At 38.0% G+C, this 57,671-nt stretch carries 56 protein-coding genes and 1 tRNA gene (1 of these 57 running past the window's edge); 40 read left to right on the forward strand and 17 right to left on the reverse strand.

From position 1 onward, the window contains the following. Positions 1-1,513 (reverse strand): BspA family leucine-rich repeat surface protein (locus tag KIM67_RS11340; protein WP_213831456.1); only part of this gene is annotated, 1,513 nt, incomplete at its 3' end. A 172-nt stretch (positions 1,514-1,685) separates the two neighbouring features. Here KIM67_RS11340 and KIM67_RS11345 point away from each other — a divergent pair. Continuing rightward, complete coding sequence (locus tag KIM67_RS11345; RefSeq protein WP_213831458.1) at positions 1,686-2,006, forward strand: hypothetical protein; 321 nt, start codon at positions 1,686-1,688, stop codon at positions 2,004-2,006. Between the two features lie 22 nt (positions 2,007-2,028). Here the strand turns inward: KIM67_RS11345 and KIM67_RS11350 are convergent, their stop codons facing one another. Both KIM67_RS11350 and KIM67_RS11355 read right to left on the reverse strand, forming a co-directional pair. Continuing rightward, positions 2,029-3,330 (reverse strand): anthranilate synthase component I family protein, encoded by a 1,302-nt coding sequence (locus KIM67_RS11350; protein ID WP_213831460.1) that lies wholly within the window; start codon positions 3,328-3,330, stop codon positions 2,029-2,031. Between the two features lie 7 nt (positions 3,331-3,337). Beyond that, entirely contained in the window at positions 3,338-3,871 is a 534-nt protein-coding gene (locus KIM67_RS11355; protein WP_213831462.1) for an NADPH-dependent FMN reductase, read from the reverse strand. Between the two features lie 128 nt (positions 3,872-3,999). Here KIM67_RS11355 and KIM67_RS11360 point away from each other — a divergent pair, with 128 nt between their 5' ends. Further along, positions 4,000-5,193 (forward strand): heparan-alpha-glucosaminide N-acetyltransferase domain-containing protein, encoded by a 1,194-nt coding sequence (locus KIM67_RS11360; protein WP_213831464.1) that lies wholly within the window; start codon positions 4,000-4,002, stop codon positions 5,191-5,193. A gap of 18 nt (positions 5,194-5,211) precedes the next feature. Here KIM67_RS11360 and lpdA read toward each other — a convergent pair whose 3' ends face one another. From lpdA to KIM67_RS11375, 3 genes are all read right to left on the reverse strand, one after another. Further along, positions 5,212-6,618, reverse strand: coding sequence for a dihydrolipoyl dehydrogenase (gene lpdA / locus KIM67_RS11365; protein WP_213831465.1), 1,407 nt, complete (start codon positions 6,616-6,618; stop codon positions 5,212-5,214). 75 nt (positions 6,619-6,693) lie between these two features. Continuing rightward, on the reverse strand, positions 6,694-7,083 hold the full coding sequence (locus tag KIM67_RS11370) for a hypothetical protein (protein ID WP_213831467.1): 390 nt from the start codon (positions 7,081-7,083) through the stop codon (positions 6,694-6,696). 100 nt (positions 7,084-7,183) lie between these two features. Next, a complete protein-coding gene (locus tag KIM67_RS11375) occupies positions 7,184-7,642 on the reverse strand; it encodes an Lrp/AsnC family transcriptional regulator (RefSeq protein WP_213831469.1) in 459 nt (152 codons plus the stop codon). Between the two features lie 152 nt (positions 7,643-7,794). Here KIM67_RS11375 and KIM67_RS11380 point away from each other — a divergent pair, with 152 nt between their 5' ends. From KIM67_RS11380 to ribB, 11 genes are all read left to right on the forward strand, one after another. Then, positions 7,795-9,015, forward strand: a complete 1,221-nt coding sequence (locus tag KIM67_RS11380) for an aminotransferase class I/II-fold pyridoxal phosphate-dependent enzyme (RefSeq protein ID WP_213831471.1) — start codon at positions 7,795-7,797, stop codon at positions 9,013-9,015. Positions 9,016-9,090: 75 nt separating this feature from the next. Beyond that, positions 9,091-10,578: a Na+/H+ antiporter NhaC gene (nhaC, locus tag KIM67_RS11385; protein WP_213831473.1), complete on the forward strand. Its 1,488-nt coding sequence runs from the start codon at positions 9,091-9,093 to the stop codon at positions 10,576-10,578. 234 nt (positions 10,579-10,812) lie between these two features. Next, positions 10,813-11,457 carry a peroxiredoxin gene (locus KIM67_RS11390; RefSeq protein WP_213831475.1) on the forward strand — a complete coding sequence of 215 codons (645 nt, stop codon included), beginning with the start codon at positions 10,813-10,815 and terminating at the stop codon, positions 11,455-11,457. A gap of 12 nt (positions 11,458-11,469) precedes the next feature. Then, a complete protein-coding gene (locus KIM67_RS11395) occupies positions 11,470-11,784 on the forward strand; it encodes a co-chaperone YbbN (protein WP_213831477.1) in 315 nt (104 codons plus the stop codon). Next, positions 11,765-12,022, forward strand: a complete 258-nt coding sequence (locus KIM67_RS11400; RefSeq protein ID WP_213831479.1) for a hypothetical protein — start codon at positions 11,765-11,767, stop codon at positions 12,020-12,022. Before KIM67_RS11395 ends, KIM67_RS11400 begins: the two co-directional genes overlap by 20 nt. Before the next feature lie 118 nt (positions 12,023-12,140). Continuing rightward, a complete protein-coding gene (tpx, locus tag KIM67_RS11405; protein ID WP_213831481.1) occupies positions 12,141-12,647 on the forward strand; it encodes a thiol peroxidase in 507 nt (168 codons plus the stop codon). After that, the gene (locus KIM67_RS11410) at positions 12,640-13,005 is read left to right on the forward strand and encodes a diacylglycerol kinase family protein (RefSeq protein WP_213831483.1); all 366 of its coding nucleotides are present in this window, start codon (positions 12,640-12,642) and stop codon (positions 13,003-13,005) included. Before tpx ends, KIM67_RS11410 begins: the two co-directional genes overlap by 8 nt. Positions 13,006-13,069: 64 nt before the next feature. After that, positions 13,070-15,442, forward strand: coding sequence for a DNA translocase FtsK (locus tag KIM67_RS11415; RefSeq protein WP_213831484.1), 2,373 nt, complete (start codon positions 13,070-13,072; stop codon positions 15,440-15,442). A 4-nt stretch (positions 15,443-15,446) separates the two neighbouring features. After that, positions 15,447-16,097 carry an outer membrane lipoprotein carrier protein LolA gene (locus tag KIM67_RS11420; RefSeq protein WP_213831677.1) on the forward strand — a complete coding sequence of 217 codons (651 nt, stop codon included), beginning with the start codon at positions 15,447-15,449 and terminating at the stop codon, positions 16,095-16,097. A 9-nt stretch (positions 16,098-16,106) separates the two neighbouring features. Next, positions 16,107-17,624 (forward strand): LptF/LptG family permease, encoded by a 1,518-nt coding sequence (locus tag KIM67_RS11425; RefSeq protein WP_213831485.1) that lies wholly within the window; start codon positions 16,107-16,109, stop codon positions 17,622-17,624. Continuing rightward, complete coding sequence (gene ribB, locus KIM67_RS11430) at positions 17,624-18,763, forward strand: 3,4-dihydroxy-2-butanone-4-phosphate synthase (RefSeq protein ID WP_213831679.1); 1,140 nt, start codon at positions 17,624-17,626, stop codon at positions 18,761-18,763. The genes KIM67_RS11425 and ribB overlap by 1 nt, the downstream gene beginning before the upstream one ends. Here ribB and KIM67_RS11435 read toward each other — a convergent pair. Continuing rightward, a complete protein-coding gene (locus tag KIM67_RS11435) occupies positions 18,760-19,953 on the reverse strand; it encodes a DegT/DnrJ/EryC1/StrS aminotransferase family protein (RefSeq protein WP_213831681.1) in 1,194 nt (397 codons plus the stop codon). The two genes, ribB and KIM67_RS11435, sit on opposite strands and share 4 nt — an antisense overlap. A 29-nt stretch (positions 19,954-19,982) precedes the next feature. Further along, positions 19,983-20,738: a sulfite exporter TauE/SafE family protein gene (locus KIM67_RS11440; RefSeq protein WP_213831682.1), complete on the reverse strand. Its 756-nt coding sequence runs from the start codon at positions 20,736-20,738 to the stop codon at positions 19,983-19,985. A 216-nt stretch (positions 20,739-20,954) separates the two neighbouring features. Here KIM67_RS11440 and KIM67_RS11445 point away from each other — a divergent pair, with 216 nt between their 5' ends. Then, a complete protein-coding gene (locus KIM67_RS11445) occupies positions 20,955-22,337 on the forward strand; it encodes a right-handed parallel beta-helix repeat-containing protein (protein ID WP_213831486.1) in 1,383 nt (460 codons plus the stop codon). 196 nt (positions 22,338-22,533) lie between these two features. Further along, positions 22,534-22,618, forward strand: a tRNA-Ser gene (locus tag KIM67_RS11450). A 205-nt stretch (positions 22,619-22,823) separates the two neighbouring features. On the opposite strand, the gene KIM67_RS11455 is transcribed toward KIM67_RS11450, so the two are convergent. Continuing rightward, positions 22,824-24,431 (reverse strand): thiol-activated cytolysin family protein, encoded by a 1,608-nt coding sequence (locus KIM67_RS11455; protein WP_213831487.1) that lies wholly within the window; start codon positions 24,429-24,431, stop codon positions 22,824-22,826. 313 nt (positions 24,432-24,744) lie between these two features. Between KIM67_RS11455 and KIM67_RS11460 the strand changes: the two genes are divergently transcribed. Further along, entirely contained in the window at positions 24,745-26,640 is a 1,896-nt protein-coding gene (locus KIM67_RS11460) for a tetratricopeptide repeat protein (RefSeq protein ID WP_213831488.1), read from the forward strand. A gap of 192 nt (positions 26,641-26,832) precedes the next feature. Here KIM67_RS11460 and KIM67_RS11465 read toward each other — a convergent pair whose 3' ends face one another. Further along, positions 26,833-27,054, reverse strand: coding sequence for a hypothetical protein (locus KIM67_RS11465; protein ID WP_213831490.1), 222 nt, complete (start codon positions 27,052-27,054; stop codon positions 26,833-26,835). A 135-nt stretch (positions 27,055-27,189) separates the two neighbouring features. Here KIM67_RS11465 and KIM67_RS11470 point away from each other — a divergent pair, with 135 nt between their 5' ends. The 13 genes from KIM67_RS11470 to KIM67_RS11530 all read left to right on the forward strand — a co-directional run bounded on the left by KIM67_RS11470 (position 27,190) and on the right by KIM67_RS11530 (position 38,002). Next, positions 27,190-27,360, forward strand: coding sequence for a Lacal_2735 family protein (locus tag KIM67_RS11470; protein ID WP_213831492.1), 171 nt, complete (start codon positions 27,190-27,192; stop codon positions 27,358-27,360). A gap of 9 nt (positions 27,361-27,369) precedes the next feature. Beyond that, positions 27,370-27,792, forward strand: a complete 423-nt coding sequence (locus tag KIM67_RS11475) for a DUF2452 domain-containing protein (protein WP_213831494.1) — start codon at positions 27,370-27,372, stop codon at positions 27,790-27,792. Next, entirely contained in the window at positions 27,779-28,066 is a 288-nt protein-coding gene (locus KIM67_RS11480; protein WP_213831495.1) for a TIGR03643 family protein, read from the forward strand. The genes KIM67_RS11475 and KIM67_RS11480 overlap by 14 nt, the downstream gene beginning before the upstream one ends. Next, on the forward strand, positions 28,066-29,163 hold the full coding sequence (locus KIM67_RS11485; RefSeq protein WP_213831497.1) for an FAD-binding domain-containing protein: 1,098 nt from the start codon (positions 28,066-28,068) through the stop codon (positions 29,161-29,163). Before KIM67_RS11480 ends, KIM67_RS11485 begins: the two co-directional genes overlap by 1 nt. 8 nt (positions 29,164-29,171) lie before the next feature. Next, positions 29,172-29,798, forward strand: a complete 627-nt coding sequence (locus tag KIM67_RS11490; RefSeq protein WP_213831499.1) for a flavin reductase family protein — start codon at positions 29,172-29,174, stop codon at positions 29,796-29,798. Further along, positions 29,798-29,929 carry a DUF2256 domain-containing protein gene (locus tag KIM67_RS11495; RefSeq protein WP_213831500.1) on the forward strand — a complete coding sequence of 44 codons (132 nt, stop codon included), beginning with the start codon at positions 29,798-29,800 and terminating at the stop codon, positions 29,927-29,929. The genes KIM67_RS11490 and KIM67_RS11495 overlap by 1 nt, the downstream gene beginning before the upstream one ends. A 3-nt stretch (positions 29,930-29,932) precedes the next feature. After that, positions 29,933-31,435, forward strand: coding sequence for a cryptochrome/photolyase family protein (locus KIM67_RS11500; protein WP_213831501.1), 1,503 nt, complete (start codon positions 29,933-29,935; stop codon positions 31,433-31,435). A 108-nt stretch (positions 31,436-31,543) separates the two neighbouring features. Further along, positions 31,544-32,662: an AraC family transcriptional regulator gene (locus KIM67_RS11505; protein ID WP_213831502.1), complete on the forward strand. Its 1,119-nt coding sequence runs from the start codon at positions 31,544-31,546 to the stop codon at positions 32,660-32,662. A gap of 80 nt (positions 32,663-32,742) precedes the next feature. Next, the gene (locus tag KIM67_RS11510) at positions 32,743-33,681 is read left to right on the forward strand and encodes an SMP-30/gluconolactonase/LRE family protein (RefSeq protein WP_213831503.1); all 939 of its coding nucleotides are present in this window, start codon (positions 32,743-32,745) and stop codon (positions 33,679-33,681) included. 276 nt (positions 33,682-33,957) lie between these two features. Then, positions 33,958-34,689, forward strand: coding sequence for a subclass B1 metallo-beta-lactamase (gene bla / locus KIM67_RS11515; RefSeq protein ID WP_213831505.1), 732 nt, complete (start codon positions 33,958-33,960; stop codon positions 34,687-34,689). A gap of 20 nt (positions 34,690-34,709) precedes the next feature. After that, on the forward strand, positions 34,710-35,435 hold the full coding sequence (gene rluF / locus KIM67_RS11520) for a 23S rRNA pseudouridine(2604) synthase RluF (RefSeq protein ID WP_213831510.1): 726 nt from the start codon (positions 34,710-34,712) through the stop codon (positions 35,433-35,435). Positions 35,436-35,823: 388 nt separating this feature from the next. Continuing rightward, positions 35,824-36,684, forward strand: coding sequence for a PD40 domain-containing protein (locus KIM67_RS11525; RefSeq protein WP_213831516.1), 861 nt, complete (start codon positions 35,824-35,826; stop codon positions 36,682-36,684). Between the two features lie 637 nt (positions 36,685-37,321). Beyond that, on the forward strand, positions 37,322-38,002 hold the full coding sequence (locus KIM67_RS11530; protein ID WP_250149243.1) for a response regulator: 681 nt from the start codon (positions 37,322-37,324) through the stop codon (positions 38,000-38,002). Between the two features lie 63 nt (positions 38,003-38,065). Here the strand turns inward: KIM67_RS11530 and dnaK are convergent, their stop codons facing one another. Further along, positions 38,066-39,985: a molecular chaperone DnaK gene (gene dnaK / locus KIM67_RS11535; RefSeq protein ID WP_213831518.1), complete on the reverse strand. Its 1,920-nt coding sequence runs from the start codon at positions 39,983-39,985 to the stop codon at positions 38,066-38,068. Between the two features lie 375 nt (positions 39,986-40,360). Between dnaK and KIM67_RS11540 the strand changes: the two genes are divergently transcribed. From KIM67_RS11540 to KIM67_RS11550, 3 genes are all read left to right on the forward strand, one after another. After that, complete coding sequence (locus KIM67_RS11540) at positions 40,361-41,785, forward strand: L-serine ammonia-lyase (protein ID WP_213831521.1); 1,425 nt, start codon at positions 40,361-40,363, stop codon at positions 41,783-41,785. 86 nt (positions 41,786-41,871) lie between these two features. Continuing rightward, on the forward strand, positions 41,872-42,468 hold the full coding sequence (locus tag KIM67_RS11545; protein WP_213831522.1) for a DUF6434 domain-containing protein: 597 nt from the start codon (positions 41,872-41,874) through the stop codon (positions 42,466-42,468). A gap of 185 nt (positions 42,469-42,653) precedes the next feature. Further along, positions 42,654-43,370: a DUF6503 family protein gene (locus KIM67_RS11550; RefSeq protein WP_213831523.1), complete on the forward strand. Its 717-nt coding sequence runs from the start codon at positions 42,654-42,656 to the stop codon at positions 43,368-43,370. 30 nt (positions 43,371-43,400) lie between these two features. Here the strand turns inward: KIM67_RS11550 and KIM67_RS11555 are convergent, their stop codons facing one another. Further along, positions 43,401-44,273: a hypothetical protein gene (locus KIM67_RS11555; protein ID WP_213831524.1), complete on the reverse strand. Its 873-nt coding sequence runs from the start codon at positions 44,271-44,273 to the stop codon at positions 43,401-43,403. A gap of 71 nt (positions 44,274-44,344) precedes the next feature. After that, complete coding sequence (locus KIM67_RS11560) at positions 44,345-44,824, reverse strand: nuclear transport factor 2 family protein (RefSeq protein WP_213831525.1); 480 nt, start codon at positions 44,822-44,824, stop codon at positions 44,345-44,347. Positions 44,825-44,895: 71 nt separating this feature from the next. Here KIM67_RS11560 and panB point away from each other — a divergent pair, with 71 nt between their 5' ends. From panB to KIM67_RS11575, 4 genes are read left to right on the forward strand one after another with little or no spacing between them, the layout of a single operon-like run. Continuing rightward, positions 44,896-45,714 (forward strand): 3-methyl-2-oxobutanoate hydroxymethyltransferase, encoded by an 819-nt coding sequence (panB, locus tag KIM67_RS11565; RefSeq protein ID WP_213831526.1) that lies wholly within the window; start codon positions 44,896-44,898, stop codon positions 45,712-45,714. Between the two features lie 49 nt (positions 45,715-45,763). Continuing rightward, positions 45,764-45,988 carry a four helix bundle protein gene (locus KIM67_RS18795; RefSeq protein ID WP_313788438.1) on the forward strand — a complete coding sequence of 75 codons (225 nt, stop codon included), beginning with the start codon at positions 45,764-45,766 and terminating at the stop codon, positions 45,986-45,988. Next, a complete protein-coding gene (locus KIM67_RS18800) occupies positions 45,981-46,115 on the forward strand; it encodes a four helix bundle protein (protein ID WP_313788439.1) in 135 nt (44 codons plus the stop codon). Before KIM67_RS18795 ends, KIM67_RS18800 begins: the two co-directional genes overlap by 8 nt. Continuing rightward, entirely contained in the window at positions 46,112-46,837 is a 726-nt protein-coding gene (locus KIM67_RS11575; protein ID WP_298869057.1) for an RNA pseudouridine synthase, read from the forward strand. Before KIM67_RS18800 ends, KIM67_RS11575 begins: the two co-directional genes overlap by 4 nt. Here the strand turns inward: KIM67_RS11575 and KIM67_RS11580 are convergent. Further along, positions 46,834-48,378 (reverse strand): hypothetical protein, encoded by a 1,545-nt coding sequence (locus tag KIM67_RS11580; protein WP_213831528.1) that lies wholly within the window; start codon positions 48,376-48,378, stop codon positions 46,834-46,836. The genes KIM67_RS11575 and KIM67_RS11580 overlap by 4 nt on opposite strands. Positions 48,379-48,524: 146 nt before the next feature. Between KIM67_RS11580 and KIM67_RS11585 the strand changes: the two genes are divergently transcribed. Both KIM67_RS11585 and leuB read left to right on the forward strand, forming a co-directional pair. Continuing rightward, positions 48,525-49,697 carry a 2-isopropylmalate synthase gene (locus tag KIM67_RS11585; protein WP_213831529.1) on the forward strand — a complete coding sequence of 391 codons (1,173 nt, stop codon included), beginning with the start codon at positions 48,525-48,527 and terminating at the stop codon, positions 49,695-49,697. A gap of 30 nt (positions 49,698-49,727) precedes the next feature. Continuing rightward, positions 49,728-50,846 (forward strand): 3-isopropylmalate dehydrogenase, encoded by a 1,119-nt coding sequence (gene leuB / locus KIM67_RS11590; protein ID WP_213831535.1) that lies wholly within the window; start codon positions 49,728-49,730, stop codon positions 50,844-50,846. Here the strand turns inward: leuB and KIM67_RS11595 are convergent. Next, complete coding sequence (locus KIM67_RS11595) at positions 50,839-52,071, reverse strand: peroxiredoxin (RefSeq protein ID WP_213831537.1); 1,233 nt, start codon at positions 52,069-52,071, stop codon at positions 50,839-50,841. The genes leuB and KIM67_RS11595 overlap by 8 nt on opposite strands. A 126-nt stretch (positions 52,072-52,197) precedes the next feature. Here KIM67_RS11595 and pheT point away from each other — a divergent pair, with 126 nt between their 5' ends. Further along, positions 52,198-54,615, forward strand: coding sequence for a phenylalanine--tRNA ligase subunit beta (gene pheT / locus KIM67_RS11600; RefSeq protein WP_213831539.1), 2,418 nt, complete (start codon positions 52,198-52,200; stop codon positions 54,613-54,615). A gap of 4 nt (positions 54,616-54,619) precedes the next feature. On the opposite strand, the gene KIM67_RS11605 is transcribed toward pheT, so the two are convergent. Further along, positions 54,620-55,159, reverse strand: a complete 540-nt coding sequence (locus KIM67_RS11605) for a fasciclin domain-containing protein (RefSeq protein ID WP_213831541.1) — start codon at positions 55,157-55,159, stop codon at positions 54,620-54,622. Between the two features lie 225 nt (positions 55,160-55,384). Between KIM67_RS11605 and KIM67_RS11610 the strand changes: the two genes are divergently transcribed. Next, the gene (locus tag KIM67_RS11610) at positions 55,385-56,104 is read left to right on the forward strand and encodes a hypothetical protein (protein ID WP_213831543.1); all 720 of its coding nucleotides are present in this window, start codon (positions 55,385-55,387) and stop codon (positions 56,102-56,104) included. Between the two features lie 4 nt (positions 56,105-56,108). On the opposite strand, the gene KIM67_RS11615 is transcribed toward KIM67_RS11610, so the two are convergent. Further along, positions 56,109-57,671, reverse strand: the 3' portion of a protein-coding gene (locus KIM67_RS11615) for an ABC-F family ATP-binding cassette domain-containing protein (RefSeq protein ID WP_213831544.1). The gene runs 69 nt beyond the window's last position; 1,563 of the gene's 1,632 nt are visible here — the last part of the coding sequence; its start codon lies beyond the right edge, outside the window; its stop codon occupies positions 56,109-56,111.

Genomic DNA, 57,671 nt, shown 5'->3' on the forward strand with positions numbered 1-57,671 from the left:
AAACCACATTTGGTTGTACCACTTGATCGGCCCACCCTATAAGTGTATCTGAAAAGTTAGGGGCGGACATCCCGGAATTGTTGAACATGGTTTGCATATCTGTAACATTGCCTATATCCCATGCCCCTAGATCTTGGTCGAACGCCGTGGCACCAAAGAACATTGCTTGCATACTTTGAACATTACCAACGTTCCAGTTGGCAATAGGTTGATTAAAGCTTTCTGCGTAACTAAGCATTGAGGTCATATCGGTAACGTTGGATACTACCCAACCGTTAATGTCCTGATTGAAAGTTGTAGCTTCAAAGAACATTCCGTACATGGTTTGAACACTGCTTACATCCCAATCGCTGATATCCTGATTAAATTCATGATTAAAAGCAAAAGTAGCTTCCATATCGGTGACCTTACCTACCTTCCATCCATTAATGTCCTGTTTGAAATCTGCATTGACAAAAGCGTATTTTAGCGATGTACATTGGTCAAGATTGGGTTTGTCCTTTGCATTTATAGCTACAATAGCAGCATCATTCTCTAAATAAAACATGTCCTCCATGCTCTTCCATGCCATGGTGCCCCAGTGCTCCACGGTTCGCAAAGCGGTCGTCTGTCCTGGGAAGGTCAATCGGCCCACTTGCCCCTTTAGGGCCACTGTATAGGTACCCGGAGCTATGTAATCATGGGACAGGCCGCCCTGGGCAATGACATTTTCCTCTGGCTGTCCATCGCCCCAATCAATTTGAAAATCGACATCTTCACCTTCTCCGAATACTTCTATGCTGAATTCCTCATTGGCACCAGCGGTCTCCAAGGTAAAGATAAAGGATGCCGGGTCCTCGAACAGGTCTTCGATAACGTTCTTCACGGTTATCTGTATGCTGATCTGGTCCGTGCCCCCATTGCCATCGGAGACGGTCACCGTTATGCTGTGTTCTGGGGCGGTCTCAAAGTCAAGGTTTTGGCCATCCGCCAAGGTGATCAGGCCGTTTTCGTCCACGTTGAACAGCCCATCGCCGTTTCCGTCCGTAATCTCAAAGGTGAGTGTATCGTCCGCATTGGCATCGGTAGCGGTCACGGTAAAGATGGTGAAGTCATTGTCTGCATCCTCGTCCACTTCGGTCGTTGTGGTCTGGTTGGTGATAACGGGGGCGGTGTTCTGCGCTTCGGCTTCGGTCACGGTAAAGGTGCTCCCTGTGGCGGTCTCACCACCTACGGCAACGCTCACCGCCCCGGTAGACGCACCTTGGGGAACGGAAACGGTAAGCTTGGTGGTAGTGGCGGCACTTACCGTAGCTGTTGTGGCACCGATCTTTACGGTGTTCGATGCCGGCGTTGTACTAAAGTTGGTCCCGTTAATGGTCACCGCTGTGCCAACAGGCCCGGAACTGGGTGTAAAACTACTTATGGTCGGCTTAGTCGGTGTTGGTGTCGTTGTACCATCATCACTGGAACAAGAGACGGCGAACATTGCAACGGACAGTGTCATCAGAATCAAAAAACGTATTTTTTTCATGAGTTGAATATTTTATATTACAGCGTGCAAGAAAAGTGTAATATGAATAGGTCGCCCATGTCAATTGACGGATACAGGGTTTGGGTTGACGGTTGAGGGGTTTTGGATCTTGGGTGGAAAGATTTGGGGTGAAGGGTTTTGGGTAAAAGGTTTATGGTTTAAGATTTCAAAGTTGCAGAGTTTCAAAGTTGCAGAGTTTCAAAATTTTGGACGGGCTGGATCGGATATCGGACATCGGACATCGGACATCAGAAATCAGAAATCAGATATCAGACCGCTGACCGTTGATAGTTGGGGGTTTTGGATCTTGGGTGGAAAGATTTGGGGTGAAGGGTTTTGGGTAAAAGGTTTATGGTTTAAGATTTCAAAGTCGCAGAGTTTCAAAGTTTTGGACGGGCTGGATCGGACATCGGACATCGGACATCGGACATCGGACATCGGACATCGGACAATTAAAAATTCTCAAAACATGAACATGAGCACGCAATTTTAACAGTTTCCAAAATCATACAATCTCAACTCCCCTCCAAGACGCTTCGCATGGCTTTGGCCTTTAGCAAACATTCTTGGTACTCTTTTTCAGGATTTGATTTGGCCGTGATTGCGCTTCCTACGGAAAAGGAAACATATTTTTCTATTTCATTATAAAGAATGCTTCGGATAACTACATTAAAATCAAAATTTCCATTTGGGTCAAAATAGCCTACCGCTCCACTGTAAAGACCCCTTTTGGTTTCTTCCAATGCCTCAATGATTTTCATAGCAGAAACTTTAGGTGCGCCTGTCATACTTCCCATGGGGAAAGTCTCTTGAATCAGTTCGAAAGATTTTTTGTTTTTTGGAACTTTTGACACGACCGTAGAAATCATCTGATGTACTTGTTCAAAAGCATATACCTTGCAGAGTTCCTTCACTTCTACGCTACCTTTTACAGCACTTTTGGATAGGTCGTTCCGAACCAGATCGGTAATCATAATATTCTCCGCCCGTTCTTTTTCATCATTTTCAAGTTGATATTGAAGCGATTCATCTTCAATTTGAGTTTTTCCCCTTGGAGCTGTTCCTTTAATCGGCTGGGAAATTACTGCTTGTCCCATTCTTTTTAAATAGCGTTCTGGCGAAGCGCATAACAAATAATGTTCGTTACTTTTCAAAAAAGAGGCAAATGGCGGTTTAGAAATTGCATTCAGCTTTCTAAATGTTTCAAAAGCGTTAATAGTAGTGTTTTCCGCATAAAACTCTTGACAAAAATTAGCCTCATAAATATCTCCACGGTGAATATGTTCCAAAAAACGATTGGCTTTTTCAAAATAGGCATCTTTGTGGATACGCATTTTAATATGGATGGCTTGGGATAGTACATTATGGCTAATATTTTCACGCAGTAATACTTTTATGGTTGAATAATCGCCTTCAATCTGATTTGCATGGGAATTTAGATAAAGAAAATGTAGCGCTTCATCTTTGATGGCAATAATTTTAGAAGGCTGAAAAAAATGAATCTCAGGGAACTTGAGACCATCGAAATTATTGGACGATAGCCGTTCTATCCTATTTTTTAAATCGTAAGACAGGTAACCAAACAACCAATCGTGTTCTTTGTCGATAAATTCACTCAATTCATCGATACAATAAACAGTCCGACTAGACTTATCGGTCTGTTCAGCGATAGCCAAAATAGCATCATAAGTACTGTATGCATCACTATGGCCATTACTGTCCAACCAAGCAATTTTCGTATATTTTTCAGACCATTTTAATAAAGCATCCTTGATTTTTAAAGATGATGGAATTGAAAATGAACGATGCTTTCGCAATGGGTTTTTACTTTAAGTTCAGAAGAAAAGCGTCCAGTGCCTGTTGATGTTCGGTACGCAGCGTATCATCTACTATTCCATCTGCTTCAAAATTTTCTTTAAAAGAAGGAAGAGAGAATGTAGAAACGATTTCGGCACCAAATCTAGGCAACATGTTTTTAACTACTTTCAACGAATTTGCACCGCCACTCTTGCCCCCCGAAGTAGACATCAAAAAAATAGTTTTATCCTGTAGAAATTTACGTTCTAGCCTCGATAACCAATCTAGAAGATTTTTAAAGTATGCGGACGGATTCCCATTGTGTTCGTTGACCGAAATCAATAGGGCATCAACACGTTGGATATCGTTTTTTAATTCTACCAATGAATTAGAAAAGCCCTTCTGTCGCTCATCATCCTCGCTATACATAGGAAATGGATATCTGGTCATATCATAAAGCTGGATTTTATGCGTTTCAATCAAAGCGGTAGTATATTTTACTAATTTATGATTGATGGAAGTTGAAGAATTACTACCTGCGAATGCTAAAATTGAAGCCATAAGGAAAATATATCGATTGTTTCGCTAAAATACCTCAAATGACCAATACATGCGAGTATTTTGACTAGTTTTGCAACGCTAAACATCCAAACTAACTGTTTAGCAAGTATATAGAGTAATTGTTTTACATGAAAACCAAGACCAACAGATTATTCTTTATTGACGCCATGCGTGCATGGGCAATTTTGATGATGCTCCAAGGGCATTTTATCGATGGTCTGTTAGACCCGGTCTTCAGGGACAAGGAAAATATTTTTTTTAGCGTTTGGCTTTACTTTAGGGGGATTACTGCTCCTGTTTTCTTTACGGTTTCCGGTTTTATTTTTACCTATTTATTGATAAAGGCTCCACAAAAGGGTTTTGAAAATCCAAGAATAAGAAAAGGTATACGTCGTGGATTACAATTATTGTTGATCGGATACTTGTTACGAATGAACCTTTTTGGGATTTTGATAGGGGAAATTTACGATTCCTTTTATTTGGTCGATGTACTGCATTGTATCGGTCTTTCTATATTGGCGCTCATTGGGATTTACCTCTTTTCCATCAAAAGAAAAAAATACCTTTTCCCTAGCATACTCTTGGGAGCAACTCTAGTCCTATTCTTGTTTGAACCGCTATACAATCAGTGGTCATTTTCTTTTTTACCAAATGCTATTGCCAATTATTTTACAAAGGCAAACGGTTCTGTTTTTACTATTATCCCTTGGCTTGGATACGCAACGTTAGGCGGGTTTGTGTCTACGCTATTTTATAAGTTTAGAAACTATACATATTTGTACGAGGTCGCTATTGTTTCTGCCCTAGTTTTAGGCCCATTATTCATTTTTACTTCTTCTGATGTTTTTCTGTATGTACATAGGTTGACCCGTATTCAATTGTTCGCGGATATCTTTTTTAACAACTATCTATTTATTCGTCTGGGCGATGTCTTTATCGTCTTTGCTGTTTTTATGTTGCTGCGCAGATTTATGATGAATAAAACGGTTTTGAGCATAGGGTCCAGCACGCTTTCAATTTATGTAATTCACTTTGTGATTTTATATGGAAGCTTCACGGGATTGGGCCTATATCGGTTTTTTAATCATATTCTAATACCATCAGTGGTAATTCCGGGGGCTTTGGCATTTATGTTCACATGTACGTATTTAGCCTTGAGATACAATAAGCATGAAGCAGAAATTAAGGCTAATATTGCTACAGGTAGAGATTATGTAAAAAAACAAAGCATTGGTCTTTACAAAGTAAGTAAACCAATGCTTAGAGAAATTTCCGTTAGAGTGAGACTCTTCTTGAGCAGGGTTTTTGGTATTGCCAAATAACCCCACAAACCCATATCTCTATATATGTATTGCCCTATCTTCGGTAGCGGCCAATGCGGCTTCTTTTACTGCCTCAGCGTAGGTTGGGTGTGCGTGGCTCATACGCGCTATATCTTCTGCAGATGCCCTAAATTCCATAGCGGTTACCCCTTCAGTAATTAGGTCAGCACAGCGGGCTCCTATCATATGCACTCCCAATACCTCATCTGTGGTTTTATCTGCCAATATTTTCACAAATCCGTCAATATCCATACTGGCCCTTGCACGTCCCAAAGCACGCATAGGGAATTGTCCTGCTTTGTATGCTATTCCAGCTTCTTTTAATTCTTCTTCTGTCTTTCCTACTGCCGCAACCTCTGGCCAAGTATATACCACACCTGGAATCAAATTATAATTGATATGCGGCTTTTGTCCTGCAATCAATTCAGCGACCATGGTGCCTTCTTCTTCGGCTTTGTGCGCCAACATGGCACCACGTACCACATCCCCAATGGCATAGATATTGGAAATGTTTGTTTGTAAATGCTCGTTCACCGCTACTCTGCCCCTATCGTCCAGTTTTACTCCAGCAGCTTCAGCATTCAATCCATCTGTAAAAGGTCTTCGCCCCACAGAAACCAAACAATAATCCCCTGTGAACGTAACTTCTTCTCCTTTTTTGTTATCTGCCTTAATGATAACCTCATCACCTTTTCGCTCTACAGATTTAACTTTGTGAGATAGATTGAACTTTACTTTTTGTTTTTTCATGGCCTTCATCAACTCTTTGGAAAGCGCTCCGTCCATCCCAGGGATAATACGATCCATGTACTCCACAACACTGACTTCGGCACCGAGCCTTTTATATACCTGACCAAGCTCCAGTCCGATTACCCCCCCTCCAATAACAATCATATGCTTTGGAATTTCTTTTAGTTTCAAGGCTTCAGTGGAAGTGATTATACGTTCTTTATCTATCTCTATAAAAGGTAAAGTAGACGGTTTGGAACCTGTGGCTATAATGATATGTTTTGCTTCAATGGTTTCCTTTTCGCTATCGGTCTTATCAATCTCAATATGGGATGCATCCTTAAAACTACCCAGACCTTCATATACATCGATTTTATTTTTATCCATCAAAAATTGAATGCCTTTGGTGGTTTGGTCAACAACACCTTGTTTTCTGGCAATCATCTGCTCCAGATTCACTTTAACTTCGCCAGGAATATCGATTCCGTGTTCTTCAAAATGTTTTACCGCATCTTCATAATGATGGGAGGAATCCAAAAGTGCTTTAGAAGGAATACAGCCTACATTGAGACATGTTCCACCAAGGGTATTATATTTTTCTATTATGGCGGTTTTCATTCCCAATTGTGCACAGCGAATCGCTGCTACATAGCCTCCAGGCCCAGAGCCAATTACGGCTACATCATATTGATTCATAGGTTCTATTTGTAAACTGATTTATGATAAAAACGAACACAAAAATACGAATGTTTTTCGTTAAAGTATTCTATTTTAAACTGGGGCCAACGGAAACTTTACAGCCCCGTAGCGACCTAACCACAAACCACCAATGAGCGAGAGATGCAGTCCGGTCTCAAACCATAACGGTCCATGCCAATGACCACAAAGCGCCACAAAACACAGTTTACCAACCAGAAACATAGATATGAAAATATGTGGAACAAAATTATCTTTTACTACAATTAATGTAGCTATAAAACCGGCTACCATAGCAGACGCAATAAGTGCAGTGCTGCCTAGTACCAAATCTGAAGTTGAAGAAGTACAAAAACTAAGAGTATCAAATAAAATACTTTCGGTTATCGTTGTGTAGAGTACCAATGACAATCCCCCGATGAGGGTAGCCAACATCGTGAGAAAAATACGTGTGCGCGGATTCATTTGTAAAAGGATGTTTTTTGACTGTTTTCTTGATTACCCAAAATTTAGACATATCATTTCAATACAAACTCTTTTTAACAGCGATTTACGTTAAACTTTGCTAAATAAAAACCGAAGGGCTATTCTTTACCTCCTTTATGGTGAAAGAACTTTGTGTACTCCCAATGTTGCTTATTGCCGTTAGTTTGGCAACCATAAATTCTCGATATTCTTTCATGTTGCTAACATTGATTTTCAAAATATAATCGTAGTCACCACTAATATGAAAGCATTCTGACACTTCATCCAGCTTTAAAATTTCCCGCTCAAACCTGAGTATGTTTTGCTTGGTATGCTGCACCAATCTTACATGGCACAACACCGTAAAATCCCGATGTACTTTTTCCTTGTTTACTAAAGCAACATATTTGGTAACGACCCCAAATCTTTCTAGTCTTCGTATGCGCTCATAAACTGCTGTTTTTGATAGTTCTAAACTATCTGCATATTCCTTGGTGGTTTTTTTACAGTCTTCCTGTAGAAGTTTAATCAGTTTTCTATCTTTTTCGTCCAGTTCCATATCGATACATTTTCTATATCCCTATAGTTTTAAAGATAAAAATAGAATTAAAATCTAAATTATTCATTAAAATAGAACTAAAATCAATATATAAAATATATCATTGACTTTTATTCTATTCTTGAATACTTTTACTAAAAAAGTTAATACAAATGGACTACAAGGCATCAGAACATATTCAAGACTTACAATATTTTGGAGAGTTTGGTGGGGTAAACCCATCTATATCAGATTCATCGACCTACACATTTCTATCGGCAAAAACTATGTTCGATACTTTTGAGGGAAATACCGAAGGTTGTTATCTGTATAGCAGACACTCCTCCCCTTCTAATTTATATCTGGGCGAAGCAATGGCCCAATTGGAAGGAACCGAAACCGCAAATGTATACGCTAGTGGCATGGGGGCAATAAGTGCTGTGATCATGCAACTTTGTAACGCAAATGAACATATTGTTTGTAGCCGAACAATTTATGGAGGTACCTATGCTTTCTTAAAAAACTTTTTGAAGAAATTCAATATATCCACTTCTTTCGTTGATATCACCAATCTTGAAATTGTGGAACAATCCATTACCCCTAACACAAAAATGATCTATTGCGAAGCGGTCAGTAACCCCTTGCTTGAAGTAGCCAATATCAAAGCCCTTTCAAAATTGGCCAAGAAGTATGGGATTCCTTTGATAGTGGACAATACCTTCTCGCCATTGAACATCAATGCCGCTAAACTTGGCGCTGATGTTGTTGTTCACAGTCTTACCAAATTCATTAATGGAAGTAGTGATTGTGTGGCAGGTGCCGTTTGTGCAACATCAGATTTTTGTCTTAGCCTTAAAGATGTAAATGATGGAGCGGGAATGTTATTGGGAAGCACCTTGGACAGTATCAGAGCAGCTTCTATCCTTAAAAATATGCGAACACTACATGTCCGTATAAAAAAACACAGTGAAAATGCACAATATTTGGCAAATGCGTTTGAAAAAGATGGGCTCAAAGTAGTATATCCAGGCTTAAAGAGTCATCCAGGTCATGAAACCATGAAAACACAGATGAATTCAGAATATGGTTTTGGAGGCCTAATGACCTTGGATGTTGGTTCATTGGATAAAGCCAATGCACTAATGGAGTCAATGCAAAAAGAGAAACTAGGGTATTTGGCAGTGAGCCTAGGTTTTTATAAGACTTTGTTCAGTGCTCCGGGCACTTCTACGTCTTCTGAAATACCCATTGAAGAGCAAGAAGAACTTGGCTTGTCCCAAGGACTTATACGTTTCTCTATAGGTTTGGACAATGACATTCATAAAACATACCTGTCTATGCGTTCATGTATGGAAAAATTGGGTATTCTTTCTAAAAATGAGGTGTTGGCGTAGCATTCCAAATAATGACAGTTTGGAGAACAAGGTTCAAAATCGTAATATTACCTTTTACCAAACAAACTCCATTTAATGTCAGCAGAGAAGAAAAAAGCCAAATTTAGAGAAGACGAGCAAATCATTGAAAATAAAGAACTGAATATTTGGGAGGCATTGATTCCCGTTTTTGCACTCGTTGGAATGTTGGCTTATAATGTTTATGTCTTTGGGGACGATGCATTAAGTGGCTCCAATCAGTTCATTCTTTTATTAGGTGGTGCTGTTGCTGCAATCATTGGTTTTTTCAACAAGGTATCTTACAAACGTATGATAGCCGAAGTCGCAGAGAATGTCAAGTCTACTACCGGGGCATTGCTTATCCTTTTAATGGTAGGTGCACTATCTGGAACTTGGCTAGTAAGTGGTATTATTCCTGCTATGATCTATTATGGTTTGCAAATCCTGAATCCGACAATTTTCTTGGCGGCTTGTGTAATTATCTGTGCCATTATTTCTATTGCTACTGGGAGTAGCTGGACAACCGCAGCTACGGTAGGTATAGCCTTGATCGGTATTGGAGAAGCTTTGGGCATATCTTTGGGCATGACTGCAGGTGCCGTTCTTTCTGGGGCATACTTTGGAGATAAAATGTCTCCATTAAGTGATACAACTAATTTGGCTCCTGCAATGGCTGGTGGAGATCTGTTCTCGCATATAAGGTATATGACCTGGACAACGATTCCCACCATATCCATTACACTGATAGTTTTTATTATACTAGGTTTTACAATAGATACCACTGGTGTTGCCGATACAGATGCGATTCTAAAAAGTATAAATGCTAGTTTTAATATCAATGGGTGGCTTTTTATAGTTCCTTTAGTGGTTATCTTCCTAATAGTAAAAAAGGCTCCACCCTTACTTGCTTTACTGATTGGGACATTATTGGGAGGTGTTTTTGCATTAATCTTTCAACCAGATATAGTAACTACTCTTGGCGGAGGTACAAGTTTAAATTTTGAATCGAGCTATAAGGGGATTTTAAATGCCATAACTGTCGATACCGCTATACCAACAGATGACCCTGCATTGAACGATTTGTTTTCATCGGGTGGCATGGCCGGAATGCTAGGTACTATTTGGCTTATTGTCTGTGCTATGGTTTTTGGTGGTATTATGGACGGAATCGGAGCCTTGGAACGCATCACAAAATCACTATTAAGCATGGCAAAAACCACTTTTGGTCTTTTTGCCAGTACTGTAGGAAGTTGTTTGGCTTTAAATGTCACAGCGTCAGATCAATACTTAGCTCTGGTAGTTCCCGGTAAAATGTTTTCAAAAGCCTACCAAGAGCGTGGACTTGCACCAGAAAACCTAAGCAGAACGCTTGAAGATTCCGGAACGGTAACTTCGGTCTTGGTACCATGGAATACTTGTGGGGCATATCACAGCGGTGTTCTGGGTGTTGGTGTAGGCGAATATTTTTTCTATGCAATATTCAATTGGTTAAGCCCTTTTATGACATTGCTCTTTGCTGCCTTCAGAATTAAGATAAAACAACTTACCGCCACTACTTCTTAGCTTAATCTTGTTGATATATATTTTTGACTTAAAATCATAATTCACAAATAGCCAAAATAAACTTTTTAGTTTTAACAATATCTAAATTCAAGGTAGTATTGTTTCAAGTATACTTAAGAAAGTAGCCAATTTTTTATATGATAAGATTGAGCTATTTTTTAATAATAACTTGTTATCATATTACTATAAAATTCAATACATAGCTTCTAATTTTGTCATAAACAAAAAATAAATATGACACTTGTAGGTAAAAAATTTCCAGATTTGGATGTAAATGCAATGGACGAATTGGGCGATACATTTAAAGTCAATGTATTGAAAAAGGCCAAAGAGAACAATAAAAAAATTGTACTGTTTTGGTACCCAAAGGATTTCACCTTTGTGTGTCCTACAGAATTGCATGCGTTCCAGAGCGCTATAGAAGAATTTGAAAAGAGAGACACTATTGTTATAGGCGCATCTTGCGACACCGCTGAAGTACATTTTGCTTGGTTGAACACTGCAAAAGATAATGGAGGAATAGAGGGAGTTACCTATCCCCTACTTGCCGATAGCAATAGAAGTTTGGCCACCACTTTAGGTATCTTGGACATTACCAATGAGAAATATGACGAAGAGACAAAGATTTACTCCGTAGAAGGTGATAACGTAACCTACAGGGCAACGTATCTTATCGATGAGGAGGGAACAATTTTTCACGAAAGTATCAACCACATGCCACTGGGAAGAAATGTAGCCGAGTTTTTACGCTTAATAGATGCTTACACGCATGTACAACAAAAAGGTGAAGTCTGCCCTGCAAACTGGGAAGAAGGAAAAGATGCTATGACCGCTAACCATAGCGGTGTAGCAGAATACTTGTCAAAACACGCAAACTAAAATTGGTACGCTATGTTATTGGAATTGGAACAAGACAATTTACAGGAAATCATTGCTGAAAATCCAAACGTGGTGGTTCAATACTCGGCATCTTGGTGTGGGAACTGTCGCATTATGAAGCCTAAGTTCAAAAAGGAAGCAAGGGAGAATGATAACGTTACCTTTGTTTTGGTAGATGCCGAAAAATTTCCTGAATCAAGGAAGTTGGCCAATGTTGATAATCTACCAACTTTTGCGGCTTTCTCGAACGGAAGCATTAAAAATCAAGTACAGACAAACAAATACGAAGTTTTAAAAGAATTGGTAAATGAGATTGCCCCTAATTAAACACCTCACCCAATTTATAGAGGAGAACGATGAGGATTATCTTATCGAAACATCAGAGACCTTAGAGTTTTTAACGGAATCCCCTGGGATAAAAGATGAGGAACTCGATGTTATTGGAGAACTCATTTCAAATATCTATGGAGCATTGGAGGTGAATAAGGAAATTAAATCCGGAACACCTAAAAAAGAAGCTTTAAAAGAGTTTATGGAGAGAGTATTGGGTTCCATTGATAAATAGATTTTTAATCTGAATGCTGAAAGTGCCCATTTGATAAATTATCAAATGGGTTTTTGTTTTATTGTACCTTAAGATTCGGATTATTTAGTAATTTCAACCCTAATTAAAAAACACTATCATGGCAACAATAACATTAGGTGGCGATCCGGCAAAAACTGTAGGTGAACTTCCATCAAAAAATACGGTAGCACCTAGCTTCACATTAACCAAATCAGACCTTTCGCCAGTTTCTCTATCGGATTACAAAGGGCATAAGGTGATTCTAAACATATTTCCGAGTGTAGACACGGGAACATGTGCAAAATCCATTAGACAATTTAACCAAGAGGCAGCAGAATTGGAGAACACCAAAGTTTTATGTATTTCCAAAGATTTGCCTTTTGCCCAGACCCGTTTTTGTGGTGCAGAAGGAATCGAAAACGTAGATATGCTCTCTGACTATAAAACAGGGGAGTTTGGAAGGGATTACGGTCTCTCATTTGCTGATAGTGCCTTTGAAACTTTACATTCAAGATGCATTGTTGTATTGGACCAAAATGGAACAATTGTCCATACCGAACAAGTAGCCGAGACCGCGGACGAACCAAACTACAAAGCCGCTTTAGAAGCAATTATGGATGCCTAAGGAATCTTTTCTTAAAAACAGGATACGCAGTGTAGGCTTTGCCCTTAAGGGTATGTTTTTACTATTGCGAACGGAAGCAAGTATTAAAGTCCAGTTTGTAATCGCACTTTTGGTAACGGGAGCCGGTTTCTATTTTAATATTTCCAATACAGAATGGATTATACAGTTGTTGGCAATAGGTATGGTCATGGGTATGGAAGGGGCAAATACTGCCATAGAGAAAATAGCGGACTATATCCAGCCCAACATTGACCCAAAAATAGGTTTTATAAAAGATATTTCTGCTGGCGCCGTTATGATAGTATCCATTATCGCAGCTATCGTGGGACTCATTATTTATGTACCAAAATTGATTTGAAGAACATCTGTTTCGATAGTAAGTAACGTAAATTTGTAAATTAGCCCCATTATTAAACAATTGAATGGCAAAGAAAAGGACAAAATCCAAACCTACACCCGCCAAAAAAAGACTTTCGCTAAAGCTTTCCAAACAGAATAAAATTATTCTTGGAAGCTTACTGATCGTGCTTAGCATTGCACTGTTCTTTTCTTTCATATCCTATTATTTCACTTGGCAAGAAGACCAGAGCATGCTTTCCGAATTTAAGGACCGAAATGCAGCCGCAAGTAATTTGCTCAATAAATTTGGCGCGAGTGTGAGCCATTTTTTCATGTACAAAGGTTTTGGTTTGGCATCTTTTGCCTTTCCGCTTTTATTGGCCGTTACAGGTTTATATCTCTTTTTGGGACTAGACCGAAAAGGACTAATAGGTAAATGGATATGGGGTTTGACCGGAATTATCTGGATTTCGGTCGCGTTAGGATTTTTTGCCATTGAACAACCGCTGTTAGGTGGTTTGATAGGTTACGAAATGAACGATTTCCTTCAGGATTATACAGGTAAAATTGGAGTGTTCCTTTTACTATTGTTCATCTTGATGGTCATTTTGGTACGCCTTTTCAACTTCACTCCAGAAGGTATCGCTACTTATTTTCGTTCGCAAAGGCAAAATATTAAATCTGATTTTAAGGGACCTAAACAAAAAAAGAAACCTGTTGTATCTGATGATGATGGCAGCATAGAGTTAAGTATGGATACGGATACACCTGTTAAAATTGATACCTACACCCATAAAAAAGATATTCCGCCGCTACAACAAGAAGCTGGGTTGGATGTAAACCTGCCTCAAGAAGAAGATACTGATCTAGACTTGAAAGTAGAACAAGTAACCGTAGAAAAAGAAGAGAAGGATATAAAAGCCGATAAACTGGTAAAGGATTTTGGGGAGTTTGATCCAAAATTAGAACTGGGCAATTACAAGTTCCCACCTTTGGACCTTTTGGAACAGCATGGAGCATCTGGCGGAATTACCATCAACCAAGAAGAACTTGAGGAAAACAAGAACAAAATTGTAAGCACCCTCAAAAATTACAAAATAGGTATTGCCCAAATAAAAGCGACCATCGGGCCTACGGTCACGCTCTATGAAATTGTTCCGGAAGCGGGCATACGAATATCCAAGATAAAAAACTTGGAAGATGACATTGCACTTTCATTAGCTGCTTTGGGCATACGGATAATAGCACCAATTCCAGGTAAAGGAACCATTGGTATCGAAGTGCCAAACAAAAATGCCACTATAGTCTCCATGCGTTCCGTAATTGCTTCCAATAAATTTCAAAAGGCCGAAATGGAGCTCCCGATTGCTTTTGGTAAAACCATTAGTAACGAAACCTTTGTGGTCGATTTGGCTAAAATGCCCCATATGTTGATGGCCGGGGCAACAGGTCAGGGAAAATCTGTTGGACTCAATGCAGTAATAACTTCATTGCTCTATAAAAAGCACCCTGCTGAAGTCAAATTCATCTTAGTAGACCCCAAAAAGGTTGAACTTACGCTCTACAATAAAATTGAGCGACACTTCTTGGCAAAACTTCCAGATTCTGACGAAGCCATTATTACGGACAATACCAAGGTCATCAACACATTGAACTCGCTTTGTATCGAAATGGACAATAGATATGAATTGTTGAAAATAGCAATGGTTCGCAACATAAAGGAATACAATGTAAAGTTCAAGGCCAGAAAATTAAATCCGAACGATGGGCATAAATTCTTGCCCTATATCGTCTTGGTCATAGATGAATTTGCGGATCTGATTATGACTGCAGGCAAAGAGGTGGAAACCCCTATTGCCAGATTGGCACAATTGGCGCGGGCCATCGGAATACATCTAATTATTGCCACACAGCGACCATCTGTTAATGTAATTACGGGTATTATAAAAGCCAATTTCCCTGCTCGTATCGCATTTAGGGTGACCTCAAAGATTGATTCACGTACCATTTTAGATGCACAGGGAGCCGACCAGCTTATAGGTCGTGGAGATATGTTATTTACCCAAGGGAACGATGTTACACGTCTTCAATGTGCCTTTGTTGACACTCCGGAGGTAGGAAAAATAACAGAATATATTGGTTCGCAACGTGCGTATCCAGATGCACATTTACTGCCAGAGTATGTGGGCGAAGATTCTGGCACGGGGATTGATTATGATATCTCGGACAGGGATGTCATGTTCCGTGATGCCGCTGAAGTAATCGTAACGGCACAACAGGGCTCCGCTTCTTTGATCCAACGAAAATTAAAACTGGGATACAATAGAGCTGGTAGAATAATAGATCAATTGGAGGCCGCGGGAATCGTAGGGCCTTTTGAAGGTAGCAAGGCGCGACAAGTACTGGTACCGGATATCTTAGCTCTAGAACAACTTCTACAAAATGAAACAAAATAAAATCATGCTTAAAAAACAATTTCTTTTAATCGTACTAATGACCACCTTTGGCCTAGGGTCATATGCGCAAAACTCATCCAAGGCAAAAGCTTTACTGGATGAAGTTTATAATAAGGTGACCAGTTACGATAATATCTATATCGATTTCAAGTCTACTTTGGAAAACACGGAAGCCAATATAAAACAAGAGACCAAGGGCAATGTCACCTTAAGTGGCGACAAGTACGTACTTGATTATTTGGGAGCAAAACAACTAAGTGATGGAAAAAAGGTATATACCGTTGTGCCCGATAACGAAGAAGTGACCATTGAAAACGTTTCTGAAGACGCTAACACCGTAACCCCTTCAAAAATGTTGACTTTTTACAGAACGGGACATAATTATGAATGGGATACGCTTCAAAATGTTGGTGGCAGAAAAATTCAATATGTTAAACTTACTCCTATCGATTCCAATACTGAACTCAAATCTATTCTTTTGGGAATAGATACTCAGACAAAACACATATACAAGCTTATTCAAACAGGTAACAACGGCACTAAGACCTCGATTACTGTTAATTCTTTCAAAACCAACCAAGCGCTATCCAACACACTGTTTAACTTTGATGTGAAAAAATATGAGAATGATGGTTATTACATCATTAGAAATTAAGGGATTACATTGAAAATACTAGACCAATATATACTTTCCCGATTTCTTTATAATTTCTTTAGTTCTTTCTTTATTCTAATCGTCATATTCATCTTTCAAGGAATATGGCTTTTTATAGATGATTTGGCAGGGAAAGGTCTGGGTATTGTAATTATTGGGAAGTTCCTTTTTTATTTCATCCCTACACTGGTAGATAAGGTTTTACCACTTACCGTGTTGCTTTCTTCTATCCTCACCTTTGGTACTTTTGCTGAAAACTACGAATTTGCTGCCATGAAATCCTCGGGTATTTCTTTGCAAAGAGGAATGCGAAGTCTCATCATTTATGTTTCTTTCTTGGGAGTGGTCACCTTCTTTTTTGCAAATAATGTGATTCCAAAATCCGAACAAAAAATATTCAATCTTCGGAGAAATATTGCCAAAGTAAAACCTGCGGCTGCCATTACTGAAGGTGTATTTAGCGACTTTGAAGGTACTGGCGAGGGAATGAACATTAAAGTTGATAAAAAATATGGGGAACAAGACCGTTTTCTGGACAAGGTCATTATACACAAAAAAACAAAGCAGAGTGTAAATAACACGGTTATCAAGTCAAAATCCGGGGAACTTATCAGTAGCGAAGCTTCGGATATTATTCAATTGGTTTTAAAAGAAGGGAATTATTACGAAGAACTAAAACCCAAGAGCAGTAAGGAAAAAAAGAAACACCCTTTCGCAAAGGCGTCCTTTGAAAAATACACCATTAATATAGATATTTCCGAACTTAATGATCAAGATTTTGAAGAAGATGGAAATATTACCACGGACAAAATGAAAAACGTTGGCCGTCTATTGAAAGATATTGATTCCCTCAAAATAAATAATCTAGAAAAAGTGGAAGCTTTTTCAAAAAATATTGTTACCCGAATGGGTGCTTTTCCTGCACCTAAGAAAAAGGATACCAACAATTTAAAAGAGCTACAGGAGATAAAACCACCAGTGGACGAAGCATTAAAAGAACCGACTAAGGAAAAGAACGTAGTCAAGAATGATAGCATTAAAAATATTGATGTATTTCTCGATGGTCTTCAAGAATGGCAACGCTTACAGGTACTCAATAACGCCAAATCCTCGGTTTCCAGTATACTAACTACAGTTACGGCGAAAAAAGATGAACTGGAAAAAAGGTTTAAGTTTTACAACAGCCATATCTTATCCCTACACAAAAAATATGCGCTTGCTTTTTCTTGTATAATTTTATTTTTTGTTGGTGCACCATTAGGAGCCATTATACGAAAAGGTGGGCTTGGATTGCCCATGGTTGTTGCTATTCTCTTATTTTTGACCTACTATTTTATTGGGGTATTTGCGAACAATTATGCCAAAGAAGGAAACATACACCCTGCTTTGGGAGCATGGCTATCCACTTTAATTATGCTGCCCTTAGGGATTTCCCTGACCAAAAGAGCGACAGCGGATAAAGGGCTTATAGGTTTTGGACATATTATAGATGGTATAAAAAATCTTTTTAAAAAGAAGGAAAAATGATGGTTACCAAACAAAAAATACAACTTAACGCCATTGAGGATGCCATTGAAGACATCAGACAAGGGAAGGTCATCATTGTTGTAGATGATGAAAACAGGGAAAATGAAGGGGATTTTTTAGCTGCAGCCGAGCTGATAACACCAGAGACCATTAACTTTATGGCCAAACATGGTCGTGGTCTCATTTGTACTCCGTTGACAGAGGGAAGATGTGAAGAGTTGGGCTTGCACAAAATGGTAGTCCATAATTCCGATCCTTTAGAAACCGCTTTTACAGTCTCCGTGGATTTACGTGGAAACGGTGTCACCACCGGTATTTCGGCCGCTGACCGTGCCAAAACCGTATTGGCACTTACAGAAATAGATACCAAACCCCACGAATTGGCCAGACCGGGACACATTTTTCCCTTGATAGCCAAAGAAGGAGGCGTACTAAGACGAACCGGACATACCGAAGCGGCCATTGATTTTGCTAGACTTGCTGGATTGAAACCTGCAGGTGTTATCGTCGAAATCATGAACGAAGATGGTAGCATGGCACGATTACCAGAACTTCTAAAGGTTGCCGAAAAATTTGATTTAAAAATTGTTTCCATCGAAGATTTAATTGCCTATCGCATGGAGCACGACAGCCTCATTGAACGAAAAGAGGCCTTTGACATAAAAACCCGTTTTGGGGATTTTAGATTGCGCGCATATAAGCAAACCACCAATAATCAAGTTCATATTGCCCTAGTACGAGGTACATGGAAGATCGGTGACCCTGTATTGACCCGAATAAACTCTACGTTGGTCAATAATGACATGTTGGGTACATTGACCAATAATCCGGACGAAACCTTACAAAAAATGTTCGATGCGCTCAATGCCGAAGAACGTAGTGCCATGATTTTCATTAATCAGGAAAACCAACATATGAATCTTCTTGGGCGTTTGGCAGAACTAAAAGAGCTCCAGTCAAAAGATGGCATTACCAAGGCACCAAAAATTGAAATGGATGCCAAGGATTTTGGAATAGGAGCACAAATTCTTCACGATTTGGATATCTCCAAAATCCGACTGCTTTCCAATTCGGGGAAAACCCGTCGTGTTGGTATGGTAGGCTATGGTTTGGAAATTGTGGAGTATGTGAATTATTAAAGAATCCCTTTGATGGTTTCGGCCATTTTTATGGCTCTTTGCTGAACTTCAGCTTCTGTCCAGCCTATTTTAATTAAGCACGAAATTGTCCGTCCTATCCAATGGTCCGATTTTGAAAAATCACTGGCTTCATATTCAGGTAATCCTTGTTGTATGTCTTTGGGCAATTTTCCAAGGGATTTTTGTTCCAACAAATGCTCCCACTTTCTATAGTAGTGCCAATTATTGTTGTACCAATAAAAACAAGCATCTACACCGTTCTCCCCTAAAGCTTTATGTGCTTTTTGGGTGATTTCTTCCGTGGGGAGAAAAAAGTTCAAGAATGAATAATTTTCAACGCCACCTTCGGGAACTCTTCTAAAGGTAACTTCGGGTATTTTAGAAAGTGCATCTCTAAGAATTGTGTAATTACGTTTTTGTATGGCCAAAAATTCATCCAATCTTGATATCTGTGCCAGACCAACAGCGGCATTTAATTCAGAAATCCTAAAATTATAGCCTAGAAAAGGATGTTCTTCCGCTCCCCTATCATTGCCCAAATGGTCATGCCCGTGATCGGAGTACTTATGTGCATTTTCGTAAAAACGCTCATTGTTGGTGATTACCGCACCTCCCTCACCACAAGTAATCGTCTTTACATAATCAAACGAAAAACAGCCTAAATCGCCGATACTGCCCAGTGGTTTTCCATAATAACTACCGCCTATTGCCTGACAGGCATCTTCCAACAACAGTAAACCATGTCTTTCACATATTGATTTTAACGCTCCCAAATCAGCCATAGAGCCACACATATGTACAGGCATAACTACTTTAGTATTTGGTGTAATTGCTTGCTCAACTGCCTCTGGGCTTAAGGTAAGCGTATCATCAACATCTACTAAAATTGGTACTGCTCCTATTGCCAAAATGGATTCAAAGCTTGCGACAAAGGTAAATGTTGGCATAATGACCTCATCCCCCGCTCCTACTCCCCCACTTACAAGAGCTACGGTCAAGGCCGCAGTTCCACTACTGCATAAATGGGCATATGATGTCTGCATTCTATGTGCAAGCGCCGTTTCTAATTCCTTGGCTTTCCAATGTCCGTTACGCATGCCATCAAAACCATAACGCATCAAAACCCCAGAATCGAGTACGTCCTGTACCTGTTTCCGCTCGCTATCCCCAAAAAGTTCAAATCCCGGCATTCTTATTTTATTTTTTAGATTATTATCCGCTATGTAAAAAACCATAGTTTGATGGCCATGGCAACTACCATTACAATCAAGAAGGTTTTTATAAACCCATCTCCTTTTTTGACAGAGAATCGACTTGCTATCCAAGCACCCGTGCCGTTCCCAATTGCTAAAATAAACCCTAGTTTCCAATTTACCTTATCGTTTAAGGCAAATACAGCCAATGCCGCCAACATGTAAATGAAGACCACTACGACCTTGGTCGCATTTGCCCTTACCAAATTCATTCTGTTTACAAAGTGCATGAAAAGAATCATCAAAAATCCTAATCCTGCATTTATAAATCCTCCATATATTCCAAAAAAGAAGAAAACGATTATACTCAGCCATAGATGTTTCCCTGTAAGCCGTTCTTGCATTTCCCCTAACTTCATTTTAGGCTTAAAAATGATGATCAAGACCACAGCCATCATAACTATTGCTAGAATTCTATTAAAAGTTTCGCCTTTGATATCCACAGCGATTTCTGCGCCTATAATCGACCCTATAAACGCCGAGATACCCAAATAGATGTTAAATGGGTAAGTAGAAACCCCTTTACTTTTAAAGCCAGCGGTAGCCAGAGCGGTCTGGATCACGATGGCTACCCTATTGGTTCCGTTTGCTACACTTGGGGGAAGTCCTAAAAAAATCAAGGTAGGCAATGAAAGTAATGATCCACCTCCCGCAATGGTGTTTATAAAGCCAACCGCAAACCCTACAACTATTAAAAGTGCATAATGATACCATTGATCCATGGGCGCAAAAGTAAACCCTAAAGTCCAATATCCGTACATCTTCGTAAAGTTTTCACCAAGTTAAAAATGGTGCTCACACGTATTTTACACGTACTATTATTTCGGAGTAAGTAGTACTAAAAATCCATTGGCATACTTCTTTTCCCAGTCTTAAAATAGTGACTTTTTGACAAAAATAAAGAGTACGTCTAGACGTTTTTCATAAAAACATATACCATGATGAGAAGTCCCATTTCTTTTTTTAGTTTGATTCTCCTTTTAATTTCTTGTAGTAAAACAGAGCCCATAGATATTGATACGCCTCAAGGAATTACAGACCCACCTCCTGAAATTACAGCTCCACCTTCTGATACTTGTGAATGTGATCATCTATATAGTGATGTCTCTTCTGGTTTTATCGTGATCGATGGAGAAAAAGATGCTATTAAAGCAGGTGATCGAATCTGTATTAAATCTGGAACTTACAATAGAATCAGTGTCAAGAATTTAACAGGAAATGAGCAAGAGCAAATAGTTTTATCCAATTGTGACGGACCGGTCAATATTAAAATCACTTCAAGTACTGGACATGGGATGACCATTGTAAATTCCCAATATTTTAAAGTTTTGGGAACATTGTCCAATGGTGTTTACGGATTTCAATTTTCTGGTGAGAATTATAACAACACAGCTCTAGCCATCAACAACAAAATAAGCGATTTTGAAATTGCTTACATGCACATAGAAAATGTGGAACTGGCTATGCACATAATGAACAGGCCTGGATGTACATCTTCATCACAATATCCAGACTGGGAAGTGAAAAACATATACATTCATGATACGTCAATCAAAAATATTGGTAATGAAGGCATGTACATTGGGTACTCAAACTATCCAAAAGCTGTTGATTTTGAATGTGATGGAGTTGCCGTAAGTGCCTATTGCCCGCTTATTAAAAACATCCACGTTTTCAACAATACCATCGAAAATTGTGGATGGGATGGGATGCAGTTAAGTTATGCGCCTGAGGGTGCCAAGATCTACAGTAATGTAATCAAGAATACAGGAACAAAAAATAACCCTAATCAAAGAGCTGGCATTGTTGTAGGTGGAGGCACCAAAGGAGATGTTTTTAACAATTATGTCACTAAAGTACTTGGGGATGGTATCGATGTTTTTGGTATTGGGGATGTAAACATCTACAATAACATCATCGTCGATACCGATCATGGTATTTTCATTGGGGATAGGAAACTCTATAAATCCGATGCCAATTTCAAGGTTTTAAATAACACCATCATTAAAGCCAACGGAAATGGTGTTCGCATGAATCATAGAACCAGTCTTGCAAATGAATTTTCAAATAATATCATTGTTTCAACTTTGCAAAATCCTATTTATTACGTAAATAAAAATACATCTGGAAATACAATCGAAAAAACTAATCTTAAGGTAGAAAATAGTAGTGCCATCCTTTTTTTGGATGATACTTACAATTTGACCAAAGAATCTCCTGCAGTGAATGCCGGTACCAACTTAACAGAATTTAAAACTGATTTTTATGGTAAGAATAGGGACGGACAATTTGATATAGGGGCTATTGAATATCAGTTTTAGTTTGAATTAATACTTATTGGGGCTTGAAATCAATAGAATATTCTATCCTTGGGCCAAAAGTTTAAATTAAACTATTTATGGTAAAAAGTAAATCAATCCAGTACTATTACATTTAAGTACTGGATTTTTTATTTATATAAATTAAAAAAAGCCTTTTATAGAAATGAAAAAGGTTAGTATATTTGCACCCGCATTAGGAGAAATGGCAGAGTGGTCGAATGCGGCAGTCTTGAAAACTGTTGAGGGTCACACCTCCGGGGGTTCGAATCCCTCTTTCTCCGCAATTGAGCACAACCTTGTTGTAGTATAGAATAAAAAATCCCACCAAGTTTGCTTGGATGGGATTTTTTATTTGATAGGTTAGTGCTATGAGAATTTATAGTGTAGGAGAGTAATATATAATTCTATTCAGGCTCAATCAAAAACAAAATTACAGCCGGCATCAAGTTGTTGAACCCAACCTGAGCGGCCGACTGTATCCTAAACTCATTTTTTTCTTGTAATAATAAATTGAGCTGTTATACCCTTTTTAAAGTTTAAATAAGTGGTATCCGGAACATTAAGTTTTAAACTATCGAGTATAACGGCATTTATTCCACCTGCATTACCCAAACTTTCGTTGCCAAAAATACCATTCCAATCATATAATTCTCCTGAACATTCCACATAATCGGTGGCCATATTGGGCCTGTAGGGCTTAAAGGTGTATGATTCATTAATGGTATGGGTTTTATTGTCTTGTACATCAACAAAATTATCAGTATCAACACTCCATGTTTTACCATCATCAATACCATTATCATTGATATCAAGACGTTCCCCTCCTACCCACATTTTTACTCTTAGTTTACCGTTAACTTCTGTATCAGAAGCTTGTGTACCGGTTATATTAACGATGGTTGCTAGATATTCTGGATAGGCCACATCACAATTTCGTGCTTGGTACTCCGTTGCCAACACTACATTGGCTGCAGGAAAACCTTCTTTTACATAACTTAATTTATAGGACAAAGGTGAACCAGGTGAGTCTTGGGAATAGTTACCGTCCTCGGCAATAAAATCATATATTTTACTAAGGCTATCACCTCCAATGGTTTGGGCAGCACTAGCGCCAGAGCCCCCAATGATAAGGGCCTTAATATTTGATTTTTCCAAAATTTCCTTTGATTTAATGTCAAGCTCAAAACCCCCTTCCCTGCCTCCAGCGTCTATCGCCGCATTAAAGGCAGTTTCCACATCCGTTATACTCGATTCAGACTCCACGGTATACAACACCATACGACCGTAAGTAACGGATGAAACATAGACTGGGCTTGTAGAGCCCAAACTTTCAATACTTGGGAGATCAGTAAAAAGATCGCTTGGAAATTCACCAGGGGAATCCAAGTCTATCGTAAAGTACTTTTGAATGAATTTGAGCACGTACTTTTTCTTGACCGTTGTAGTATTGAAATCAAAACTACCTGAAATATCTTTGGTTTTATCCCGATAATTGGCACCAAGGCCTATGGATAATTGCTGCTCAGAATAGACTTGAAACTTATCAAACTCTAACTGTGCAGGAGTGGCACCTGTCACTTCAAGGCTGAGCAATTCATTAACACCTGCCCTAACCTCACTAAGTTTATTGGGATTATTAACAACTACACTGGTCTTTTTAATGTTATTCAACGAAATGGACATTGTAATTGGTGCACGATCTTTATTGATTCGCGCATATTCGCCAGTAGGGATGGTTTCCCCTTTTAACATTGACCCTGGATATATTACATCGGTAGTAGGGTCCAATGTGAACAATTCACTAAAGCCCGGTGCTCCCTTGAACGTTTGGGTGAAACATTCAAGTTCAGTTTCTCCTTCACGTTCGGGTTCGGTGGAAGTGGTCTCAACGATACCCGACTCCTCAGGCTGGTTAAAAGCACTTAGGTTGGCCACCGCCGAATTAAAGTCAGAAGCGTCATCATTTGAAAATTGGGGTTTGGTGGGGTCATCAGGTGCGGGTTCATCTTTACTGCACCCATTACATGCAATAAGAATTAAGCATAGAATGGATGTATAGATACCCACTTTAAAGAGTTGTTGATTTGTTTTCATAACTTCTTGGTTTTTGGATTCAACACTTCAAACCTAGAAGAGAAAAAGGCCCATCCCTAATTTTTGGTATGGACAAAGTATGGACAGCATGTATGGATATGCCCAAAAACCAGCATGGACAACCATATCCAATGAGAATGCTCCTATACCTTGTAAAGGCAACAAAAACAGTAAATCAAATACTTACTTGATTCAAATATTAAGTCAGAAAACATAAGATTTTCATGGACAATAGATTTTTGACACATAGAATCTGTGTTTTTACAGAAATATATATTATTATCTTGCTGAAAACCAATCAACCTCTTAGATCATGAAATACCAAAGTTCCGTGTCGTTATTGCTGTTTCTTTTATTCTCGAGTATAAATGCACAAAATCAAAAAATAGTGGATAGTTTAAAGAATGAACTTAAAAATGAACAGTTAAATGATTCCATTAGAACCGTAATTCTTACAATGCTACATGAGAGACTAATGTTTTCAAATCCAGAAGAAGCTAGAGGTTATGCGTTAAAAGAACTGGAGATTTATGAGAATACCGGACTGGAAATGGCCTATGGGTTGGGCAATCTCCATTTAGGGGATTATTATTTCAATAAAAGTATGAATGATTCTTCTCTTTACTTTTATAAAATTGCCAAATCAAACTTTACAAAAAATAATAAAACCAGAGGATTAATCTTTGTTAATTATACCATAGCCGAAATCTATAAATCCAGTGGAAACTATAAGCAAGCTTTAGAACTTTTTGAAGGGAGCATAGCCGAAATCGAAAAAAATATAACTGATGAACCATATAAAAGCCAATTTCTCGCTTCTTCCTATTTGGCCATTGGTTCTTGTTATCTCGAAAAAGGAGATTTAAACCTTGCCTTAAGAGAATCCTTAAAGGCACTGAAATTATATGAAAAAATTGACGATGATGTTAGGAGAGCCGACGCTTTAAAACAGGTAGGAGATATTGAAAGTATGCTTAAGCATTTGGGTTCTGCATTGACTTATTATAAAGAGGCTCAGAAAATATATAAAGAATATAATGACAATATTTATGAGGTACGTGCCATAAACTCCATTGGTGAAATCTATACAAAACTAGATGACCTTACAAATGCAGAAAGCAAACAAAAAGAAGCTATTGAACTGTCAAGAAAGTATAACGTTAAGGAAGTATTGGCCAAGGCCCTGCACGATTTAGGTCTAATTAGGATTCAAGTAGGTGAATTTTTGGAAGCTAGAGATTTACTAATTGAATCAAAACTCATTTCAGAACAAGAAACACTGGAACTAAGAACAATTTATGCCAATCAAGCTCTATCAATGCTAGATTTTAAAGAGAAAAAGTATTCATCCGCCTTGAATAAAGTCGATTTAGCTATAGATGTTTCGCAATCAAATGGTACTATTATCACCTTAAAAGATTTGTATGAATTGCGGTCGAATATATTGGAAAAATTGAATAATAATGAAGAGGCCCTTACCTTTTATAAAAAGGCTCAGAAAATTAACGATAGTATAACATCAATAGAAAAGGTTAGGCAAATAGAAGAGTTAAAAACAATTTACGAAACCGAAAAAAAGGAAGTCGCCCTCGCTCTACAAGAAGAAGAAATCAAAACCCTTAACGAAAAATCTCGGGCTGACTCTTTACAAAAAGGACTCTATGCCAGTGGTATGGCCTCTGCCCTAGCCTTATTCGGATTATCAGTTTTTGGATACCGCCAGCGCATTAAAAAGAACAGAATTGCTAGAGAAAAACAAGAGGAAATCTACAAACAGGAAATTGCACATAAACAGAAGGAATTGGCCAGCCAGACACTGCATTTGGTTCAGAAAAACACTTTTATCCAAGAGTTAAAAGAGAACCTGCAAAACCTGAAGAACTCTCCAGAAAAGTTCAAAGCGGAGTTTCGCCGCATCGTCATGCTCCTCAAAAAGGAAAACGCTTCGGACAAAGACTGGGAAATCTTTAAAACCTATTTCGCCGATGTCCACAATGATTTTGACCAAAAGTTAAAGACCCTTTATTCCGATATATCTGAAAAAGAGATTCGCCTTGCCGCCTTTCTTCGAATGAACTTGACCACCAAAGAGATTGCCGCAACGCTTAATGTGCTTCCTGACAGCATCTTAAAATCAAAATATCGCCTTAAAAAGAAACTGGGATTGGACAAGGAAACAGATTTGACTTCATTTCTTAGTCAGTTATAAATATTGGCTGGATTTATCTATCAGAATGGTACAGATTAGCCAATTGATATTCTAGAAAGGTGATAATTTCTGCCTCGTCCCTGTTTTCAAGGTACATGGTACAAACTCTATCGGCATTTGCTTTTTTGAAGGCATTTAAATTGTCCCCATTCGATATATTAAGGATATCCCATGTAAGTTACAAGTAAATTGTTACTCCTTTGGCATTGGCTTATCCTCATAAAAATCCTCAAAGGTCTTATCGGTTTCATAATCATCGGTCAATACCTTATATACTGTTATTACAAGTATAGTTTGACCAAATACGGTCAAGTAAAAAATCCAATTAAATGCCATGTTCATAGATGCGAATATGGTAACTGTCACCAAAATTAAGGTAGTCAATGCCAACCAGTTCATTGCAGAAAATCTCATTTTCTTTTTATTAGCAATTTAATGAAAAATATTATAATGTTTAACTTTAATATAAAATTGTTAAACATTTTATATCTTTCTTTGTAGTTTCGCAATATTATAGTGTTGGTATTAATCTTCTAAATTATAAAAGGTATGTTCGGATTATTTAAAAAGAAAACAGAGAAAGAAAAATTACAAGAAGAGTATGCAAAACTTTTGAGAGAAGCACATGCACTTTCTACTTCTAACAGAAAGTTGAGTGACCAAAAGACTTATGAAGCTGAAGAAGTCATGAAAAAAATCGATTTGTTGAATTTAAGTTAGTAGGTCTCCATGCCAAAGGAAAAAAAGCCAGATTATGTAGTTTTCAATCCCGACGATGATAAATACGATGCCGCATTAAAACCTTATGCCACCAATGTGGGCGCACCCAGCATAAAAGCTAGTGATAGCATTGCTTGGAAAAACAGGAGCATCAATAAATTGAACCATAAGGTCAAAACAAAGTTTTTAGAACTAAAGATAGAATATGAGAAAATGCTCCAAGAGTTTGAGTATAACAAACTCATTTTTGAAGCAAAATTTAGTTTTGAGCCTATAGTAGGTGAAATCTATCATCTCTACCAACGAGAAAATGGTGAATCCTTTTTATCGCTTATTGCGCCTGAGCAATGTAACTTCGATACGTTGGGTAGTTTTTATTTGAACGCTGACCAAATCTGGCAAAAAGTACCGACCGACGATGGCGAACTCTAGAAATTTTACAGAGAGGGAACTGGACCGAATCATAGAAATGGCATGGGAAGACCGTACTCCTTTTGAAGCCATACTGTTTCAGTTCGATCTACCAGAAAAGGAAGTCATTAAGCTCATGCGTGGTAATTTAAAAGAAAGTAGTTTTAAGCGCTGGCGGAAACGAGTAAACAGTGGTGTTAGCCAAAAGCATCTTAAGAAACGTAATCCAGATATTAACCGTTTTAAATGTTCACGACAAAAAGCGATTTCTGGCAATAAAATCAGTAAACGCTGATGGTGTCCTTTCCCTTTTCCTATAATGAGATTCTCAATAGAATTGATACCATCGACCCTGTTGCTTATGGTTCTTCCAGAAACTTTGTGGATGGTGCGGTAAGTTATTTATCGCCTTACATTTCCAGGGGAGTCATTTCTACAAAACTTGTAATGTCCAAAATACTGGAACAGGGACATAGCTTTTATAAGGTAGAGAAGTTCATTCAGGAATTGGCTTGGCGCGATTACTGGCAACAAGTTTGGATTGCCAAAGGCGCAGAAATCAATTCAGATTTAAAAAATGTACAAAGTCCGATAGCCAACTGGTCGATACCCAAAGACATTTTGGATGCGACCACTGGAATAGCAGCGATAGACAGTTCCATACAACAGCTTTACGAAACGGGCTACATGCACAATCACTTGCGAATGTACGTGGCATCCATTGCATGTAATGTAGCTCAAAGTCACTGGAAAATACCGGCACAATGGCTTTATTATCATTTGCTGGATGGGGATTGGGCCAGCAATGCCCTGAGTTGGCAATGGGTAGCAGGTGCCAACAGCAATAAAAAGTACTACGCCAACCAGGAGAATATCAACAAGTATTGCCGAACCAATCAAAAGAATACATTTTTAGATGTTTCTTACGAAGCTTTCAATAACGGGATGGAAATTCCCGAAGTCCTGAAAGAAACAGAATCCCTTCAGCTTAAAACCGAGCTACCCAAACCAGAATCGATTACAGTCGATGAAAGCCTGCCAACCCTTATCTACACTTTTTACAATCTGGACCCAGAATGGGAAAAGAATACATCCGCAAATAGAATACTCCTGTTAGAGCCTTCTCATTTTGAAAACTACCCCGTTTCGAAAAAATCAATTGATTTTGCTTTAGGGATTTCAAAAAACATAGCGAATATTCAGGTTTATGTGGGTGAGTTTCAAGAATTGGTGGTTTCACATCATTTAAAAAACATACATTTTAAGGAACACCCCCTAAATCGACATTACCAAGGCACCGAAGCACCAAGGGAATGGATGTTCGATGTACAAGGATATCACTCCTCGTTCTTCGGTTTTTGGAAAAAATGTAAAAAGCAACTTAAATACTAAAAACAAAAATGCAATATACAAAGGAAGATATTCAACAGCTGGATAAAGTAACGTGTTTAAAAATCATTAATTCGGTTACAGGCATTAAACCAGCAAACCTTTTAGGGACCATAGATAACAAAGGACGAACCAATCTTGCCATATTCAGTTCAATCATACATTTGGGAAGCAATCCTGCATTATTGGGCTTTATCGTAAGACCTGCAGGTGAAGTACCTCGGCATACCTATGAGAATATCAAAGAGAACGGTGTTTACACCATCAATCACATTCATCCAAAGTTTACGGAAAATGCCCATTATACCTCAGCAAAGTTCGATGACAGTATATCAGAGTTTGAACGCTGTAGCTTTACCGAAGAATTTATAACTGATTTTAAAGCACCATTCGTAAAGGAAAGCACATTTAAGATGGGGATGAACTTTAAAGATGCCATACCTATTCCATTGAACGGAACTATTATGGTCATTGGTGAAATCGAGCACCTTGTATATCCAGATGATGCGATGGTTGCAGACGATATTGACTTAGAAGTTTCCAATAGTGTTGGAATATCTGGATTGAACAGCTATTATGCCTTAAAAAAAATTGGAAAGTACCCGTATGCCAGGGTTAATGAAACTCCTGATTTTTAATGCATAAAAAGCAATACCTCCCAGAAAAAATCTGTACGGTTTGTAAACGTCCTTTTTCGTGGCGAAAGAAATGGGAAAAAAACTGGGAAACCGTAAAATACTGTAGCGAGCGTTGCAGAAGAAATAAATAGAGTATGAAAAGCGTACATCTGATTTTCCCCCACCAATTGTTTGAATCTTCTCCACTATTTGAAGATACAGCACCTATTTATTTGATTGAGGAATATTTATTTTTTAAGCAGTATCCCTTCCACAAACAGAAAATAGCGTTTCACAGGGCTTCTATGAAATCTTACGAAGCATTTTTGAAATCAGAAAACCACATAGTCCATTACATTGAATCTATTGAAGAAGCTTCAGATATTCGAAAACTTATTCCAAAGCTAAAAAGCGAAGGGGTCGAACATATCAATTATATAGACCCAACGGACAATTGGTTGGAAAAAAGAATTCAGGCTGCCTGCAACAAGTACAATATCACGGCCAAGCAGCTTCAATCTCCATTATTCCTGAATTCCAAAGAAGAGCTTGCCTCATTCTTTCACAAGGATAAAAAGAAATATCATCAAACGACCTTTTACACGGATGAACGAAAAAAACGTAATATCCTTTTAGACGCTGATAAAAAGCCACAAGGTGGTAAGTGGACTTTTGACAAAGAGAACCGAAAAAAATATCCTGCAAAAAAGACTCCACCTCCTGTTCAATTTCCCGATGCCGATGAATTTTATAAAGAATCCAAGACCTATGTCGGGGAACATTTTTCTGATCATCTGGGGGAATTGACCGAGCATCCCTTGTATCCAACGAATTTCAAAACAGCAAAAGATTGGCTCAATCAGTTTTTTGAACATCGCTTCATGGAATTCGGTACTTATGAAGATGCTATTGTTGCGGAAGCTTCCATTCTCAACCATAGTGTTTTGACACCTATACTAAATGTAGGGTTGTTGATCCCTTCGCAAATAGTCGATACTAGTTTAAAATATGCCGAGAAAAACGATATACCCATCAACTCCACTGAAGGTTTTGTTCGGCAAATCATAGGGTGGCGCGAATTTATCAGGGGCATGTACGAAGCGCGTGGTACCGATGAAAGAACATGGAATTTTTGGGGATTCACCAGAAAAATACCAGCCTCATTTTATGATGGCACAACTGGAATCTACCCTATAGACCAGACCATAAAAAAATTATTAAAGACCGGTTATTCCCACCATATAGAACGGTTAATGGTGCTAGGGAATTTTATGTTGCTTTGCGAATTTGACCCAGATGAAGTATACAAATGGTTCATGGAATTATACATAGATGCCTATGATTGGGTCATGGTGCCCAATATCTATGGAATGAGCCAGTTTTCTGATGGGGGCTTAATGGCAACTAAACCTTACATAAGCGGCAGCAATTACCTGATGAAGATGAGCAACTACAAAAAAAGCGAATGGCAAGAAGTATGGGATGGGCTGTTTTGGCTCTTTATGGACAAGCACAGGGACTTTTTTACACAAAATCCAAGATTAGGTATGCTCATAGGCACTTTGGACAGAATGTCCATTGAAAAAAAAGAGCGTCTATTCAAAAAAGCAGAGGAATACTTGTTGAGCTTGGAAGGCCAACGCTATTTCTATCATTGACCCAACTGTTCAAGAGAGCCCAATACACTGTGGGTTTAGGTACAAGTGTACCCAATGATACTTCTTATTTCTATTTTAAGATTATTTTTATTGCAGACAAACCCGAGCATGCCATCTTTTACATTTGTTGATATTATATTATTTCTGGGAGTCAGTCAAGGTCTGTTTCTCTCCTTATCCCTTAGATTGATTCATCACAGAAATATAAGTGCGAACCGCATACTCTCATTACTACTTCTGATAGCGGCAACTATGCTTTTTTGCAGGATAACGGCATTCCGTATTTCTGAAGATTGGATTTGGCGCTTTGGCATATTGATAGATACCACCATTTTTCTTTTTGGTCCACTGTTGTACCTCTACATAAAAAGATTGCTTTTTAGAAGTGTCCCGCCATTCAGATTGAATTGGTTCCATTACGTTCCTGCCCTATTGCATTTTTGCTATTACTTATGGACATTGACCATTCCATTATCAGATTTCAACAATCGATATTTTTCAGGTGGCTTGAATATCATGTTTTTCCTAGTTGAAGCCACAGGATTGCTTGCACTCACTTTTTATTGGTTAAAGGCCTTCTTGCTTGTCAAAAATTACCCTAAAGAGGAAGAAAAAGAACTTTCATATCACCAAAACATTATACAGTTTCTCCGATTCTTCCTGTTTGCCTTATTGATTTTTGTGCTCTTATGGTCAATTAGTTTCATTAGTGCCAGTTTTTTGGGAATAATCTTCACATATCTTAATTATGTGACCATGTGGATATCCATTCCTATTTTCGTTTATATTGTTGGCTACTTTAGCCTCCGTCAACCCGAAATTTTCAGGATTCCCGTACCCGCCAAAGAAAAATCGGAAAAGCAGCGATTAAAACCTGATGAAATCCAGAAACTTCAAAAACGCCTACACTACTTTATTTCCGAAGAAAAAGTATTTCTTCGGCCAGATTTGACACTAAAGGGCTTGGCAGAAAAGATGAACACCACACGGAACAATCTTTCATGGTTGCTCAATCAAACGTATCAAATTTCTTTTTACGATTATATCAATCGGTTTAGGATTGAAGAATTTCTAATTAAAATTAATCGGGAGGAGCATTTGAGCCATACATTGCTCGCATTGGCAATGGATGTAGGATTCAACTCAAAATCCACCTTTAACAAGGCCTTCAAAAATGAGGTGGGCCAGACCCCAAGCGAATATATTAAAAAAAACAAAGTAGCGTAAAAGGGTCCCATTGTACCCAAAGGGTCGATATGTTTTCATCACTCTATTAGTTTAGGGGTTTAACAATTAAAACCTTAAAGATGAAAACTTGTAACTTCTTATTGAAATCTGGACTCGCGTTAGCTTGTCTGGCACTTTTTACATTTACTTCCTGTATTGACGATTTTGACGGCGGCGGTCCAAAGCCAAAAAAGGTAAAGACCTTGTTCGGGGCGGATTTTCCTGCAAATGATGGGCTTCATGTCAACGATAATGGAACTGTGTTCGCTTCCAATTTTGGTAAGTTCGATACCGTAATACAGAAATATAGCGGAACCAAAGTATTCAAAATCAAACGAAATGGTTCTATATCAGTGAAAGCAAGTGGTTTTGAGGCTCCAATGGGCGGAGTCCAGGACAGTAAAGGAAACTTCTATTTTAATAATGAGAACAATAATGACGCCATTTCTGGAGTGTTGGTGAAAGTTGCTCCAGATGGCACTTCTTCCGAAGTTGGTGAAATAGCAGGTTGGCCTTCTGGTCTGGCCATAGATGAAAATGACATAATCTACGTGGCCAATTTTTTTGCAAGTACCATGCACAAAGTTGCTCCAGACGGTACTATATCGCTATTGGCAACCGATGACAGATTATTTGGATGCGTGGGAATTGATATAGATAAAGATGGTAATATCATCACTGCAAACTTTTTTAATGCGGACATTTTAAAAGTTACCCCACAAGGAGAGGTTTCCGTAATTACAAGGATACCTGATACAACTACCAATTTTGCCATAGGCTACATGACGATTTTGGATGACTATATTTATGCCTCTGGAATAAGTGAAAACGTTATTTATAAAGTTTCTTTTGATGGAACCTCCGAGATTTTTGCGGGAACAGGGGAAAATGCGACGACCGATGGTCTTTTGGACGAGGCCACTTTTTCCCAGCCCAACGGTATAGCTGCGGACAAAAAAAGAAAAATACTGTACATATCCCAATTTGGTGAACCTGGATTACGGATGATTCAACTTTAGCAATAAGAATTCGTCCAGATGTTCCTTATTAGGTATAACATATAGACTAAAGGCTTTTAGAACAGATACTGAAGAGAAAAGGCTTTTTTGGCTACAAAGCAGTTTATTTAGCAAAACCCGTTGACTTTATTTTCAATAAGATAAAGTATAGCGGGTTCTTTAATACATACCTTTCAATTTGTTTAAATCCATAAGTTTTAGACCAAAACATTGCCGTTAATCTCATTATATTACGCCTGCAATCAAATTCTTGAACATCTCATAATAAAATCAGTCATGAAACATAAACTATTCTTTATTTTATTACTTCTATATAAAAGCATCAATGCCCAATCCGCGAAAGAGGTCTATAAATCGGAGGATTTGAAGATACTACAGCTTACCGAAAATACATTTATCCATGTATCGTATTTAGAAACAGAAGATTATGGTAAAGTAGGCTGTAATGGACTGATTTTCAAAAATGCTGATGAGACCGCTGTTTATGATACACCAGTAACCAATGTTGCGTCCAAAGAGCTAATTGACTGGATAAAAAATCATCTTAACTCAAAGATAGAAGCTGTAATCGTCACACATTCCCATGAAGATTGTTTGGGCGGTTTAAAAGTGTTTCATGAAGTGGGAATAGCATCTTATGCCAGCCAATTAACTTGTGAATATGCTAGAAAATCGAATGAAATTGTTCCTCAAAATAGTTTTCAAGGTAAACTATCGACAAAGATTGGTAGCGAAAGTGTGAAAAGTTTCTTTTTGGGAGAAGGTCATACAAAAGATAATATTGTCGGCTATATTCCAACAGAGAAAGTTCTCTTTGGTGGTTGCCTTATAAAAACATTGGGAGCTGGTAAGGGTTATATTAAAGAAAGTAACCTAAAAGAGTGGCCAAAAACCGTTCAAAAAGTGAAAAGTATGTTCACAGATGTTAAATTTGTAATTCCAGGTCATGGAAAATATGGAGGTACAGATTTGCTTGACTATACTATTTCGATGTTTGATGAAAAGTAACTTTTTGGACGTAACCATACATGAAAGAAACCCGAATCAATAAATACCTAAGCGAAGTTGGCCACTGCTCTAGACGTGCCGCAGATAAATTGATAGACCAAGGAAGGGTTACCATTAATGGCAAAATACCCGAAATGGGCACCAAGGTAAAGCCTACGGATGAGGTACGTGTTGATGGAGAACTAATTTCCGAACCTAAAGAGAAACCTGTTTATTTAGCGTTCAATAAACCCATAGGAATTGTTTGTACAACGGATACTAGGGTTGAGAAAGACAATATTATCGACTTTATTAATTATCCAAAACGGATTTTCCCCATAGGAAGGCTTGATAAACCTAGCGAGGGACTTATTTTCATGACCAATGATGGAGATATCGTCAATAAAATCCTTAGGGCCAGAAATCATCATGAAAAGGAATATGTGGTTACAGTAAACAAACCGATTACCAATGATTTTTTAAAGAGAATGCGAAATGGCGTTCCCATTTTAGGTATGGTAACCAGAAAATGCGAAGTGGAACAACTGGGTCCACTTCAATTTAAAATTATATTGACCCAAGGTCTGAATAGGCAGATTCGTAGGATGTGCGAATACTTGGAGTATAGGGTAAAGAAGCTAAAGCGAGTGCGCATCATGAATGTTCATTTGGATATACCTATTGGGAAATGGCGGCACTTAACCAGTAATGAACTCAAAGAAATACATAAACTGGTCGCTACCTCTTCAAAAACCCATGACCAATAAAGCGTAGAACCATAGCACAACTCTTTTCTATACCAAAGACAACTTTGACAACTTCTGATTACCATACACTATATCTATTAAAATCATTACGAAATTCTTACTGTTACTTTTTTAAATTTTAGAGATTTAAAATCGAAGTGAATACACAACAAGTTCTTTAGTATCTGACTTATACGTTATTCTTGTGCGCTTTTAAAATATCAGTTAAAATACACAAAAACATCGTTTATTAACGTTTTTGTAAGATTACATATGTTAAGTAGATAAAAAATATTCGATGAAATACATTTTTTTATCGTTAAAAACCAAAACCTATGAAAAATTAATAAGTGTTCCTCAAAATTCTTTTAGCAAATTTGTCATGTATTAACCCCCAAAATCTAATATTATGACACGTTCAGTAATCTACATCTTAACTCCAATTATCGGTTTATTTTATATGAACCAAGTTGAAGCTCAAAACTCAATTAAAGTTAAAAAAAGTAAGGAAGCTATTGAGAGTAATAATCCTAAAGGACATTTATCCACACTTGAAGGTTATGTTCCTTCCATGTCGGTGACCAAAGATGGTAAAACGGCATATTTTAGTCAATCTAACGAACAAAAGCCGTTGTATGGCGTATTTTCCAAGAAGGAAATGATACATGAGGTTTATCGCGCTGAAAAAATCAATGGCGAATGGAGCAATATTACCAAATTGAAGGTATGTCCAAAATATGCTTCTGCAAAACATCCTACCATCTCAGAAGATGGCAAACGCCTTTTCTTTGCCTCTAACATGAGAGGAAGTTATGGGAAATATGATATCTACGTTGCCGATATCAAAGCAGATGGAAGTTTAGGTGTATCTAAAAACCTCGGCCCTAAAGTGAATACCAAAGAAGATGAACTATATCCCAATCTACATAATGGTACACTTTTATTCTTCGCCTCAGAAGGACGTGATGGATTCGGAGGTCTGGACCTTTATGCCACACAAGTATCTTACAACAGTCTTACCACTTCTGTAAACTTGGGTAGTCATATCAATAGTAGTAGAGATGATTACGCCATACAGCTTAATACCAAAAAGGGTGAAAGCTATGTAGTTTCCAATAGAGGACAAAACCACACGATTGAACAAATAACGGTTGCTTACAGAAGAAAGCCAATGGACGATACAATGGTTGCCTATAGTAACGAAAATCTTAAATCGGTATTGGATACCAAAACTTCAAACGAGTACACAAGTACTTCCTTTGATGAGTAAAAAATTAAAACCAAGAAAATAAATCGGTCCACACCTGAGGGTTAATCTGATTTTGTCTATTGACGAGACACTAAATATTGTTGACATATGATAAAAGATACAGGGGGAAACTGCACTTTATCATAGAAGCGGGTTGTATTATTTCACTCGGACCGATTTCACAAAAATAGGATGCTCCAAAAGGGTATCCTATTTTGTTTTATACTATCCTAACGTGTATGTTGCTAGGGTTTTATGGTACTTACTTTGTCCATAAGCTATTCATTTTGGTAAAAATCAAAGAGTGCATTTGAACGAAAAAAGCCACAAAAAGTTTTTCCAAAGCAAAAAATAGCCTAATTTAATTTCTGAAATAATACAAGATCCCAAATCTTAAACTATGAAAAAAGTAACAATTACACGTACAACATCGAGTCCCCCTAACCAAACTAGGACTCCTTTCTAGTACTTCACACCATTTCTAAATTTTTATTGATGTAATCCATAAAAGGATTATTCATCAGCATGTCCGCTAAGCGTATTGGCGAAGCATATTGTTGTTTTTCAAAATTTTAATTTTAAACACAATGGCTTTTCTTCTATCTTCTTTTGAGCGGAGATGTTAGACGGTATGCGTTTTGCCAAAATTTAAGGTAAAATGAAGACAAAATCAGATAACCCAAATCTAACACACATGAAAGCTAACACCTTAAAAATTACGATTATTGACAATGATGAAAAATTGCACCCGCTCTATCGGTTCTATTTTAGCGAAGATTCACTTTATGAATTAGTGGAAATACATGAATCCGTAAACAAATTTTTATCACATTCGGGAAGAGACGAATCGGACATTGTTGTATCTGAAGTTAACCTTAATGGAATCTCTGGGATTGATGGAATCCCATATTTCAATAAACTGAGCAAAACCCCTAAAGTATTGATGACGAGTCAGACCAGTGATTTCGAAATTATAAAAGAGGCATTTAAAAAGGGGGCAGACGGTTTTTTGACCAAACCTTTGACCAAAAACCGATTTTTCAATGCAATAAAGGAATTACACCAACATGGGGTGGCCTTGGAACATGAAGTGGTTAAGAAAATCATCCATTCGTTCCAGATCAAAACTTTTGAAAGGTTCTCAAAAAAAGAAAACCAGATTATTGGTCTTCTCACTCAGGGATATACCTACAAGATGATTGCAGATAGGCTTTTTGTAACGCCAAGTGCCGTCAATTTCCATATTCAAAATATCTATGTAAAACTCAATGTAAATTCAAAAGCCGAAGCTTTAAAGAAACTTCAGGAGTTGGAAGTTCGTCAATTGAATGCAGCATAATTCTATCTTTTTAAAACAAAAAACCCGCCAGTGGCGGGTTTTTTCATTTCTATTAAAATGCTGTTACTTTACTTCTTCGAAGTCTACGTCTTCAACATTGTCTCCTTCAGCAGTACTATCACCTGCTGAACCATTGGCGGTAGGATCACCTGCCGGTTCACCTCCAGCTTGTGCACTTTCCGCTTGGGCTTTGTACATTTCTTCAGAAGCAACTTTCCAAGCTTCGTTGATTTTCTCCAAAGCAGGCTCAATTAAAGCCAAATCCTTGGTTTCGTAAGCTTTCTTCAACTCTTCTAAAGCATCTTCAATTGGTTTTTTCTTATCATCGGACAGTTTATCGCCAAACTCCTTTAACTGCTTTTCAGTCTGGAAAATCATTCCGTCTGCCTCGTTCAACTTATCCGCAGTTTCCTTTACCTTTTTATCTGCTTCGGCATTTGCTTCAGCATCAGCTTTCATTTTTTGGATTTCCTCTTCGGTCAATCCAGATGAAGCTTCAATACGGATATCCTGCGTTTTGTTTGTGGCCTTATCCGTTGCGGATACTTTTATGATACCATTGGCATCAATATCAAAAGTAACCTCAATTTGAGGTGTTCCCCTTGGCGCTGGTGGAATACCATCTAAATGAAACCTCCCTATCGTTTTATTATCCGCAGCCATTGGTCGCTCTCCTTGCAGTACATGGATTTCGACCGAAGGTTGGTTATCCGCAGCAGTAGAAAATACCTGTGATTTCTTTGTTGGGATTGTGGTATTCGATTCAATCAATTTGGTAAAAACACTACCCATTGTCTCGATTCCCAAAGAAAGTGGGGTAACGTCCAATAACAAGACATCTTTTACATCTCCGGTCAAAACACCTCCCTGTATTGCCGCTCCTACAGCTACAACTTCATCAGGATTCACACCTTTTGAAGGTTTTTTACCAAAGAATTTTTCAACAGCTTCTTGAACCGCAGGAATCCTTGTAGAACCACCAACAAGGATAATTTCATCAATATCGCTCTTGGATAGTCCAGCAGATTTTAAAGCAGTTTCACAAGGCGCTATCGTTCTTTTTACCAAATCATCTATTAGTTGTTCAAACTTGGCTTTTGACAAAGTTCTTACCAAGTGCTTGGGTCCAGAAGCAGTTGCTGTTACATATGGTAAATTGATTTCAGTCTGCGCAGAAGAAGATAATTCAATCTTTGCTTTTTCGGCAGCCTCACGCAAACGCTGCAATGCCATGGCATCTTCACGCAAATCCATGTTCTCGTCCTTCTTGAACTCTTCTGCTAACCAATCAATTATTTTTTGGTCAACGTCATCACCTCCCAAGTGTGTATCACCGTCTGTTGCCAATACTTCAAAAACACCATCACCTAATTCCAGGATGGAAACATCATGCGTACCACCTCCAAAATCAAAAACTACTATTTTTTGATCAGTGTCCTTCTTATCTAAACCATAAGCCAAAGAGGCAGCAGTAGGCTCGTTAATGATTCGTTCTACGGTCAATCCAGCTATCTCACCAGCTTCTTTAGTGGCTTGTCTTTGTGAATCATTAAAATATGCAGGTACGGTAACTACCGCTCTGGTAACATCTTGTCCTAAATAATCTTCCGCCGTTTTCTTCATTTTTTGAAGAATCATGGCAGATAATTCTTGGGGAGTGTACAAACGTCCATCTATATCAACTCGTGGCGTATCATTATCGCCCTTCACTACTTTATAAGGAACTCTATTGGCCTCTTTTGAAGACTCTGAGAACTTATTTCCCATAAATCTCTTTATGGAATATATCGTTTTATGCGGATTTGTGACTGCTTGTCGCTTTGCTGGGTCACCAACTTTAATTTCACCGCCTTCCACAAATGCAATAACAGAGGGAGTAGTCCTTTTGCCCTCAGCATTTGGAATTACGACGGGCTCGTTACCCTCCATAACGGAAACGCAGGAGTTGGTCGTACCCAAGTCTATACCTATTATCTTGCTCATTGTATCTAAAGTTATATCTATTGTAAATTTATTTTTTTCTCAAACAACAAATGTCAATGATCATGCCATGCCAAAGAATATGACAAGGTGACAGGTCAGTGGTCAGTGGTCAGTGGTCAGTGGTCAGTGAAAAAATCATTTTTATGCTGATGCAACTAATTATTTCCATCTTTTAAAACTTTTGTTTTACCCCTTTATTTCGTACTTCAACAATTCGTCTTTCATTATTGGTACAACACTATTCTCAAACGAGACCCACATCCATTGACAAAAATTTTTCCTACTTTGTATTCTGCTGTTCTAACCTCGTATTTCTAACCTAGTTTTTCGTGGTTTATATTTTTCCCCGCACTATATTTGAAGGAAATCTAATCAATGGAATGTATCAGTGTTTTTGATATGCTCAAAATCGGTGTGGGCCCATCTAGCTCCCATACTTTAGGCCCATGGAGGGCTTCTGAGCGCTGGATAAACGAACTTAAAGAACAAGGGATTTTTGATTCGGTACTGGGTATAAAAGTTCACTTGTACGGTTCCTTATCGTTGACAGGCAAAGGCCATGCTACCGATATTGCCGTTGTAATGGGACTACTGGGCAGTGACCCGGAAATGGTACCGACAGAAAGCATAGGGGAATTAATTGAAAAAATTAAAACAGATAAAAAACTTGTTTTTGGAGGAACACGAACCATCCCTTTTAGTTTTACAGAAGATATTGTCTACAAAAAAGAATTTTTACCCTTCCATGCCAATGCGTTACAATTTGAAGCAGTCTTTAATGACGGAAGTTCTTCTTTTGAAACTTACTATTCTATTGGTGGTGGATTTGTAGTAAAGGAAGAACGAATAGTCTCCAAAGAAAAAAATGCAGTATTCAAGACTTTTCCGTGTTCCATAAAAACTGGTACAGAGCTACTCGGTTTCTGTCATGAAAAAGGTACACCTATTTCTGAAGTTGTTCTTGAAAATGAACTTTCACTAAGGTCGGCAAGTGAAATTGATTTGGAATTGGAGCGAATTTGGAATACGATGTTGGAATGTATGTATTTGGGATGCCATACCGAGGGCACACTCCCTGGTGGCCTAAATGTACGCAGACGCGCTTTTGAAATGCACGGGAAACTAAAAGGAGATGTCCCCTACTCCAATCCAGAAGAATGGTTACAAGCCATACGAAAAACCGAGGTTAAATTTAGGCAGATTTTGAAATGGGTCAGTTGTTTTGCCCTCAGTGTAAATGAAGTAAACGCCTCGTTAGGACGAGTGGTCACAGCTCCAACCAATGGAAGTGCGGGTGTTATTCCCGCTGTTTTAATGTATTATATGGTCATTGAGAATCATGATGCCGGTTTTGAGCATATTAAGAAATTCTTGCTCGTTGCGGGCGAAATAGGCAGTATCTTTAAGAAAGGGGCAACAATATCTGCAGCTATGGGTGGATGTCAAGCAGAAATAGGAGTTTCTTCTGCAATGGCCGCAGGAGCTTTGACCGAATTATTGGGCGGAACACCTGAACAAGTTTTGGTAGCGGCAGAGATAGCCATGGAACATCATTTAGGGCTAACATGTGACCCTATCGGGGGGTTGGTACAAGTGCCTTGTATTGAACGTAATTCTATGGGTGCCATAAAAGCTATTAATGCTGCTGAACTTGCGCTAGAAACTGATCCAAAAGAAGCAAAAGTACCTTTTGATAAGGTTGTCAATACTATGTGGGAAACTGCAAAGGACATGAGCTCAAAATATAAAGAAACTTCTGAGGGAGGACTTGCCGTTGGTGTGTTCCTTAGCGATTGTTGAAATTAGTACTCTTTATCATTACCAACTTCTTAATAAGTACACTTTCAACGGAAGATTCTATATTGCAATAAACATTGGCATTTTAGATGAAACGACCTGATTTCGAAAACATAAAATCTGGAGCCGAATTCAATAATTGGTATTGGCTAAAAGAAGAGCTTGTAGAAATCTGCAAACGTGCAAGCTTGCCTATAGTCGGTAGAAAGTTTGAGCTACGTGATAGAATCATGTTCGCTTTGGATAATAAAGGAAAAATGAAACCGCTCCCAAAACGAAAAAAGACGACATCTAAATTCAATTGGGCAAAATCTGAACTTACACTGGATACAAAAATCACCGATAATGTTTCCTTTGGACCCAATTTTAGAAACTTTATGAAAAGTCAGATTGGAGCTAAGTTCCAATGTCACAGCGATTTTATGGATTGGGTGAAAGCCAGCAAGGGCAAAGCGTTGGAAGATGCGGTCAAAAAATGGACAGAACTTGAAAAGCGAAAGGACGATCCCAATTTCAAAAGAAAGATAGCCAATAACAATATGTATGCCCAATACACCCGTGATTTTTTGGAAGACAATCAGGGAAAAACCTTAAAGGACGCAAAAAAATACTGGTTGTTAAAAAAGCAACTACCAACGGAAGACGGATTTGTGAGATATGAACGTTCCGATTTAAATCTTGGCTAAAAAACAATCACGTAAATTCTGATATCAAGAAAAAAGAATTTGGATATATAATTTACAACAAAAAGCGCTTCACTAAAGACTCAACTAGAATATAAGTCCTTTAAAATCAATTATTAAAAAGTTGTTAAGTTTTTATTTCGACCTTTATAAAAACATACATTTAACAATCATAAAATAGAAGGTATATGCGATTATTGATTTTTGGACTACTACTTACACTTTCGTTTGGATATGGACAAGAACCTAAACTTCATGGTAGATCAATTCTAGAAAAAGCTATGACCGTTCACGATTCTCTGGATAAATGGAAGGCAGCTAGTCTAAATTTCCATATTCAAGAACCCCGTATCTCAAATCCGCACAGGTATTCTATTTTAAAATTGGATAACTCCAAAAATACATTTGAACTGACTAGAAACAGAGAGACCCATATTTCAAAGCATATTATTGAAAGTGATGGAAATAGTATTGTACTATTGGATGGAAAGGTAGAAACAGATACGGTTCTGATAAAAAAATACAGGTTGGATGCTTCAAGAAATATTGGCTATAAAAACTTTTATAAACTGTTATATGGATTACCCATGTCCTTGGAGAATATGATTGGAAGTGTTCTCCAAACTTCAAACAGTAATTTTAATGATGAGAGTTGCTATAAAGTAGAAATCGAACTCAAAGATGCCATTATTTCAAAGTTCTGGAATGTATATATCTCTAAAACGGATATGACCTTAAAAGGTGTAGACCTTGTTTTTCCAAATAAGCCTGAAAAAGGTGATAGAATCTATTTTGAAGGAATAATTGAAATCGATGGAATCAAAATTCCAAGAATACGGCATTGGCACGAACTCAAAGACGATAGCTATTCTGGTTCAGACTTGATTATAAAGGAATTGCAATAAAAACTGTTCAAAAAAGTTTGCTTGCCGTTATTAATCTTCCCTCGCATAAAAACTCCATTCGTAATTTTTTGAAATGGGAATGTCGTAAAGGCCATTTTTTTGACCGTCTTTATGCTCTATTACCGAAATCATATCACGTTTACGTATTATATGCCAAGAGGTTTTTTCCTCTTTAGCTTCAATAGAAATTTTATCCCCTATCGAGAATGGGACATTCGATGCCCCCAAAGAAGTAGTTACTTTGCCATTGACGTTAGTGGCAAGCGAACAACTTGTACCTAAACCGGTAGTTTCATTCTTAAAAGTAACCTCAAAAATATTTGATTCACGCCTTAATACGTCGAAGCCCAAGATTAGACTTATGCGCTGTCTTTTTCTTGGTATGTAAATAGGGAAATAGGGAATTTCCACTTCCTTAATTACTGTATTATCATCAACTGCAGGGAGCATGGATACATTTTCTAAAACCCATTTCTCATACTTATGATCCAAGTTGAAAAATTTAATCCCAACTTTCCCTCCATCGACCGCACTTAATTCCAAGTCTATATTTTTATTCCATATCACTTCCCTTTCCTTCACATCAAATGAAGAAAAATAATCAAAAGTAAAATCGTCTGTTTTATAAAGTTCAAAAGTCCCAACCATTGTTGAAGGTGTCCCAAAAATGAATCCTGCATAATTATTCTGGGCAGCGCAGCCTTTTCCATGATTGGACATTACCCAATGCTCTGGCCAATTATCAAAATAAATCCCATAGTCAGGGAAAAATAAGGTCGTGGAACCCTCTTCTTCAACTTTATCATTTATTACGAGTAATTTGTCTTGTCTAACAGGTCTTTCGGTTTTTTGCTTACACCCAAAAATAAGAATGAGGAATAAAGGCCAAACTAATAACTTCATAATCACGGCTTACAATCAATTACAAGGTATAACGAAGCTTTCATTAAATTAATATCCCGCAAGGAAAAGTATCATTCTTCAAAACAGCCAGATTTACCACGGGTATCGATTAAATAAACAATCTTCCAGTCTCCTTCAAAATTAATTAGCTGAAAAGAATTGATACCACAATGACTGAATTCCTCCCTTAGCCAAAATTCATATCCCACCCACGCATTGGCCATTGTCCTATCTACCTGAATAGAAAAAGAAGTCAATTTTTCTTTAAACTTTATACTATCAGGGATACTACAGATTGACGCAAGAAACTTTGAGAACTCCGAGCTTCTAAACTGTGTTTTTCCATCCTGATTGCGACTCGTAGTCTGTAAAATAACGTTCTCCGCTACTGTACTTTTTATAATAGTGGAGTCCTGTTTGTGAAATCCCTCAAAGAAAGTCTCGATTACTGTCCTAACTGCTTTTTTATCCAATTCTAAAGAATCAGACTCTTGCGCATTTGCTTTGCCGAATAAAAGTAGAAATACAAAAAAAAGGATAGAACATTTCATTTTGTTGTTGTTTTATAACCTCACAAATTAAACAAATCTACTTACATTTAGGCATTAAAAGCCAAACCAAAATGTCAGTTGCAAAAAAAGAGTACAAAAGAGTCACAGTGAAGTCTTTGATAGAAATGAAGCAGAACGGCGAAAAAATTTCTATGCTCACTTCGTACGACTATTCCATGGCGAAAATCGTGGATGCTGCCAATGTTGATGTTATCCTAGTAGGCGATTCTGCAAGTAATGTGATAGCAGGCCATGAAACTACCTTGCCCATCACATTGGACCAAATGATCTATCATGCCAGTTCTGTAGTAAGAGCTGCCAAACGGGCATTGGTTATTGTTGATATTCCTTTTGGCAGCTATCAAAGTGACTCTAAAGAAGCGCTGCGTTCCGCCATTCGGATTATGAAGGAAAGTGGTGCGCATGCCGTTAAGGTTGAAGGAGGTGCGGAAATCAAAGAGTCCGTAAAACGGATTATTGGTGCTGGAATCCCTGTAATGGGGCATTTGGGACTTACTCCCCAATCCATTTATAAATTTGGCACCTATACTGTAAGGGCAAAAGAAGAGCATGAAGCCCAAAAACTAAAAGAAGATGCCAAAATGTTGGAAAAACTGGGTTGTTTTGGTATTGTACTCGAAAAAATACCGGCAAACCTGGCCGAAGAAGTTGCCAAAAGTGTCTCTATTCCCATTATTGGTATTGGTGCAGGAAACGGCGTAGACGGACAGGTGCTCGTTGTTCATGACCTGCTTGGCATGACTCACGAATTCAACCCAAGATTTTTGCGTAGGTACATGAATCTTTACGAAGAAATGAGCAGTGCCATCTCGCAATATGTGGATGATGTAAAAAGCAAGGATTTTCCTAATGAGGAAGAGCAGTATTAATATTAGGTTATTGGAATTTTAGATTGTTGGAATTTTAGAGAAAAGCAAAATGCATCGTTTTAAGGATTTGGAAATTTGGAAAAAAAGTAGGGCGTTTTGTTCAGAGATTTATCAAATAACTTCTTATTTCCCAGATTCTGAAAAATTTGGGATTACCAACCAACTCAGAAGAGCTTCGGTTTCTATACCTTCAAATATTGCAGAAGGCTGCTCCAGAACGTCAAAAAAAAGATTTTTCAAGATTTTTAGAGATAGCTATTGGTTCAATGTATGAAATCGAAACTCAACTTTTAATTTCACTTGATTTAAAATTCATAGAAAAAAAGAAATTAGAAGAACTCTTGGACAGTTTAAATTCCATTATTAAAATGACTTCCAAGTTTAAATCAACCTTAAAGTGAAGCTTATTTTGCATACATCCAACAATCCAACTGTCCAACAATCGAATCCATCTAATTTAACCGTTCTACATGAGGACAATCACCTCATTGTAATAAACAAAAAAGTTGGTGATATAGTACAAGGGGATAAGACCGGTGATACTCCCCTGAGCGAAGTTGTAAAAGAATATTTGAAAATAAAATACAACAAACCAGGCAATGTGTACCTAGGAGTCGTACATCGTTTGGACCGACCAACATCCGGTATTGTTCTATTTGCCAAAACCTCTAAGGCTCTACCCCGATTGAACAAATTGTTTTCCGAAGGAAAAACCAAAAAGACGTATTGGGCAGTAGTCAAAAAAGCTCCTAATGCCAAAGAAGGGGTTTTGACACATTGGCTCGTACGCAATCCAAAACAAAACAAATCTTATGCTCATGAAAAAGAGGTGCGAGATAGTAAGAAGGCTGTTTTGGCATATAGAACCCTTAAAAAGCTCGATACTTATTTTCTTTTGGAAATTGATTTAAAGACTGGAAGACACCATCAAATAAGGGCGCAATTAGCAAAAATGGGAAGCTTTATAAAAGGGGATTTAAAATATGGCGCGGACAGAAGCAACAGGAATGGCGGCATACACTTGCACGCTAGAAGCCTAGAATTTGAACACCCTGTAAAAAAGGAGGCTATCCAAATTGTTGCAAATCCGCCTAACGACCCCATCTGGAACACCTGTCTTTAACGAGTAATGGCCAATGCTTTTTCTCGAATAATTTGCCCTACCGGTTTATTTTGTAGATGGCTTTCCAGCCAAGAAAGAATATCCAAATAAAGAAAAGCTCTTTTCTCATAAGGATGGTCTTCATATTTTTTCAACTCATTGTACAACTTTTGAAACTCGTTTCTCAATTCACTTGGGTAGATATCCCCTAGACTACGCAAAAATTTGATCATCTCCTTTTGAACGGCATGCAAATCGTTCATTTTCAATAGGAACTTATAGGTACTTTTTAATTGTACTTCTAAATGATAGTCCATTCCAGCTTCATAATGAGCGACCAAACTTAGAACCCTTGCAAAGCACATTAAATCTTCTCGCATTTTTAGGTTCTTGTTCAAGATAATTTTCTTCAAATAAGCGATGCAATTTTTGTTGTCACCATTTCCAAAATACAGACAAGCAATTTTATAGTACAAAAGCATAATGTGGTGCTCATCAATCCTATCACTATGCTTTTTGATGCCGTATTCGATAATATTGACAAGGTATAATCCCTTACCAAAGGTTCCCTCCAAAAAATGCTGGTTGAGTTTATTGGAATTGATGTACAAAAACGCCAATGACGTAATATTATCGTTTTGGGGAAACTTTGGACTGTTTACCTGTTCCTCCATTTTTGTCAAAGTTTCTTTAAACTGCGAACTATACTTCACAAAAAACAACGACTCTAAAAGATAATGGTTGCCTTTTAAAAAGAAGACCGGGTTCAATGCTATCATCTCTTCATTGTCATAGAAAAGGTCTACCCACTTACTTGCATATCGGTACGATGATAAAAAATCTTGAGTCAAAAAACTGTACCATAAATGTGCCTTATAGAGCCATAATTTTTCCCTAAACCCAAGCTTATCGATGTCATATGAAGGTAGATGGGCATCAAAGTAATTCTGTACGCTCAACAAATCCTCATCACTGCGCACATATCCAACTTTTAGCATCATTCCATACAATTGAAGCGATAGATTGGATAACTTACTGGTCATTACATTGTGTGCAGAAAGTTCTTTTGCTTGAACAGAAAGCTCATCTGCACGATCGGGAATACTTCTTGTAATGTATTGGGTTTCAATTATCTTTTCGAGCTCTACAATTTCATAGGCTACATTCTTTTCTTCATTTTCAATAGCGAAGTTCTTTGCCTTGTCCAAAATTTTCAGACTTTGTTTATACAATCCTTTCTGATAAAGAATGGTAGCAAAATCCAATTGTTCACGTATCTGTACCCTAATATTCTGGTTTACCGGATTCAATCGTAAGCTCACCAATATTTGTTTGTATAAGTGCGCTTTTAAGTTAGATAATTGTGATTTTTTTACAATCCCACTTTCTAAAATCTGCTGTTCATGATAGGTCCGCATCTTATCGAGCAAATTAAAAAGTGCCAAAAATTTTGCATCAGTATTTACACCCAAACGACCTACATACAGCTTAAACTGGCGTTTTTCTGATTTTGAAAGAGATTTAATTAAAACAAATAAGGCGTCTTTATGGGTATTTGTCATCGTAAAAAATATAATTTAACGTGTTGTTCTTCAATATTTTACATTATATGAAATACAATTTAACGTTGTAATGATTTTTATCATTTTTTAGATCTTGCCAACTCCTATTCTATCTTCGTAAAGCTTAGCTAAAACTGACACAAATAATGGGTAAAGATAAGGTACAAATTTTTGATACCACACTTAGGGACGGCGAGCAGGTTCCTGGCTGTAAATTAGATACAAAACAAAAATTGGTCATTGCCGAACGCTTGGACGAGCTTGGCGTTGATATTATTGAAGCTGGTTTTCCCATATCTAGTCCTGGTGATTTTAAATCTGTCCATGAAATTGCAAAGTTGGTCAAGAACGCAACCGTCTGTGGTTTGACCCGGGCTGTAAAAAAAGATATAGAGGTAGCTGCCGAAGCGATTAAAATTGCAAAAACACCAAGGATTCATACCGGAATTGGAACATCGGACTCCCATATTAAATATAAATTCAACTCAACAAGAGAAAGAATAATAGAACGTGCAGTAGATGCCGTGGCCTATGCAAAATCCTTTGTGGAAGATGTAGAATTCTATGCAGAGGATGCCGGGCGTACCGATAATGTTTTTCTGGCACAAATTTGCGAAGCCGTCATTAAGGCCGGTGCTACAGTGCTCAACATTCCAGATACAACCGGGTATTGTTTACCTGAGGAGTACGGAGCAAAAATGAAATACCTTAAAGAGAATGTAACAGGCATAGATAGAGCAATTCTGTCCTGCCATTGTCATAATGATCTTGGTCTGGCAACAGCCAATTCAATTTCTGGGGTAATCAATGGCGCAAGACAAATTGAATGTACCGTTAACGGTATTGGAGAGCGTGCCGGAAATACTTCTTTAGAAGAAGTGGTCATGATTTTAAGGCAGCATCCTTACCTGAATTTAGATACCGATATCAATAGTAAACTGCTGTTCGATACAAGCCGAATGGTCTCTCAAAAAATGGGAATGCCGGTGCAACCCAACAAAGCAATAGTGGGGTCAAATGCTTTTGCCCACAGTTCTGGAATCCATCAAGATGGGGTTATAAAACAGCGCGAAACTTACGAAATTATGGACCCAGAAGATGTTGGGGTCACAGAATCATCAATAGTTTTGACCGCAAGAAGTGGTCGTGCCGCTTTGGCATACCGTGCGAAAAATATAGGTTACGAGCTGACCAAATTACAATTGGACGTTGTGTACGAGAGTTTTTTAGAATTTGCAGACCGTAAAAAAGAGATTTTGGACGATGACATCCATCAAATTGTTGAAGCTAGCAATATCTCGATCAAGAGCATTGCTTAACGTTTTGCATTAATCATCAAATTGTACTAGATGAATCTAAACATAGCTTTGCTTCCGGGAGATGGTGTTGGTTCAGAGGTGTTAGATCAAGCAGTAAAATGTTTACAAGCGGTTGAAGAAACCTTTAATCACCATTTTGTGTATAAAGAGGCACTTGTTGGAGCTATCGCTATCGACAAAAAGGGAAATCCGCTACCCGATACAACCCTAAAGCTATGTAAGGAGGCTGATGCAGTCCTATTCGGAGCTATTGGTGACCCAAAATATGATAACAATCCCGAGGCTACGGTTCGACCAGAGCAGGGACTATTAAAATTGCGCAAAGAACTTGGGCTGTATACCAATATAAGACCTGTAAAGGTTTTTCCAACCCTTATCGATAATTCTCCCTTAAAAAAGGAAATCATTGCAGGGACGGATTTCATCATATATCGAGAACTTACCGGAGGAATCTATTTTGGAGAGAAAAAGACGAATGCAGAAGGAACCGTAGCCTCTGATTTGTGTGAATACTCAGAAAAAGAAATTTCGCGAATAGCACATTTAGCTTTTAAAGCAGCAAAAAACAGGAGAAACAAACTTACGCTTGTAGATAAGGCCAATGTTTTGGAATCTTCTCGACTTTGGAGAAAAGTAGTCACCAGTATTGGTGAGAGTTATCCAGAAGTATCTTTGGATTTTCTATTTGTGGACAATGCGGCAATGCAAATCATTCTGAACCCCAGCCAATTTGATGTTATTTTGACCGAAAACATGTTCGGTGATATTATTTCTGATGAAGGAAGTGTAATCGGGGGATCAATCGGACTTTTGGCTTCTGCATCCGTTGGGGATAAAAATGCCTTGTTCGAACCCATACACGGTTCTTATCCACAAGCAAAAGGCAAGGATATTGCAAACCCTATTGCCTCGATTCTTTCTGCTGCTATGCTATTGGAAAATTTTGGTCTTTTTGAAGAAGCCATGGCGGTACGCGAAGCTGTAGATAAATCGTTAAAAAAGGGGGTGGTCACCCAAGATTTGGACAATAAGAGTCAATACGGCACCAAACAAGTGGGTGATTTTATTGCAGACAATATCGTGGATAGTGAAGATGATTTCAATATGAACGATGAAAATATCGATTTAGGAAAATCAACTATTATTTAGCTTCTTCTTCGCTAAGTTTTTTAATTGTATTGTTAAATTCCTTTTTAAACGCCTCGTGCTTATCGCCCGTAGCTGGTCCGTTAAACCCTGTGTGTATTTTTTTTACCTCTCCTTCTTTGTCAATATAAATAGTTGTTGGATAGGATAGCACGTGGTTCAACATAGGAAGTTTTTCATTGGCCTTTTTCTTATCGGACGTTCCGTACTGCGCAAGTAAAATAGGATACTCTACTCCTACTCTATCTTTTAGTCTTCTTATTCCGTTCCACGCCTTTTCTTCTGTTGTTGCATATTCAAAGGCAAGTGCAATAAATTCGATATCAAAGTCTGGGTTATTCTTTATAAAATCAACATAAAACTTGGTTTCATCCAAACAGTTTGGACACCATGTTCCCATAATTTGTACCAATACCACCTTTTTATCAAATCTGGAATCTGCAAGACTTACCATTTTACCGGTTTCATCTGGAAATGAAAAATCAAGATTATCATAGCCCTCTTTTAAAAAAGTCAAGCTATTGGCATCTGGCAATTCAAATCCTTCATTGCGTTTTCCCGCAAATGTTTCAATAGAATGGTTACCGGAATAAAATTTACCTTGCAACGAACTGTCGGTTACTTTAGCGGTGAACAAGAATGCATGTGCCCCGTCAAACGTGGAGAGTTTAAGCATATCTCCCGAGATTACGCCTTCCAAATAGCGATAATCTCCCGTTTTTGTTCTAAACGTACCTTTCACGTTATTATCGGTTTGAACAAAGATCCCCTTTGCAGGATATTCATTTTCTGTTCCCTCTTCAAAATTCACCTCCCAAACCCCAGAGATATTGGTTGTTGCATCGGAGGCTACTTCAAACCTATCTTTTCCACCAAATTTGGCCGTGAAGGGTACAATTCTATCCAAACTTTCCTTAATGAAATTTCCATTTATTTCATTTTCTGTAAAAGTTCCTGAAACGTATCCTTCAAAAATTGGCATTTGAATTAGGATGGAATCATTCCATACCTTTATTTCATCCACAGTTACCACCTCTTCGGCATTGTACATTTGCATCACATACAACTCATCCTCCTCTTTTACAAGTGAAAAATTAAACGGAAGTGCTTCAGAAGGGGAAACTTGTAATTCTGCAAGCCAATCACCAGCTTTAAGCTCTTTTTTTTCTTCATTGCACGAGGTTAACAGTAAAATCAAGCCAAACAAGAACAACCAAATTCTTTTCATAATCCAAGAGGTTTATCTAAAAAAACTAAAATACGACCCAAAACTTACATTAACACTATTGTATGGAACATTTTACGTTGAATCTGTTGCGCTATTGTTTTATATTTGTCGACTTTAAATTTGAGTATGAAGATTTCTTATAACTGGTTGAAGCAATTTTTGGAAATTGACTGGGATTCGCATAAAACCGGAGAGTTACTGACCGACTTAGGGCTTGAAGTCGAAGGTATTTCCAACTTTGAATCAGTTAAGGGAGGATTACACGGCCTGGTGGTAGGACACGTAATCACTTGCGAACAGCATCCCAATGCTGATCGGCTCAAATTAACTACAGTAGATGTTGGGGAAGCTTCTCCGTTGCAAATTGTTTGTGGTGCCCCAAACGTAGCTGCTGGTCAAAAAGTTCCTGTTGCCACTATTGGCACTACATTGTATACCAAAGATGGTGAAGCCTGGAAAATAAAAAAAGGAAAGATTAGAGGAGAAGAAAGCCAAGGGATGATCTGTGCTGAAGATGAGCTCGGTCTAGGTGAGGGTCATGATGGTATCATGGTTCTAAGCGATACTCTAGAACCTGGCACTCCTTGCGCAGAAGTATTCGAGATTGAAAATGATGAAGTTTTTGAGATTGGACTTACGCCAAACCGTGCAGATGCCATGAGCCATTTTGGTGTTGCACGGGATATAAAAGCCGGACTGGAACAGCGAGAAATCCAAAAACAACTGGTAACGCCATCAACTAGTAATTTCTCTATAGATAACAGGTCATTAAAAATAGATGTTGAAGTTGAGAACAGCGAATTGGCACCTAGATATTGTGGAGTTACCATCAGTAATATCATTGTTCAAGATTCGCCGGACTGGCTTAAGAATAGGTTGAAGGCGATTGGATTATCCCCTATCAACAATATAGTCGATATTACTAATTACGTATTGCACGAACTAGGCCAGCCATTACATGCATTTGACGCTACCAAAATAAAAGGCAGTAAAATTGAAGTGAAGACCTTGCCCAAGGGAACAAAGTTTAAAACTTTGGATGAAGTGGAACGGGAACTGCACGAGGACGACTTAATGATCTGTGATAGTGAAAAACCCATGTGTATTGCGGGGGTATTTGGGGGAATTCATTCTGGTGTTACTGAATATACGACTTCAATTTTTCTTGAAAGTGCTTATTTTGATGCCGTTTCAATAAGAAAAACGGCAAAAAGACATGGCCTAAATACCGATGCATCTTTTAGGTTTGAGCGCGGTATCGATATCAACAATACAGAATATGCATTAAAAAGGGCAGCGCTTTTAATAAAGGAAATTGCCGGTGGTGACATTAGCTCAGAAGTAGTTGACCTATACCCAAAGAAACCTAACGAGAGACAGGTCTTTTTGACCTTTGACAAAATCAATTCGTTAATAGGGCAAGAAATTCCTAGAGATTCTATAAAATCGATACTATCTTCATTAGAAATCAAAGTAAATAATGTCACCGAATCCGGACTTGGGTTAACTATACCATCCTACAGAGTTGATGTAGAGCGGGAAGTGGATGTCATCGAGGAAATTTTAAGGGTATACGGTTACAATAATATAGATCATAAAGAAAAGCTCAACGCTTCTATAGCTAACTCCTCTAAATATGAGAACTATAGAGTTCAAAATGTTATTGGCAATCTATTGGCGGCACAGGGGTTTTACGAAATTATGACCAATAGCCTAGTAGCTGCAAACGGAAATGTATCTGAAAATGATAATGGAGCCGTTCGGATGATCAATCCACTTAGCACAGATTTATCGGTATTAAGGACTTCAATGCTCTTCTCCGGTCTACAAACGGTCAGCTATAATAACAATCGGCAAAAAACGGACTTAAAACTGTTTGAATTTGGAAAAACCTACCATAAAATAGGTGACGACAATAAAGAGAAGCAACATTTATCTATTTTTATTTCAGGAAACAAAAATGACATAAATTGGACAACTAATTCTACTAAAACTGATTTTTTCTTTCTCAAAGGGACTGTAGAAACAATCTTAGATAGGTTGGGGTTAAAAGAAGTTGTAACGGAACCCTATACCGATGCCATCTTTGCTGAAGGATTGTTATGCACTAAAAGTGGAAAAACCATTGGAACATATGGATTGGTAAGTAAAGCCATTTTGAAGCAGTTTGATATAAAACAAGACGTTTTCTTTGCGGATTTTGAATGGGATACCATTATGGAATGCCTTAATAGACAAAATATCATTTTTAAAGAGATACCAAAGTTTCCAGAGGTTTCACGAGATTTTGCACTACAATTGGACGAGAATATCACGTATCGTCAAGTGTATGATTTAGCATGGGACACTGAAAAAAATCTGCTTAAAAAAGTTAATCTATTTGATGTGTATAAAGGTGATAACCTTCCTGAAGGAAAAAAATCCTATGCAGTTAGTTTCACGCTTTTAGATGAGAAAAAGACGTTGACCGATAAGCAAATTGATAAAATAATGTCCAAGTTGTTGGGTCGTTACCAAAAAGAACTTGGCGCCGAATTGCGCTAGTAGATTACATTTGAGAAGGTAGAATAACACTATCAATCTCGTGTATTACACCATTTTTCTGGTTCACATCTGCAACAGTTATCCTAGCAGTGTTTCCTACTGGGTCTGTTAAAACAATGTCATACCCTTCCATGTGGGCAACAAGTTTTTTCCCTTGAATAGTAGTGAAGCTGGCTTTTCCTTTTCCCCTGCACATTGCCTTTAATATGTTAGAGGCAGTTAAATTACCTGCTACTATATGATAGGTCAGCAAAGATTTTAAATCACTTTTGTCCTTGGAATTGATAAGTTGCTGCATTTTTTTGTTCGAGAATTTCGCAAATGCCGCATCAGAAGGCGCAAAGACCGTAAAAGGTCCAGATTTATCCAAGATATCTTCCATTTCGGTAGCCTTAACAGCTGCCAACAATGTTTTATGATGGTCAGATTCACTAGTGTTCTGCGTAATTGATTTGGCTTCTGAGGGCGCAGAATCTTGCGCAGAAATACAAAAGGTAAGCAGAAAAAAACAACTGAAAAGAACTCTTAATTGTGGGGGATTCATTTAGTGTATTTTAATTTGGGACAACCTAAAAATGTTAATTTCAATTATGTTAAAACACGATTAAGTGTCAAAATCATCGGTAAGATACTTCTTTTCGTTTGAATGACGAATCTATTTATTTACAGATATCGAATTTAACAAAATGTTAACTTTTTGATTTTTTTCTCCCATAGTAATCTGGAATACATTTTATTAACTTTGGATTGATTGCTAAGAAAAGAAAACATGATATTTAAAAACACTAACATTGAGAGGGAACTCCATGCCTTTCGGGAAAAACACCAAAAAGAACATGAGATTTTAGAAGAAGTACAACGAATCCTGCGAAAGGATAACTCTTCCAAAGCTGTTATTACAGCGACCCTCAATTCAAAAAAGACTACTACTGCCAACAATTTTGATTTTAATCTCTTAAAAACTGATCGCATTTATCATATAGATCAGATCAAACAAATCTGTATTGATTACAGACTTCGATTTTTGGACAGCAGATATTTTAAAGGAAAGATTCCTGAAAAAGGAATTTCCAAAATAAAAGAATTGGAAATCGCCCATAATATAGAGATACAAGGATTTAAAATCATGGCTCCCTCTAAGTTATTTAAATTAGAAGACAAGGATGACCCTTTGCTTTTTGCCCCAATTGGCAATGACTATTTTTACTTGATTCACAAGTGGGGCAATGATTTACATCCTATGCGTAAATTATTGGTTTGGCCATTCAAGAATATAGTCAATCTAGCCTCCTTTGTCTTTTTAATAAGCTATCTAGTTACTCTTATGGTGCCAAATGGCCTATTTTCCAAAAGTAATTCCTCAGCAGAATTTTGGATTATTTATTTCTTTATGTTCAAGTGTATCGCTTCGGTGGTAATATTTTATGGCTTCGCCCTTGGCAAGAATTTTAACCCTGCTATTTGGAACAGCAAATATTTTAATGCTTAGTTGATTAAACTACCGCCATTTGGTACATTTTGCCACGTTGCTCTTTGATTGATTTATCGGACATATAATCATCAAATGTCAAATACCGGTCGATTGTACCTTTTGGTGTTAGTTCAATAATTCTGTTCGCTACGGTATTCACAAATTCATGGTCATGGGTTGTCAGTAAAACGGTACCCTTAAAGTTCTTTAGGGAATTATTGAATGCCGTGATACTCTCTAGGTCCAAATGATTTGTAGGTTCATCCAATAGTAGCACGTTTGCACGTAATAACATCATTCTGCTCAACATACAGCGTACCTTTTCCCCTCCAGAAAGTACAGTACACTTTTTTAATGCCTCTTCCCCGCTAAACAGCATTTTTCCCAAAAACCCCCTTACATAAACTTCTTCACGTTCTTCTTCGGTTTTAGTCCATTGACGTAACCAATCCACCAAATTGATATTTTCCCGAAAGAACGAAGCGTTATCAGCTGGTAAATAAGAGTGTGTTGTTGTTACTCCCCATTGAAAAGACCCATTATCGGCTTTAATTTTTCCATTGATGATGTCATAAAACGCTGTAGTGGCCCTAGAATCTTTGGAAATAATAGCAACCTTGTCACCTTTAGCAAGGTTTATGCTCACATCTTGGAACAGCAAATCGCCATCTTCGGATGTAGCTGCTAGTTTTTCAACATTCAAAATTTGATCACCAGCTTCTCTTTCACGTTCAAAAATAATGGCAGGATATCTTCTGCTTGAAGGTTTTATATCTTCAATCTTTAATTTGTCCAACATCTTCTTACGAGATGTAGCCTGCTTGCTCTTGGCTACGTTGGCGCTAAAACGCAGTATAAACTCTTGCAACTCCTTGGCCTTCTCTTCAGATTTTTTGTTCTGTTGCGCACGCTGGCGTGCTGCTAGTTGACTGCTCTCGTACCAGAATGTATAATTCCCAGAAAATAGATTGATTTTGCCAAAATCGATATCTGCAATACTCGTACAAACGGCATCTAAAAAATGTCTATCGTGCGAAACAACGATAACTGTGTTATCATAATTGGCCAAAAAGTTTTCCAACCAATTTATGGTATCGTAATCCAAATCATTGGTCGGCTCATCCATTATCAGTACATCCGGATTTCCAAAAAGTGCCTGTGCCAACAATACTCTTACCTTTAATTTGGAATCCATATCTGCCATATGGGTATAGTGCAGGTCTTCCGAAATTCCCAAATTTGACAAAAGTGCCGCTGCATCGCTGTCAGCATTCCATCCGTTCATTTCTTCGAACTGTACTTGCAGCTCTCCAATTTTATCGGCATTTTCATCGGTATAGTCCGCATAAAGTGCATCAATCTCCTTTTTTATGGTGAATAATGGTTTATTTCCCATTACCACGGACTCCAGCACAGGTACCTCGTCGTAAGCATTGTGGTTTTGCTCCAAAATGGACATACGTTTTCCGGGTTCTAAATGCACATTACCAGAGGTTGCGTCTATTTGACCTGATAGAATTTTTAAAAATGTTGATTTTCCAGCACCATTGGCACCGATTATTCCATAACAGTTTCCATGAGTGAA

The sequence above is a fragment of the Flagellimonas sp. 389 genome (assembly GCF_018449435.1).
GTDB lineage: Bacteria > Bacteroidota > Bacteroidia > Flavobacteriales > Flavobacteriaceae > Flagellimonas.

What these genes read in the sequence shown, in the direction of transcription:
- KIM67_RS11355 (WP_213831462.1), bottom strand. Translation starts at nt 3,871, where the DNA reads ATGGCTTCAATTTTAGCATTCGCAGGTAGTAATTCTTCAACTTCCATC.
- KIM67_RS11360 (WP_213831464.1), top strand. Translation starts at nt 4,000, where the DNA reads ATGAAAACCAAGACCAACAGATTATTCTTTATTGACGCCATGCGTGCA.
- lpdA (WP_213831465.1), bottom strand. Translation starts at nt 6,618, where the DNA reads ATGAATCAATATGATGTAGCCGTAATTGGCTCTGGGCCTGGAGGCTAT.
- KIM67_RS11370 (WP_213831467.1), bottom strand. Translation starts at nt 7,083, where the DNA reads ATGAATCCGCGCACACGTATTTTTCTCACGATGTTGGCTACCCTCATC.
- KIM67_RS11375 (WP_213831469.1), bottom strand. Translation starts at nt 7,642, where the DNA reads ATGGAACTGGACGAAAAAGATAGAAAACTGATTAAACTTCTACAGGAA.
- KIM67_RS11380 (WP_213831471.1), top strand. Translation starts at nt 7,795, where the DNA reads ATGGACTACAAGGCATCAGAACATATTCAAGACTTACAATATTTTGGA.
- nhaC (WP_213831473.1), top strand. Translation starts at nt 9,091, where the DNA reads ATGTCAGCAGAGAAGAAAAAAGCCAAATTTAGAGAAGACGAGCAAATC.
- KIM67_RS11390 (WP_213831475.1), top strand. Translation starts at nt 10,813, where the DNA reads ATGACACTTGTAGGTAAAAAATTTCCAGATTTGGATGTAAATGCAATG.
- KIM67_RS11395 (WP_213831477.1), top strand. Translation starts at nt 11,470, where the DNA reads ATGTTATTGGAATTGGAACAAGACAATTTACAGGAAATCATTGCTGAA.
- KIM67_RS11400 (WP_213831479.1), top strand. Translation starts at nt 11,765, where the DNA reads ATGAGATTGCCCCTAATTAAACACCTCACCCAATTTATAGAGGAGAAC.
- tpx (WP_213831481.1), top strand. Translation starts at nt 12,141, where the DNA reads ATGGCAACAATAACATTAGGTGGCGATCCGGCAAAAACTGTAGGTGAA.
- KIM67_RS11410 (WP_213831483.1), top strand. Translation starts at nt 12,640, where the DNA reads ATGCCTAAGGAATCTTTTCTTAAAAACAGGATACGCAGTGTAGGCTTT.
- KIM67_RS11415 (WP_213831484.1), top strand. Translation starts at nt 13,070, where the DNA reads ATGGCAAAGAAAAGGACAAAATCCAAACCTACACCCGCCAAAAAAAGA.
- KIM67_RS11420 (WP_213831677.1), top strand. Translation starts at nt 15,447, where the DNA reads ATGCTTAAAAAACAATTTCTTTTAATCGTACTAATGACCACCTTTGGC.
- ribB (WP_213831679.1), top strand. Translation starts at nt 17,624, where the DNA reads ATGGTTACCAAACAAAAAATACAACTTAACGCCATTGAGGATGCCATT.
- KIM67_RS11435 (WP_213831681.1), bottom strand. Translation starts at nt 19,953, where the DNA reads ATGCCGGGATTTGAACTTTTTGGGGATAGCGAGCGGAAACAGGTACAG.
- KIM67_RS11440 (WP_213831682.1), bottom strand. Translation starts at nt 20,738, where the DNA reads ATGGATCAATGGTATCATTATGCACTTTTAATAGTTGTAGGGTTTGCG.
- KIM67_RS11445 (WP_213831486.1), top strand. Translation starts at nt 20,955, where the DNA reads ATGATGAGAAGTCCCATTTCTTTTTTTAGTTTGATTCTCCTTTTAATT.
- KIM67_RS11455 (WP_213831487.1), bottom strand. Translation starts at nt 24,431, where the DNA reads ATGAAAACAAATCAACAACTCTTTAAAGTGGGTATCTATACATCCATT.
- KIM67_RS11460 (WP_213831488.1), top strand. Translation starts at nt 24,745, where the DNA reads ATGAAATACCAAAGTTCCGTGTCGTTATTGCTGTTTCTTTTATTCTCG.
- KIM67_RS11465 (WP_213831490.1), bottom strand. Translation starts at nt 27,054, where the DNA reads ATGAGATTTTCTGCAATGAACTGGTTGGCATTGACTACCTTAATTTTG.
- KIM67_RS11470 (WP_213831492.1), top strand. Translation starts at nt 27,190, where the DNA reads ATGTTCGGATTATTTAAAAAGAAAACAGAGAAAGAAAAATTACAAGAA.
- KIM67_RS11475 (WP_213831494.1), top strand. Translation starts at nt 27,370, where the DNA reads ATGCCAAAGGAAAAAAAGCCAGATTATGTAGTTTTCAATCCCGACGAT.
- KIM67_RS11480 (WP_213831495.1), top strand. Translation starts at nt 27,779, where the DNA reads ATGGCGAACTCTAGAAATTTTACAGAGAGGGAACTGGACCGAATCATA.
- KIM67_RS11485 (WP_213831497.1), top strand. Translation starts at nt 28,066, where the DNA reads ATGGTGTCCTTTCCCTTTTCCTATAATGAGATTCTCAATAGAATTGAT.
- KIM67_RS11490 (WP_213831499.1), top strand. Translation starts at nt 29,172, where the DNA reads ATGCAATATACAAAGGAAGATATTCAACAGCTGGATAAAGTAACGTGT.
- KIM67_RS11495 (WP_213831500.1), top strand. Translation starts at nt 29,798, where the DNA reads ATGCATAAAAAGCAATACCTCCCAGAAAAAATCTGTACGGTTTGTAAA.
- KIM67_RS11500 (WP_213831501.1), top strand. Translation starts at nt 29,933, where the DNA reads ATGAAAAGCGTACATCTGATTTTCCCCCACCAATTGTTTGAATCTTCT.
- KIM67_RS11505 (WP_213831502.1), top strand. Translation starts at nt 31,544, where the DNA reads ATGCCATCTTTTACATTTGTTGATATTATATTATTTCTGGGAGTCAGT.
- KIM67_RS11510 (WP_213831503.1), top strand. Translation starts at nt 32,743, where the DNA reads ATGAAAACTTGTAACTTCTTATTGAAATCTGGACTCGCGTTAGCTTGT.
- bla (WP_213831505.1), top strand. Translation starts at nt 33,958, where the DNA reads ATGAAACATAAACTATTCTTTATTTTATTACTTCTATATAAAAGCATC.
- rluF (WP_213831510.1), top strand. Translation starts at nt 34,710, where the DNA reads ATGAAAGAAACCCGAATCAATAAATACCTAAGCGAAGTTGGCCACTGC.
- KIM67_RS11525 (WP_213831516.1), top strand. Translation starts at nt 35,824, where the DNA reads ATGACACGTTCAGTAATCTACATCTTAACTCCAATTATCGGTTTATTT.
- KIM67_RS11530 (WP_250149243.1), top strand. Translation starts at nt 37,322, where the DNA reads ATGAAGACAAAATCAGATAACCCAAATCTAACACACATGAAAGCTAAC.
- dnaK (WP_213831518.1), bottom strand. Translation starts at nt 39,985, where the DNA reads ATGAGCAAGATAATAGGTATAGACTTGGGTACGACCAACTCCTGCGTT.
- KIM67_RS11540 (WP_213831521.1), top strand. Translation starts at nt 40,361, where the DNA reads ATGGAATGTATCAGTGTTTTTGATATGCTCAAAATCGGTGTGGGCCCA.
- KIM67_RS11545 (WP_213831522.1), top strand. Translation starts at nt 41,872, where the DNA reads ATGAAACGACCTGATTTCGAAAACATAAAATCTGGAGCCGAATTCAAT.
- KIM67_RS11550 (WP_213831523.1), top strand. Translation starts at nt 42,654, where the DNA reads ATGCGATTATTGATTTTTGGACTACTACTTACACTTTCGTTTGGATAT.
- KIM67_RS11555 (WP_213831524.1), bottom strand. Translation starts at nt 44,273, where the DNA reads ATGAAGTTATTAGTTTGGCCTTTATTCCTCATTCTTATTTTTGGGTGT.
- KIM67_RS11560 (WP_213831525.1), bottom strand. Translation starts at nt 44,824, where the DNA reads ATGAAATGTTCTATCCTTTTTTTTGTATTTCTACTTTTATTCGGCAAA.
- panB (WP_213831526.1), top strand. Translation starts at nt 44,896, where the DNA reads ATGTCAGTTGCAAAAAAAGAGTACAAAAGAGTCACAGTGAAGTCTTTG.
- KIM67_RS18795 (WP_313788438.1), top strand. Translation starts at nt 45,764, where the DNA reads ATGCATCGTTTTAAGGATTTGGAAATTTGGAAAAAAAGTAGGGCGTTT.
- KIM67_RS18800 (WP_313788439.1), top strand. Translation starts at nt 45,981, where the DNA reads ATGTATGAAATCGAAACTCAACTTTTAATTTCACTTGATTTAAAATTC.
- KIM67_RS11580 (WP_213831528.1), bottom strand. Translation starts at nt 48,378, where the DNA reads ATGACAAATACCCATAAAGACGCCTTATTTGTTTTAATTAAATCTCTT.
- KIM67_RS11585 (WP_213831529.1), top strand. Translation starts at nt 48,525, where the DNA reads ATGGGTAAAGATAAGGTACAAATTTTTGATACCACACTTAGGGACGGC.
- leuB (WP_213831535.1), top strand. Translation starts at nt 49,728, where the DNA reads ATGAATCTAAACATAGCTTTGCTTCCGGGAGATGGTGTTGGTTCAGAG.
- KIM67_RS11595 (WP_213831537.1), bottom strand. Translation starts at nt 52,071, where the DNA reads ATGAAAAGAATTTGGTTGTTCTTGTTTGGCTTGATTTTACTGTTAACC.
- pheT (WP_213831539.1), top strand. Translation starts at nt 52,198, where the DNA reads ATGAAGATTTCTTATAACTGGTTGAAGCAATTTTTGGAAATTGACTGG.
- KIM67_RS11605 (WP_213831541.1), bottom strand. Translation starts at nt 55,159, where the DNA reads ATGAATCCCCCACAATTAAGAGTTCTTTTCAGTTGTTTTTTTCTGCTT.
- KIM67_RS11610 (WP_213831543.1), top strand. Translation starts at nt 55,385, where the DNA reads ATGATATTTAAAAACACTAACATTGAGAGGGAACTCCATGCCTTTCGG.